Origin of the sequence: Sinomonas albida (assembly GCF_004919045.1) — a bacterium.
GTDB lineage: Bacteria > Actinomycetota > Actinomycetes > Actinomycetales > Micrococcaceae > Sinomonas > Sinomonas albida.
This window is the reverse complement of record NZ_SWDW01000008.1, coordinates 1-56164: the sequence shown is the minus strand read 5'-3', so window position 1 is coordinate 56164 and position 56164 is coordinate 1. Positions and strand designations below refer to the sequence as shown.

The 56164-nt window shown below is 67.6% G+C and carries 58 protein-coding genes and 1 pseudogene (1 of these 59 cut by a window edge); 21 read left to right on the top strand and 38 right to left on the bottom strand.

Going from position 1 to position 56164, the window contains the following annotated elements; all coding sequences use genetic code 11:
• From E6A26_RS09545 to E6A26_RS09520, 6 genes are all read right to left on the bottom strand, one after another.
• Window positions 1-385: the 5' end (the start) of a mannitol dehydrogenase family protein gene (locus E6A26_RS09545; RefSeq protein ID WP_211129070.1), read on the bottom strand. 995 nt of this gene lie to the left of the window's left edge; the window shows 385 of its 1380 coding nt (coding positions 1-385); the start codon lies at window positions 383-385; its stop codon lies beyond the left edge, outside the window.
• A gap of 13 nt (window positions 386-398) precedes the next feature.
• Window positions 399-1829, bottom strand: a complete 1431-nt coding sequence (gene uxaC, locus E6A26_RS09540; protein WP_136610964.1) for a glucuronate isomerase — start codon at window positions 1827-1829, stop codon at window positions 399-401.
• Between the two features lie 187 nt (window positions 1830-2016).
• Window positions 2017-2856, bottom strand: coding sequence for a sugar phosphate isomerase/epimerase family protein (locus tag E6A26_RS09535; protein ID WP_136610963.1), 840 nt, complete (start codon window positions 2854-2856; stop codon window positions 2017-2019).
• Between the two features lie 2 nt (window positions 2857-2858).
• Window positions 2859-3779, bottom strand: coding sequence for a carbohydrate ABC transporter permease (locus E6A26_RS09530; protein ID WP_136610962.1), 921 nt, complete (start codon window positions 3777-3779; stop codon window positions 2859-2861).
• Window positions 3776-4795 (bottom strand): carbohydrate ABC transporter permease, encoded by a 1020-nt coding sequence (locus E6A26_RS09525; RefSeq protein WP_136610961.1) that lies wholly within the window; start codon window positions 4793-4795, stop codon window positions 3776-3778. Before E6A26_RS09525 ends, E6A26_RS09530 begins: the two co-directional genes overlap by 4 nt.
• Before the next feature lie 28 nt (window positions 4796-4823).
• Window positions 4824-6173, bottom strand: coding sequence for an ABC transporter substrate-binding protein (locus tag E6A26_RS09520; RefSeq protein WP_136610960.1), 1350 nt, complete (start codon window positions 6171-6173; stop codon window positions 4824-4826).
• 138 nt (window positions 6174-6311) lie between these two features.
• On the opposite strand from E6A26_RS09520, the gene E6A26_RS09515 reads away from it, so the two are divergent.
• Window positions 6312-7331 carry a LacI family DNA-binding transcriptional regulator gene (locus E6A26_RS09515; RefSeq protein ID WP_136610959.1) on the top strand — a complete coding sequence of 340 codons (1020 nt, stop codon included), beginning with the start codon at window positions 6312-6314 and terminating at the stop codon, window positions 7329-7331.
• Between the two features lie 213 nt (window positions 7332-7544).
• On the opposite strand, the gene E6A26_RS09510 is transcribed toward E6A26_RS09515, so the two are convergent.
• The 7 genes from E6A26_RS09510 to dgoD all read right to left on the bottom strand — a co-directional run bounded on the left by E6A26_RS09510 (window position 7545) and on the right by dgoD (window position 14440).
• Window positions 7545-8711 (bottom strand): Gfo/Idh/MocA family protein, encoded by a 1167-nt coding sequence (locus E6A26_RS09510; RefSeq protein WP_136610958.1) that lies wholly within the window; start codon window positions 8709-8711, stop codon window positions 7545-7547.
• A 30-nt stretch (window positions 8712-8741) separates the two neighbouring features.
• On the bottom strand, window positions 8742-9602 hold the full coding sequence (locus E6A26_RS09505; RefSeq protein ID WP_234865296.1) for a sugar phosphate isomerase/epimerase family protein: 861 nt from the start codon (window positions 9600-9602) through the stop codon (window positions 8742-8744).
• 342 nt (window positions 9603-9944) lie between these two features.
• A complete protein-coding gene (locus tag E6A26_RS09500; RefSeq protein ID WP_234865294.1) occupies window positions 9945-11003 on the bottom strand; it encodes a Gfo/Idh/MocA family protein in 1059 nt (352 codons plus the stop codon).
• 97 nt (window positions 11004-11100) lie between these two features.
• Window positions 11101-11448 carry a hypothetical protein gene (locus tag E6A26_RS09495; protein WP_136610957.1) on the bottom strand — a complete coding sequence of 116 codons (348 nt, stop codon included), beginning with the start codon at window positions 11446-11448 and terminating at the stop codon, window positions 11101-11103.
• Between the two features lie 99 nt (window positions 11449-11547).
• The gene (locus E6A26_RS09490) at window positions 11548-12498 is read right to left on the bottom strand and encodes a sugar kinase (protein WP_136610956.1); all 951 of its coding nucleotides are present in this window, start codon (window positions 12496-12498) and stop codon (window positions 11548-11550) included.
• Window positions 12495-13187, bottom strand: coding sequence for a bifunctional 4-hydroxy-2-oxoglutarate aldolase/2-dehydro-3-deoxy-phosphogluconate aldolase (locus tag E6A26_RS09485; protein ID WP_136610955.1), 693 nt, complete (start codon window positions 13185-13187; stop codon window positions 12495-12497). The genes E6A26_RS09490 and E6A26_RS09485 overlap by 4 nt, the downstream gene beginning before the upstream one ends.
• Window positions 13188-13294: 107 nt before the next feature.
• Complete coding sequence (gene dgoD / locus E6A26_RS09480; protein WP_136610954.1) at window positions 13295-14440, bottom strand: galactonate dehydratase; 1146 nt, start codon at window positions 14438-14440, stop codon at window positions 13295-13297.
• Between the two features lie 92 nt (window positions 14441-14532).
• On the opposite strand from dgoD, the gene E6A26_RS09475 reads away from it, so the two are divergent.
• The 4 genes from E6A26_RS09475 (at window position 14533) to E6A26_RS09460 (ending at window position 17909) form a co-directional block, all read left to right on the top strand.
• Complete coding sequence (locus tag E6A26_RS09475) at window positions 14533-15306, top strand: FadR/GntR family transcriptional regulator (RefSeq protein WP_136610953.1); 774 nt, start codon at window positions 14533-14535, stop codon at window positions 15304-15306.
• Between the two features lie 4 nt (window positions 15307-15310).
• The gene (gene nadE, locus E6A26_RS09470; RefSeq protein WP_136610952.1) at window positions 15311-16156 is read left to right on the top strand and encodes an ammonia-dependent NAD(+) synthetase; all 846 of its coding nucleotides are present in this window, start codon (window positions 15311-15313) and stop codon (window positions 16154-16156) included.
• A 70-nt stretch (window positions 16157-16226) separates the two neighbouring features.
• The gene (locus tag E6A26_RS09465) at window positions 16227-17039 is read left to right on the top strand and encodes an exodeoxyribonuclease III (RefSeq protein WP_136610951.1); all 813 of its coding nucleotides are present in this window, start codon (window positions 16227-16229) and stop codon (window positions 17037-17039) included.
• 24 nt (window positions 17040-17063) lie between these two features.
• A complete protein-coding gene (locus E6A26_RS09460; protein ID WP_234865292.1) occupies window positions 17064-17909 on the top strand; it encodes a hypothetical protein in 846 nt (281 codons plus the stop codon).
• A 257-nt stretch (window positions 17910-18166) separates the two neighbouring features.
• Here E6A26_RS09460 and E6A26_RS09455 read toward each other — a convergent pair whose 3' ends face one another.
• From E6A26_RS09455 to E6A26_RS09410, 10 genes are all read right to left on the bottom strand, one after another.
• The gene (locus tag E6A26_RS09455) at window positions 18167-19192 is read right to left on the bottom strand and encodes a LacI family DNA-binding transcriptional regulator (protein WP_136610950.1); all 1026 of its coding nucleotides are present in this window, start codon (window positions 19190-19192) and stop codon (window positions 18167-18169) included.
• 48 nt (window positions 19193-19240) lie between these two features.
• Window positions 19241-19444 carry a hypothetical protein gene (locus E6A26_RS09450; RefSeq protein ID WP_136610949.1) on the bottom strand — a complete coding sequence of 68 codons (204 nt, stop codon included), beginning with the start codon at window positions 19442-19444 and terminating at the stop codon, window positions 19241-19243.
• Window positions 19445-19527: 83 nt separating this feature from the next.
• Window positions 19528-20409 carry a carbohydrate ABC transporter permease gene (locus tag E6A26_RS09445; protein ID WP_136610948.1) on the bottom strand — a complete coding sequence of 294 codons (882 nt, stop codon included), beginning with the start codon at window positions 20407-20409 and terminating at the stop codon, window positions 19528-19530.
• Window position 20410: 1 nt separating this feature from the next.
• A complete protein-coding gene (locus E6A26_RS09440) occupies window positions 20411-21418 on the bottom strand; it encodes a carbohydrate ABC transporter permease (protein WP_136610947.1) in 1008 nt (335 codons plus the stop codon).
• A gap of 75 nt (window positions 21419-21493) precedes the next feature.
• Window positions 21494-22783 carry an ABC transporter substrate-binding protein gene (locus E6A26_RS09435; protein ID WP_136610946.1) on the bottom strand — a complete coding sequence of 430 codons (1290 nt, stop codon included), beginning with the start codon at window positions 22781-22783 and terminating at the stop codon, window positions 21494-21496.
• Between the two features lie 210 nt (window positions 22784-22993).
• A complete protein-coding gene (locus E6A26_RS09430) occupies window positions 22994-23623 on the bottom strand; it encodes a hypothetical protein (protein WP_136610945.1) in 630 nt (209 codons plus the stop codon).
• On the bottom strand, window positions 23620-24267 hold the full coding sequence (locus E6A26_RS09425; protein WP_136610944.1) for a DUF6286 domain-containing protein: 648 nt from the start codon (window positions 24265-24267) through the stop codon (window positions 23620-23622). Before E6A26_RS09425 ends, E6A26_RS09430 begins: the two co-directional genes overlap by 4 nt.
• A complete protein-coding gene (locus E6A26_RS09420) occupies window positions 24264-24593 on the bottom strand; it encodes a hypothetical protein (RefSeq protein ID WP_234865290.1) in 330 nt (109 codons plus the stop codon). The genes E6A26_RS09425 and E6A26_RS09420 overlap by 4 nt, the downstream gene beginning before the upstream one ends.
• Before the next feature lie 44 nt (window positions 24594-24637).
• Window positions 24638-24829, bottom strand: a complete 192-nt coding sequence (locus E6A26_RS09415) for a hypothetical protein (protein ID WP_136610942.1) — start codon at window positions 24827-24829, stop codon at window positions 24638-24640.
• Window positions 24826-25305, bottom strand: coding sequence for an Asp23/Gls24 family envelope stress response protein (locus E6A26_RS09410; RefSeq protein WP_136610941.1), 480 nt, complete (start codon window positions 25303-25305; stop codon window positions 24826-24828). The genes E6A26_RS09415 and E6A26_RS09410 overlap by 4 nt, the downstream gene beginning before the upstream one ends.
• A gap of 144 nt (window positions 25306-25449) precedes the next feature.
• Here E6A26_RS09410 and E6A26_RS09405 point away from each other — a divergent pair, with 144 nt between their 5' ends.
• The gene (locus tag E6A26_RS09405) at window positions 25450-25665 is read left to right on the top strand and encodes a hypothetical protein (RefSeq protein ID WP_136610940.1); all 216 of its coding nucleotides are present in this window, start codon (window positions 25450-25452) and stop codon (window positions 25663-25665) included.
• A 102-nt stretch (window positions 25666-25767) separates the two neighbouring features.
• On the opposite strand, the gene E6A26_RS09400 is transcribed toward E6A26_RS09405, so the two are convergent.
• From E6A26_RS09400 to E6A26_RS09345, 12 genes are all read right to left on the bottom strand, one after another.
• Complete coding sequence (locus tag E6A26_RS09400; protein WP_136610939.1) at window positions 25768-26235, bottom strand: hypothetical protein; 468 nt, start codon at window positions 26233-26235, stop codon at window positions 25768-25770.
• 205 nt (window positions 26236-26440) lie between these two features.
• Window positions 26441-27616: a glycoside hydrolase family 26 protein gene (locus E6A26_RS09395; protein ID WP_234865288.1), complete on the bottom strand. Its 1176-nt coding sequence runs from the start codon at window positions 27614-27616 to the stop codon at window positions 26441-26443.
• Window positions 27617-27682: 66 nt separating this feature from the next.
• Complete coding sequence (locus E6A26_RS09390; RefSeq protein WP_234865286.1) at window positions 27683-28012, bottom strand: putative quinol monooxygenase; 330 nt, start codon at window positions 28010-28012, stop codon at window positions 27683-27685.
• Window positions 28013-28084: 72 nt separating this feature from the next.
• A complete protein-coding gene (locus E6A26_RS09385) occupies window positions 28085-29266 on the bottom strand; it encodes a levoglucosan dehydrogenase (RefSeq protein ID WP_136610938.1) in 1182 nt (393 codons plus the stop codon).
• Window positions 29267-29289: 23 nt separating this feature from the next.
• Window positions 29290-30111 (bottom strand): sugar phosphate isomerase/epimerase family protein, encoded by an 822-nt coding sequence (locus E6A26_RS09380; RefSeq protein ID WP_136610937.1) that lies wholly within the window; start codon window positions 30109-30111, stop codon window positions 29290-29292.
• A gap of 14 nt (window positions 30112-30125) precedes the next feature.
• Complete coding sequence (locus tag E6A26_RS09375; protein ID WP_136610936.1) at window positions 30126-31247, bottom strand: Gfo/Idh/MocA family protein; 1122 nt, start codon at window positions 31245-31247, stop codon at window positions 30126-30128.
• Between the two features lie 2 nt (window positions 31248-31249).
• The gene (locus E6A26_RS09370) at window positions 31250-32236 is read right to left on the bottom strand and encodes an ABC transporter permease (RefSeq protein ID WP_136610935.1); all 987 of its coding nucleotides are present in this window, start codon (window positions 32234-32236) and stop codon (window positions 31250-31252) included.
• Window position 32237: 1 nt separating this feature from the next.
• A complete protein-coding gene (locus tag E6A26_RS09365; protein WP_136610934.1) occupies window positions 32238-33743 on the bottom strand; it encodes a sugar ABC transporter ATP-binding protein in 1506 nt (501 codons plus the stop codon).
• 62 nt (window positions 33744-33805) lie between these two features.
• Entirely contained in the window at window positions 33806-34960 is a 1155-nt protein-coding gene (locus E6A26_RS09360; RefSeq protein WP_136610933.1) for a substrate-binding domain-containing protein, read from the bottom strand.
• Between the two features lie 107 nt (window positions 34961-35067).
• On the bottom strand, window positions 35068-35559 hold the full coding sequence (locus E6A26_RS09355; protein ID WP_136610932.1) for a hypothetical protein: 492 nt from the start codon (window positions 35557-35559) through the stop codon (window positions 35068-35070).
• A gap of 197 nt (window positions 35560-35756) precedes the next feature.
• Window positions 35757-36752, bottom strand: coding sequence for a LacI family DNA-binding transcriptional regulator (locus E6A26_RS09350; RefSeq protein WP_234865284.1), 996 nt, complete (start codon window positions 36750-36752; stop codon window positions 35757-35759).
• A gap of 609 nt (window positions 36753-37361) precedes the next feature.
• On the bottom strand, window positions 37362-38468 hold the full coding sequence (locus E6A26_RS09345) for a LacI family DNA-binding transcriptional regulator (protein ID WP_136610930.1): 1107 nt from the start codon (window positions 38466-38468) through the stop codon (window positions 37362-37364).
• A 342-nt stretch (window positions 38469-38810) separates the two neighbouring features.
• Here E6A26_RS09345 and E6A26_RS09340 point away from each other — a divergent pair, with 342 nt between their 5' ends.
• The 4 genes from E6A26_RS09340 to E6A26_RS09325 are packed head-to-tail and all read left to right on the top strand — an operon-like array spanning window position 38811 to window position 43614.
• Window positions 38811-40154, top strand: a complete 1344-nt coding sequence (locus E6A26_RS09340) for an extracellular solute-binding protein (RefSeq protein WP_136610929.1) — start codon at window positions 38811-38813, stop codon at window positions 40152-40154.
• Between the two features lie 5 nt (window positions 40155-40159).
• Window positions 40160-41098: a carbohydrate ABC transporter permease gene (locus tag E6A26_RS09335; RefSeq protein WP_136610928.1), complete on the top strand. Its 939-nt coding sequence runs from the start codon at window positions 40160-40162 to the stop codon at window positions 41096-41098.
• A complete protein-coding gene (locus E6A26_RS09330) occupies window positions 41095-42021 on the top strand; it encodes a carbohydrate ABC transporter permease (RefSeq protein ID WP_211129068.1) in 927 nt (308 codons plus the stop codon). The genes E6A26_RS09335 and E6A26_RS09330 overlap by 4 nt, the downstream gene beginning before the upstream one ends.
• A 51-nt stretch (window positions 42022-42072) precedes the next feature.
• Complete coding sequence (locus E6A26_RS09325) at window positions 42073-43614, top strand: alpha-L-arabinofuranosidase C-terminal domain-containing protein (protein ID WP_211129066.1); 1542 nt, start codon at window positions 42073-42075, stop codon at window positions 43612-43614.
• A 754-nt stretch (window positions 43615-44368) separates the two neighbouring features.
• Here E6A26_RS09325 and E6A26_RS09320 read toward each other — a convergent pair.
• Complete coding sequence (locus E6A26_RS09320) at window positions 44369-44599, bottom strand: antitoxin VbhA family protein (RefSeq protein WP_136610927.1); 231 nt, start codon at window positions 44597-44599, stop codon at window positions 44369-44371.
• A 236-nt stretch (window positions 44600-44835) separates the two neighbouring features.
• Between E6A26_RS09320 and E6A26_RS17900 the strand changes: the two are divergent.
• From E6A26_RS17900 to E6A26_RS09290, 6 genes and pseudogenes are all read left to right on the top strand, one after another.
• Window positions 44836-45004, top strand: a pseudogene (locus E6A26_RS17900) (helix-turn-helix domain-containing protein); the annotation flags it as partial.
• A gap of 90 nt (window positions 45005-45094) precedes the next feature.
• A complete protein-coding gene (locus E6A26_RS09310) occupies window positions 45095-45304 on the top strand; it encodes an antitoxin MazE family protein (protein ID WP_136610926.1) in 210 nt (69 codons plus the stop codon).
• Window positions 45301-45624, top strand: coding sequence for a type II toxin-antitoxin system PemK/MazF family toxin (locus tag E6A26_RS09305; RefSeq protein WP_136610925.1), 324 nt, complete (start codon window positions 45301-45303; stop codon window positions 45622-45624). The genes E6A26_RS09310 and E6A26_RS09305 overlap by 4 nt, the downstream gene beginning before the upstream one ends.
• 678 nt (window positions 45625-46302) lie before the next feature.
• Window positions 46303-47652, top strand: coding sequence for a sialidase family protein (locus E6A26_RS09300; protein ID WP_136610924.1), 1350 nt, complete (start codon window positions 46303-46305; stop codon window positions 47650-47652).
• Between the two features lie 330 nt (window positions 47653-47982).
• Window positions 47983-48375, top strand: coding sequence for a nuclear transport factor 2 family protein (locus E6A26_RS09295; protein WP_168928710.1), 393 nt, complete (start codon window positions 47983-47985; stop codon window positions 48373-48375).
• 1390 nt (window positions 48376-49765) lie between these two features.
• Window positions 49766-50230: a heavy metal-responsive transcriptional regulator gene (locus E6A26_RS09290; protein WP_136610922.1), complete on the top strand. Its 465-nt coding sequence runs from the start codon at window positions 49766-49768 to the stop codon at window positions 50228-50230.
• On the opposite strand, the gene E6A26_RS09285 is transcribed toward E6A26_RS09290, so the two are convergent.
• Window positions 50221-50607 (bottom strand): MerR family DNA-binding protein, encoded by a 387-nt coding sequence (locus E6A26_RS09285; RefSeq protein WP_136610921.1) that lies wholly within the window; start codon window positions 50605-50607, stop codon window positions 50221-50223. The genes E6A26_RS09290 and E6A26_RS09285 overlap by 10 nt on opposite strands.
• 146 nt (window positions 50608-50753) lie before the next feature.
• Between E6A26_RS09285 and merA the strand changes: the two genes are divergently transcribed.
• The 5 genes from merA (at window position 50754) to E6A26_RS09260 (ending at window position 55572) form a co-directional block, all read left to right on the top strand.
• Window positions 50754-52184 (top strand): mercury(II) reductase, encoded by a 1431-nt coding sequence (merA, locus tag E6A26_RS09280; protein ID WP_136611089.1) that lies wholly within the window; start codon window positions 50754-50756, stop codon window positions 52182-52184.
• Window positions 52185-52366: 182 nt separating this feature from the next.
• The gene (locus E6A26_RS09275) at window positions 52367-52915 is read left to right on the top strand and encodes a carboxymuconolactone decarboxylase family protein (protein ID WP_136610920.1); all 549 of its coding nucleotides are present in this window, start codon (window positions 52367-52369) and stop codon (window positions 52913-52915) included.
• Window positions 52916-52953: 38 nt separating this feature from the next.
• A complete protein-coding gene (locus E6A26_RS09270) occupies window positions 52954-53631 on the top strand; it encodes a haloacid dehalogenase type II (RefSeq protein WP_136610919.1) in 678 nt (225 codons plus the stop codon).
• 82 nt (window positions 53632-53713) lie between these two features.
• The gene (locus E6A26_RS09265) at window positions 53714-53932 is read left to right on the top strand and encodes a hypothetical protein (RefSeq protein ID WP_136610918.1); all 219 of its coding nucleotides are present in this window, start codon (window positions 53714-53716) and stop codon (window positions 53930-53932) included.
• Window positions 53932-55572, top strand: coding sequence for a permease (locus E6A26_RS09260; RefSeq protein WP_136610917.1), 1641 nt, complete (start codon window positions 53932-53934; stop codon window positions 55570-55572). Before E6A26_RS09265 ends, E6A26_RS09260 begins: the two co-directional genes overlap by 1 nt.
• Window positions 55573-55588: 16 nt before the next feature.
• Here E6A26_RS09260 and E6A26_RS17750 read toward each other — a convergent pair whose 3' ends face one another.
• Complete coding sequence (locus tag E6A26_RS17750; RefSeq protein WP_211129064.1) at window positions 55589-55753, bottom strand: hypothetical protein; 165 nt, start codon at window positions 55751-55753, stop codon at window positions 55589-55591.
• Window positions 55754-56164: the final 411 nt, after the last annotated feature.

Here is a 56164-nt window from a genome sequence, read left to right as displayed (position 1 = left end):
CGGGGGCGCCGTCGTCGTACACCTTCTCCGTCACGGTGAGGGTCACGATCGCGGTGGACGGGGAAGCGAGGAGCTCGTTCAGGCGCTCGGTGTCGGCGCCGTCGACCGCCGCGGCGATCGTGGGGACGACCTCGAATCGGTCGCCGTCCGCCGCCCGCTCGACGAGCGTGAACAGCCCGTCCTGCGGGGCGAGCGCCTGGGCGGCGTCGGGGCGGCGGCCGGTAAAAGCCGCGATGCCCCATTGGGAGCCGTCATGGGCCTTGGCGGTGAACCAGGCCTGATGGGATCGGTGGAAGGCGCCGAGCCCGAGGTGGACGATGCGGATGGGAGGGGCCGGTGTGCCTTGGCGGCCCAGGACGGGCAGCTCGGTGGCGGTTCTGGTCACGGGTAGTCCTTTGTCAAAGCTTGAAGACCCGCCGCGGCGTGCCGTCGACGATGTCCACAATGAGCTCGTGCGCTCGGGTCTTGGTGATGCGATGCTCGGCGACGAGGCGGGCCAGGAAGGAAGCCTCGATTCGGCGGGAGGTGTCGTGCCGGGCGGGGATCGAGCAGAACGCCCGAGTGTCGTCGATGAAGCCGGACGAGCGGGAGAACCCCGCCGTCTCGGTCACCGCGGAGCGGAAGCGCAGCATCGCGTCCGGAGCGTCGAGGAACCACCACGGGGCACCGATGTACACCGACGGGTAGAACCCGGCCAGCGGGGCGAGCTCGCGGGAGAACACCGTCTCGTCCAAGGTGAACAGGACGAGGTGGAAGTCCTTGGCCGTGCCGTACTCCTGCAGGAGCGCGCGCACGCCCTCCGTGTAGTTGACCGCGAACGGGATGTCGTGGCCCGTGTCGGCACCGTAGGCGGCGAACGTCGGGGTGTGGTGGTTCCGGAACGAGCCCGGGTGGATGGTCATGACGAGGCCGTCCTCGACGGACATCCGCGCCATCTCCACCATCATGTGCGCCTCGAACGCGTCGCGGTCCGCGGCGGTTCCCTCGCCCCGGCGCGCCTTCTCGAAGAGCGCCTCGGCCTCGCCCGCGGAGAGCTTGAGCGTGAGCGGGGTGCGCACGCCGTGGTCGGCCGAGACCGCGCCGTGCTCCACGAAGTAGCGTCGGCGGTTCTCGAGCGCGCGGAGGTAGCCCGCGTAGCCCGCGACGCCGTCGGACGCCTCGTCAGCGAGCCGCTCGACGCGAGCCGCCCACTCCGGGTGGGCGATGTTGATGTACGGGTCCGGACGGAACGTCGGGACCACGCGCCCCGAGAACGATTCGTCCTTGGCGAGCCGCGCGTGCGCCTCGAGCGTGTCGAGCGGATCGTCGGTCGTGGCGAGGACTTCGATGTTGAAGTCTTGGAACAGCCGCCGCGGGCGGAAGGCCGGCTCGGCAAGCTTGGCAGCGATCGCGTCGTAGGCCGCGTCGGCGTTCTCGCCGAGCGAGTCCACGATCGAGGCCGGGAGGCCGAACAGGTGCTCGAACTCCTCGCGAAGCCAGTACCCGGACGCGGTCCCGTCGAACAGCGGCCAGGCCTCGGCGAAGCGGCGCCACGCCGCGCGGGACGCCTCCTCCGACCCTCCGACGCCACCGGCAGAGCCCACGCCGAGCTCGCCCAGGGGAACGCCGGAGGCGTGGATCAGCCGGGTCACGTAGTGGTCCGGCGTCACCAAAAGGGTGGTGGGGTCCGTGAACGCGGTGTCATCGGCGATCCACTCGGCCGGGACGTGCCCGTGCGGCGACAGGATCGGGGAATGTTCGACGGCGGCGTGCAGCTCGCGCGCGATCTCTCGCGTGCCGGGGTCTGCCGGAAGGAGTCGGTCAGGGTTGGCGGCCAGAGATTCAGTCATCGTTTCTCTCTCTTCGTCTCGAGGAAGGTAGATTCGACGCCCCGGCCTCCCCCGATCCTCGACCAGTCTCCCCAACTTCCGGCGACCACGCGCGGCGCGCCGCCTTCAGCGCGCGGCGAGTTGCGCCGTCGTCCGCTGGGAAGTTGGGGAGATCGGTGGGGGAATTGGGGAGACAGGCGGGCGGCGGCTAGCGAGCCACGACGCCCGCCGCCTCGGTGACCTTCGCGAACGCGCGCGCCGCGACGCCGAACGAGTACGGGCCGCTGAAGCCGCCGGTCTCGTACGCGTAGGCCAGGTGCGGCTCGAGGGAGGCGAAGCCGGTGTACCCGCTGTCGCGGAGGGCCTCGACGGTGGTCAGGACCTCGCCGTCGCCCTCGCCCGCCGGGACGACCTTCTTCGACGAGGACACGGCGTCCTTGACCTGGAGGTAGACGACATGCGGGCGGAGCATCTCGTACGCCTCGGAGAACGGCTTGACGCCCACCTGGACGAAGTTCGCCGGGTCCCACGCGAGCTTGAGCGCCGGCGAGTCGACGGTCTCGACGATGTCGAGGACGCGCTCGGGCACGTCGCCGAAGATGTCCTTCTCGTTCTCGTGCACGAGCGTCACGCCCGTGCCCTCGGCGCGGCGGGCCAGCGCCGTCATCCGCTCGATCACCGCGTCCCGCACGTCCTCGGCCTTCTTGCCCTCGTAGTAGAAGGAGAAGATGCGGATGTACGGGGCCGCGAGGACCTCCGCCGCGCGCAGGGCGCGGTCGAGGCGCTCGACCTCGTGCTCGACCGGCAGCTCGACGTCGACCTTTCCGATCGGCGAAGCGATCGCCGACACCTTGAGGCCCGCCTCGTCGAGGACGGACTTGAGCTCGGCCAGCTGGTCCTCGGAGAGATCCACGATGTTGGTGCCCCACGCGCTGCGGACCTCGATGTGCGAGGCGCCGAGCGCGCGCATCACGGCCGCCTGGACCCGCGGGTCCGCATCAATCTCGTCGCCGAACCCGGAAAGCTCCCACTGGACTGTTTCGGTCATAGTCACTTGACTCCTCCGGACGTGAGACCGCCCACTAGATACTTCTGGAAGAACATGTAGATGAGGACCACCGGCGCGGCGCTGACGAGTGCGGCCGCCATCATCTGGCCGTACTGCGGGAGCGCACCGCCCTCCGTGGCGCTCGAGAAGATCTGCAGCGCGACGGCGGCCGTCTGGGTGTCTGGCCGGGTCATGACGGAGGCGAAGAGCACGTCATTCCAGCCGGGCAGGAAGGCGAAGATCGCGGAGACGATCAGGCCGGGCCAGCTCAGCGGAAGGATGATCCTCGTGAGCACGCCGAGGTTCGTCGCCCCGTCGATGCGGGCCGCCTCCTCGAGCTCCTTCGGCAGGCCGCGCAGGTAGGTGACCATGACCCACGTGGAGAACGGGAGGGAGAACGTCAGGTACGTGACGAACAGGCCCCACCGCGTGCCGATGACCTGGAGCCCAAGGTACGTGGCCGAGGACGAGAACAGGACGAACAGCGGCAGCACGATGAGCGTGCCGGGGATGCTCTGGAAGCCCAGGAGCAGCCGCAGGATGGTGCGGCGGCCCCGGAACTGGTAGCGGACCAGCACGAAGGCCGTGCCGATCGAGAACGCGGCCGAGACGACCGCGGTCGAGCCCGCCACGATCAGCGAGTTCATGAGGCCGTTCGCGAGGCCCACGCTCGTCCAGATCGTCGAGTAGTTGCTGAGCGTCCACGAGCTCGGCCAGAACTCGCCGGACGCGACGCCGATGTCCGAGTTAAGGCTCGCCATGGCGATGTAGACGATCGGGATCAGGACGGCGGCGCACAGCAGCACCGTGACGGTGACGAGCAGCCACGGCGGGAGCAGGCGGGTTACCTCGTTCTGCTGCGCCGATCCGGGGCGGTCGACGGCGGAGGGTTGGGTCTGGAGAGTCGGGGTGCTGACGCTCACTTGCGACCTCCCGGGGTCTCGGCGTCGTCGAGCTTGACGGCGCGCAGGTAGATGAAGAGCGGGATCGCGACGAGGATGAGCGAGACGACCGCCATGCCGGCGCTGAGGCCGAAGCGGAAGCTCTCGAAGCTCGTGGCGTACGTGAGGTACGGGAGCACCTCGATGTCATTCGGGGCCGGGAGGCCGAAGAGCACGAACGGGAGCGTGAAGTTGTTGATGTGGTTCAGCATCCCGATGAGGATCGCGAGCGAGATCGGACCCCGGAGGTACGGGAAGATCACGTAGCGGAGCTTGGTCCACCACAGCGCGCCGTCGAGGGCGGCCGCCTCGTGGACCTCGTGATCCACGCTCTGGAGGCCCGAGAGGGCAAGCAGATAGATGAACGGCCAGGATGACCAGATCTGCACGAACACGAGGACCCAGTACGTGTTCGGGCCATTGAGGAACAGCCCGGGGTCGATGCCCATGTGGTGCAGCGTGATCGAGATGACGCCACTGGGCTGGAACATCGTCCGCCACACGGTTGCCACGACGAAGCCGGGCAGGACGTACGGGATGAGGAAGATCGAGCGGACCAGGGCCCGGCCGGGGTACTTGTTCTGCGTGGCCACCGCGGCGGCGATGCCGAGCGGCAGCGTGACGATCGTCGCGAGCGCCGAGTAGGAGACGCTGAGCCAGACGGAGCGCAGGATGCCCGACTGGGTGATGGCCTCGATGTAGTTCGCAACTCCGACGAACGGCGCAGACAGCCACTGGCGGAGCGAGTACTGGTCGAGGTCCAGGAAGGAGATGTAGACACCGAGCACCAGCGGCACGACGATGACGACAATCATGAGCACGCCGCCAGGGATGAGCATCCACAGGGGGCGGTTGCGTTCGGACAGGCCGCGGCGCGTTCCGGAGCCCGGTTCGGGGTTGTTGCCGTCCGCGTCGGGGGCTGGGGCGGGGCCGGAGCCCCGGCTCGCCGCGCTAGCGGCGAGCCGGGTATCCGGGGCGGGGTTGCTTGCTGTGGTCATGATTTACCTCAGGATCCGCGAGGGCGGACTACTTGGCTCGGCTCAGCGACTGCTGCGCGCTGTTCTGCGCAGTCTTGATGCGCTGGCTCAGGTTGGAGTCGGAGACGTTCCCAGACGAGAGGTCCGGGATGCTCTGCACTACGACGTTGACGAGGGCGAGCTGGATATCGGCCCAGGCACCCGTGAACGGCGTCGCGTAGGACTTGCCCGCAGCATCCGTCACACCGGCCATGTGCGGCGCGGAACCGAACGTGGCGAGGGCTTCCTGGTTGGTCGGCAGATCACCGAACAGCTTCTGGTAGTTGATCTGCGCGTCCTTGTCCGTGACCTGCTTGAGGAAGGCCAGGGCGAGGTCCTTGTTCTTCGTGTAGGACGCGATGCCCATGTTGTCGCCCGAGAGGATCGACGCCACCGGGGTGCCGCCGTTCGGGTTCGAGCCGTTGATCGACGTCGGCATGAGCGCGTAGTCGTACTGGTCCTTGATCGCCGACTTGTCGAGGGTCACCTCGGAGCTGATCGACGTCATCGGGAAGAAGACGGACTTGCCGGACGCGAAGTTCGCGAGCGCCTGGCTGTCGGTCCAGCCGACCGACGCAGGGTCAACGACCTTGTCCTTCGTGAGCCAGCCGAAGTAGGTCTGGTACGCGTTCGTCACGGTGTCATTCGCGATGTTGGCATTCTTGCCGTCCACGAGCTTCTGGCCCTGCTGCTCGGAGAACGCCCAGATGTACTTCCACGGGGAGAAGCCGTCCTTGTAGCCCACGGACATGCCGTAGATGCCCTTGGACGGGTCGTTGACCTTCTTGGCGTCCTGCTCGAGCTCGTTCCACGTTGTCGGGGGCTTGTCGATGCCGGCGGCCTTGAGGAGGTTCTTGTTGTAGGCCATGACGAAGGGCCGGCTCGAGAACGGGACGGCGTAGAGGTGGTCCTTGTCAGGGCCGGAGATCCCGAGGGCCGACTGGTTGAACTTGGACTTGCCGCCCAGGGCGTTCCAGTCGGAGTCGCTCAGCTGGGCGAACGCCCCGGTCGCGACGGCCGTCGGGGTGAACGTGGTGCCAAGGGCGTAGATGTCAGGACCCTGGCCGGAGACGGCAGAGGTCTGGATCTTGGTGAGCTCGTCGTTGCCCGAGGAGAACGTCTCGAACTTCAGATCGGCGCCCGTGTTCTTCTTGAACGTGGCGGCCGTGTCGTCCATCCACTGCTGCTGCTGCTGCGGGAAAGTCGTGCTCTTGCCGATGAAGACATCGAGCGTCTTGCCGGCACCGTTGACGGCCCCGCCGGAGGAGTTGCCGCCAGAGGTGCCACCCCCACAGGCAGAAAGGGCGAGGGCTGCGGCCGTCGCAATGGAGGCCAGAGCGGCCTTCTTGCCAAAACGCATGAATCTCCTCCTTGAGTTGTGCGGGCGGCCGATGTGATTCAGCTCACCCCATGCATCGATAACGATGAGCTTAGGAAAAAAGGAAAACCAACGGCAAGCGATTGCCATCGGTTTGCCAAAGATGCTGCAATGGCATGCATGACCCCAGACTCCCAGTCCTCCGCCGACCGGATGCCAACCATCCGCGACATCGCGGAGATCGCCGGCGTTGCCACCTCCACGGTGTCCCGCGCACTGTCGAATCCGCAGCGCGTCAACGCGCGGACCCGGGAGAAGATCGAGCGGATCGCCTCTGAGCTGCACTATGTTCCGAGCAGTCAGGCGCGCGGGCTCAGCTCGGGGCGCACGGGAGTCATCGCCGTCCTGGTGCCCGACATCACGAACCCGTTCTTCTTCGACATCATCCGTGGCACTCAGCACCAGCTGAAGGCCTCGGGCTACACGCAGCTCCTCGTCGACACCGAGGAGGCGACCGACGTCGAGCTCGACACGCTGCGCAAGCTTCGGCGCTCGACGGACGGCGCGGTCCTCGCCGCGTCGCGCCTCACCGACCAGCAGCTCGCGGACACAGCACTGCGGCAGCCGCTCGTGACGATCAACCGGGCGACCGCGGACGCCCCCACCGTGCTCATCGACACTCCGAGCGCCGTAGTCCAGGCCCTCGAGCACCTCGCCTCTTTCGGGCACAAGTCCGTGGTCTACGCGGCAGGGCCCACGAGCTCCTGGTCCAACCACCGGCGTTGGAAGGCAATCGAGGAGGCCGCCGCGAAGCGCGGCATGACGGCCATGCGCATCGGCCCGTACGCTCCAACGGCGTTCTCAGGCGCGGCCGCGGCGGACGCCGCACTCAGCACCGGGGCTACGGCGATGATCGCCTTCAACGACCTGCTCGCCATCGGCATGCTCCAGCGGTTCCACGAGCGCGGCGTGCGCGTGCCCCTCGACGTGAGCATCGTGGGCTGCGACGACATGTTCGGCTCGGACTTCTGCAACCCGCCGCTCACCACGATCGCCTCGCCCGTGGAGCAGGCGGGCCGCGTCGCGGTCTCGATGCTCATGGCGCAGCTCGACCCGATCCACGGCGGCACCCCGCGCAAGCTCGCGGTCATGCCGACGCACCTCAAGATCCGCGCGTCGACCGGCCCCGCCCGGGGCTGACCCGACCACACCGAAGCCCCGGCCACAGCAAAGCCCCCGAGCACAGCAAAGCGGACGACGGCGGGTGCGCACCCGCCGTCGTCCGCTCACTGGCCGTCCGTTCCCGACCTTCTTCTACGCGGGAAGCCGCGACACACCGCGCGGCGCGCCGATCTCCCGCGGCTGCGCCCGCGAAAGAAGGTCAGGATGGAACGCGCCCGTCTGGCGCAGCCGTCAGCCGCGCTGCGGGAACTTGCCCTCTTCGGCGATCTTCTTGTTGAGCTCGGCGAGGAACTCGTCGTCGTCGAAGTCGATCGGCACTTCCTTGCCGGTCCACGCCGAGAGGTGGATCGCGTTCGCGAGCCGCACGCCCATGACGCCGTCGCTGCCAGGCGCGATGAGCGGGGTGCCGTCGAGGATGTTCGCCCCGAAGTTCTGGAGGACCCGCTCGTGCTGGCCGGACCACGCGTTGTCGAACTCGAGCACCTCGTGCGTGAAGTACTCCTCGGGATCGAACTCGCCGCTCGTCATCTTCCAGATCTCGCCCGGGCCGATGCTCGCGTTGATCTCCTGCTCGGAGCGCTTGTAGAGCGTCACGTCGAGGGTCTTGGCGTCCGTCACCACGATCTTGCCGCGGTCGCCTGTGATCTCGAGGCGATCGGTCCCCACGAGCTCGTGGGTCCCGGCCGAGTACGTGCCGTATGCGCCGTTGCCGTAGTCGATGACCACGAGGACCTCGTCCTCGACCTCGATGTCCCGGCGGAAGCCGAAGGTGGCCTTCGCGAAGACGCTCTTCGGCACGCCGCAGAGCCACTGCCACATGTCCAGGTTGTGCGGGGACTGGTTCACGAGGATGCCGCCGCCCTCGCCGCCCCACGTGGCGCGCCAGTCGCTCTGGTTGTAGTAGGCCTGCGGCCGGTACCAGTTGGTGTTGAGCCAGTTCGTGCGCCGGATCGCGCCGAGCTGGCCCGCGTCGAGGATCTCCTTGATCTTGCTGTACAGCGGGCTGGTCCGCTGGTTGAACATGATCGCGAACGTCAGCTCGGGCTTGGACGCCGCGACCGCGTTGAGCTCGAGGACCTGCTTCGTGTAGACGCCCGCGGGCTTGTCGACGAGCACGTGAAGGCCGTGCTCGAGGGCCTCGATGCCCATCGGCGGGTGGAAGTAGTGCGGGGCCGTGACGATGACGGCCTCGATCTCGCCGGACTCGAGCATCGCGGTGTAGTTGTCGAAGACCGTCGCGTCGGGGTGCCGTTCGGCCGCGAGCGCGCGGCGCTCGGGGTCGATGTCCATGACCGCGACGAGCTCGAGGTTCGGCACCTTCCCCTCTGCGATGCGTGCTGCGTAGCCGCTGCCCTGGTGGCCGAACCCGGCCAGGCCGAGGCGGACTTTCCTGCTCATTGCTTGCTCCTGTGTTAGGGGGTGGGAGGCTTAGAAGAGATCCTGGAACCCGAGGTTCACGAGGTTCTCGTGGGAGATCGTGAGGGCCTCGAACACGGTGCGGCCGTAGAGCCGGTCCTGCTCCACGAGCAGGTACTTCGCACCGTTCTCGATGGCGGTGGGGACGATCGTGGCGAAGTCGAGGTTGCCCTCCCCAACCTCCGCGAACTGGACGATGTCGGCGAATTCGCGCATGAAGACCTCGTGGTTGCCCTCCGCGTGCGCCTTTACGCCGGCCTCGGAGAGCGCGCCGATGCGGTAGTCCTTGAGGTGGACCATGGCCGTGCGGCCGGCGTACTTGTGGAGCGTGCGGACCGGGTCGAGGCCGCCGCGCTGGACCCAGTGGACGTCGACCTCGAGCCCCATGCTCGGTGCCTCCTCGGCGAGGATGTCCATGATGTAGCGGCCGCTCATCTTCGCGAACTCGATGTGGTGGTTGTGGTAGTACAGCGAGATGCCCTCGCCGGCGAGCGCCTGCGCGGCCTTCTCTGCGCGCTTCGCGTAGTCAACCACGCTGGCTTCGCTCTGCAGCTCGAACATCGGGGCCATGCCGATCCGGAGCATGTCCGTGCCGAGGCGCCGGCAGTCCGCGACAGTCCGGTCGACGTCGACCGCGAGCGGGTACGGGGTGGCGCCGCTCTCGCCTTCGAGCTGCGCGGAGAGTGCGGCGAACTCGACCCCGAGCTCGCCGCGGGCCCGCTCGAGTTCGGCCACGTTGGCCTGGTCCATCGGGATCTGGGAAACCTCCACCGCGCGGTAGCCGATCTCCGCCACCTTGCGGAGCGTCTCGAAGGGGCCGATCTTTTCGAAGCTCTCCCGGAGCATCATCGCCTGGACGCCGATTCTGGCCATCGCTGTTCTCCTCGTTGTTCCAGCGGCCGCGGTGACGGCCGTCACACATCTCCCACCGTAGGCAGAAGTGGCACACGATGGAAACCGTTTGCCACCAATTGCCAACCACCCCCTCCCACACCCGTCTCGGGTACAGAAACTCCCCAGCCACACCCATCTCGGGTACAGAAACTCTCCACCCACACCATCTCGGGTACAGAAACTCCCCACCCCACACCATCTCGGGTACAGAAACTCCCCACCCCACACCATTTCGGGTGCCGATGATCTGTACCCGAAACGCTCCTGAGCGGCAGTATCTGTACCCGAAACGTAGAGGGGGGCGGGGGGTGGCGCGCCCGCCTAGACCCAGTTCCCGGGCGCGTACGAGGACGCGTACACGTCCTTGATGAGCCGCAACGAGGCCGTCGCCTCCTCGGCCCCGATCCAGAACGGCCGCTCCGCGCCCAGCGATGCGTAGAAGTCCGCGATGAGGAGGCGGTGCGACGCGCCCCAATAGCTCCGCTCGCCCGCGAGGACCCCCGCCTCGGCGATCACGTCCACGCGCCCGTCCGCATATCGCACCGTGAGCTCGCCGCGCAGGCTCAAGGCGGCGCCCTCCGTGACGATGTCGAGCGTCACGGGCGCGTTGATCCCGTTCGCGTTCGTCGCGTAGAAGACCGACCGCACTCGCCCGCCGTCGGCCGTCGTGTGCTCAAGGAGGAGGTCCGCCGTGTCCTCGACCTCGATCGCCCCCGCGAGCGCGCGCGTCGACGCGGCGCCGCCCACCATGACGGCCGGCCCGACGAGCCACTGGAGCAGGTCGAGCGTGTGGATCGCCTGGTTCATGAGAAGCCCGCCGCCGCTGCCAGCCCAGGTGGCCCGCCACGGGCGCGCCGCGTAGTACTCGGGGGTCCGGTGCCACATGACGGTCGCGTTCGCCCCGAGGATCCGCCCGAGGCTCCCTGAATCCAGCAGCTCACGGAGCGCGAGGACGGGCGCGTTGTACCGATTCTGGAAGCACACCCCGAGCTGGGTCCCGCGCTCGGCGAACGCGGCGCGGGACGCCTCGGCGAGCGCCTCGGCGTCGGCGAGCGTGTGGGCCACGGGCTTTTCCGTGAGCACGTTGACGCCGCGGGCGAGGGCCTCCTGGGCGAGCAGCGCGTGGGTGTTGTGCGGCGTGCACAGATGCACGACGTCGATGCCTCCTGCCGCGAGCAGCTCGCCGAGGCTTGCGTACCCCGGGACGCCGTGCGCCGCGGAGGCGGCCGCCCTGCGGTCCGCGTCTGTGTCGACGACACCAGCGAGTTCAACGCCGTCGAGCGTCTCGATAGCCCCGAAATGCTGGGCGGAGATGTCGCCGCAGCCAACGACGGCGGCCCTCCTCACCACGGGTTCGGGCTGCGCAGGCTTGGGTGACACGTCAACGGGCACCTCTTCAACCTAGTGAGTCACGCCACGGCAAGGCAATCGCTTGCCATCTTTGCCATGCCCGAAGTGGACCGGCCGGGGCGGAATCCTAGGACTCATCGATGCGGTCGAGCAGGTCCCCGAGGGCCTTCCGGATGTCGTCGTGGTTGTACTGGCTTGCGCGGCTCTCACCCGAGATGACCGCGCAACGGTGCACCTTCTTGAGGTCGCCGAAGGGGAACTTGTAGTACCCCTTCTGGCCCTCGGAGAACTCATCGTCGACTCCGAGGAACCACAGGCCGTATTCGTGCGGCCCGTTCGAGTCCAAGAACTTGTTGAGCACGTCATTGCTCGGTGCATGCTCGCTCCAGTCGTCGCGGCTGTCGCGTTCGACTTTCCCCTCGCGCACGAGCGCCTTCGCGTGGTCAAAGGCCTTCTGGTTCAGCTTGACGGTCACTGACTTGTCCTCTCGCGAGTCGGTCTGGTCCGTCTTTCCAGCGTAGGAGCCGCGCCGCGCACCGTGAAGGGCTCCAACCACGCGTGGCGAAGTTCCGGCCTAACGGTGCGTCTCTCCGCTCTCCGTGTCGAGGAGCGGGAGCTCGTCGCGCCGCGGGAGGCCTTCCCAGTCGCCGTGGCTGCCCACGGCGAACGCCCCGAGCGCGGTCCCGCGGCGCAGCCGGCCCGCGACGTCAAGGTGGTCGAGCCGCGCGGAGAGGTAGCCGGCGGTGAACGCGTCGCCGGCGCCCACCGTGTCCCGCACGGAGACGGCGAACGCGGGGGCCTCAACCCGGCCGTCAGCGGTGTAGGCCGCGGCACCGCGCGAGCCGAGCTTCACCACGACGTCCTCGGCGCCGGCCGCGAGCAGCTCAGAGGCCGCGCCGTCCACGGAGCTCGCGGCGCCCGACGGCGCAACCAGACCGAGCTCGTCCTCAGAGCCGATCACCACAGCGGCGCCCTCGGCGAGCCACGGGAGAACGGTCTCCGCCTCCGAAGAGGACCAGAGCTTGCTGCGAAAGTTCACGTCGAGTGAGAACGGAATGCTGCGGTCGCGGCAGATCTGCGCGGCGTGGAGCGTCGCGGCCCGCGCGCCCTCCGAGAGCGCGGGCGTGATCCCCGTGAGGTGCAGCCAGGCGACGTCGCGGTCGAGGATGCGGTCCACGTCATGCATGCCGAGCGCTGCGCCCGCGGCGCCCTGGCGGTGATAGAAGACCCGCGAGACGTCCGGCGTGCGCGCCTCGAGGAACATGACGGCGGTGGGCAGCGTGGCGCGCCGCACGCCGGCCGTGTCGACGTTCTCCGCGGCAAGCGAGCGCAGCACGAACGTGCCGAGCTCGTCGTCGCCGATCACGCCCGCCCACGACGCCGCGTGCCCGAGCCGCGCGAGCCCCACCGCGACGTTGAGCTCGGCGCCCGCGGCGTGCATGGAGAGCGGCCCGCCGAGCGCGAGCGGCGCGGCGGCGCGCAGCGACACGAGCGCCTCGCCGAGCGAGAGGACGACGCCGGTCATCGCCCAGCCTCGCTGCTCGCCTGGGTCTCCGACTCGGCGCGCGCTCCAGCGCCGCGGGCGGCCGCCGCGACGAAGGCCCGCGCGCGCTCGGCGAGCGCCTCGAGGTCGCCGCCGCGGGCCGCGTCCCCGACGAGCGGGCCGCCCACGCCGAGGCCCACGGCCCCTGCCGCAAGATACTCGGGCAGCTGGGCGAGCCCGACGCCGCCGACCGCGAGGAGCGGGATGTCCGGGAACGGGTCGTGCACGGCCTTGAAGTAGCCGGGTCCGACGGCGGAGGCCGGGAAGACCTTGACGGCCGCGGCTCCCGCGCGCCACGCCTCGCGCACCTCGGTCGGAGTGAACGCGCCGGCAAGGACCGGAAGCCCGCGGTCCACGGCGTACGCGACGGACTCCGTCACCGCAGGGGTGACCACGAAATGCGCGCCCGCGGCGGCGACCGCATCGACGTCGTCCTCGGTCAGCACGGTCCCCGCCCCGAGGTAGGAGCCCTCGGGCAGACCCGGGGCGAGCTCCGCGATCGCGTCGAGCGCGCCCGGGGTGGTGAGCGCGATCTCGACGAGCCTCACGCCCGCATCGAACAGCACGCGCGCCGCCGCGACTGCGCTCTGGGGCGTATCGCCGCGGATGATCGCGACAAGGCGCGTCTCCGAGAGGATCTGCAGGAGATTTGCCGAGTCCAACTGGCCCATAGTCACTTTCCTATCACCGACGTCCGTTTTGCTGTACCGCTCACTGCTCTGGATTCCGACCGCGCTCCGGATTCCGGCCGCGCCTCGCCCGCGCCCCGCGCCCCGGCTCACCACTCGGCGAACGAGCCGTCGGCGTGCCGCCACACGGGTCCGCGCCACGCGTGGCCCCGCGCGTCGGCGGCGCGCACGGCCGCCTCGTCGACCTCGATGCCGAGGCCCGGCGCGGTGAGCCGCTCGATGCAGCCGTCCACGAAGCGGAGCGGCGTCTTGTCCACCACGTAGTCGAGCACCTCGGCACCCTTGTTGTAGTGGATGCCGATGCTCTGCTCCTGGATGAGGTAGTTCGGGGTCGCAAAGCCGACTTGCAGGCACGCCGCGAGCGAGATGGGGCCGAGGGGGCAGTGCGGGGCGAGCTGGACGTCGAACGTCTCGGCGAGGGCCGCGATCTTCCGCACCTCGGTGATGCCGCCCGCGTGGCTCAGGTCCGGCTGCGCGACGGCAATCCCGGCCTGCAGCACGGGCAGGAACTCCTGCCGCGAGTAGAGCCGCTCGCCCGTCGCGATGGGGATGGTGGTGGATTCCGCGATGCGCCCGATGAGGTGCGAGTTCTCCGGCACCACGGGCTCCTCGAGGAAGAACGGATGAAGGTCCGCGAGCAGGGAGGCGGCACGGCGCGCCGTGGCGAGCGTGAAGCGGCCGTGGAAGTCCACGGCGACGTCGCGGTCCGGGCCGAGGACCTCGCGCGCGGCGGCAACGCGGCGCACCACGCCGTCGAGCTCCGCGACGCTCCCGTTGGGGGACATCTTCCCCGAGGCGTTCATCTTGACGGCGGTGAGGCCCACCTCGACCTGGGCCGCGATCGCATCCGCGACCTCGTTCGGCTCGTCGCCGCCCACCCAGCCGTACACCCGGATGCGGTCGCGCACCGGCCCGCCGAGGAGCTGGTGCACGGGCGCGCCGAAGTGCTTGCCGGCGATGTCCCACAGCGCCTGGTCGAGGCCCGCGACCGCGCTCGCGAGGATCGGGCCGCCACGGTAGAACGAGCCCTTCGTGAGGACCTGCCAGTGATCCTCGATGCGCAGGGGGTCCTGCCCGATGAGCAGCTCGCCGAGCTGGTCGATGGCCGTGCGGACCGTCTCGGAGCGACCCTCGCACGTCGCCTCGCCCCAGCCCACCACGCCCGTGTCCGTCTCGAGACGCACGAACAGCCAGCGGGGCGGGACGAGGAAGGTCTCGATGCGGGTGATTTTCACGGTCTTCAGTCCTTCGCGACGGATCGGTGATTTGTAGTACTTATTCGTGATGGTAGCGAGTTAAGTCTTATCTAGCCACTACCATGGACGGTATGACGAAGGCCCCCGAGGCGTCACCCGCAGCCTCCCGACGGCACACTGAGGTGCTCGACGCCCTAGGCGCGGCGATCTGCTCGGGCGAGCTCGCGCCGTCGTCCGTCCTGCTGTCCGACGAACTCGAGGCGCGCTTCAAGGTGTCTCGCACGCTCGTGCGCGAGGTTCTCCGCGTGCTCTCCTCGCTCGGGCTGATCGCGCCGCGCCGCCGGACCGGAACGGTAGTGCTGCCCGAATCGGAATGGGACGCGTTCAGCCCTCAGGTGATCCGCTGGAAGCTCGCCTCGCCGCACCGCGTCGCGCAGCTGCAGGAGCTCACGGAGCTCCGCCGCGCCGTCGAACCCCTAGCAGCCCAGCTCGCCGCCGAGCGGGCTGGGGACGCCGCGCGGGCCGAGATCGTGCGGCTCTCCGCGGCCATGTGGGCCGCGGGCACCACCGAGAACACCGAGGAGTTCGTCGAGCTCGACATCGCGTTCCACCACGCGGTCCTCGCGGCGAGCGGAAACGGCATGTTCGGCAAGCTCAACCGTGTCACGGAGGAGGTCCTGGCCGGGCGCGTCCACCACGGGCTCATGCCCCCGCACCTCGACCGCTCGGCGCTCGAGGGCCACCTCGAGGTCGCGGCCGCAATCCAGCGGGGGGACGGGCCAGCGGCGCGCGCCGGCATGGAGCGGCTCGTGGTGCGCTCCGTGAACGAGATGTCGCACCTGTGGACCCGGCCCGAGCCGTCCACCGAGACGCAACCCTCAGGAAACATGCCTGAAGTACGCTAGCCCCATGCGCGAACTTCAGGCGAAGATCATCGACGAGATGGGCGTCAAGCCGCAGATCGACCCCGCAGAAGAAGTAGAGGCGAGGGTCGCGTTCCTCAAGGACTACCTCCGGGCCACCGGGGCAAAGGGCTTCGTGCTCGGGATCAGCGGCGGTCTCGATTCCTCGCTCGCGGGCCGCCTCGCGCAGCTCGCCGTCGAATCCCTCGCCGAGGACGGCATCGAGGCGGACTTCATTGCGGTGCGGCTCCCCCACGGCGTCCAGCACGACGAGGACGACGCGCGGGCCGCGCTCGAGTTCGTGCGCGCCAAGTCGGAGTGGATGTTCAACGTCAAGGCGGCCGTGGACGGCTTCGAGTCCGAATACCGCCGGACATCCGACGAAGATCTCAGCGACTTCGTCCGCGGCAACACCAAGGCCCGCTCGCGCATGATCGCGCAGTACATGATCGCGGGCGAGCGCAATCTCCTGGTGATCGGCACCGACCACGGCGCCGAGTCGGTCACGGGCTTCTTCACCAAGTTCGGCGACGGCGGAGCGGACATCCTGCCCCTCTTCGGCCTGAACAAGCGCCAGAACCGCCAGCTGCTGCAGCACCTCGGCGCCCCCGAGCGGATCTGGCAGAAGGTGCCCACGGCGGACCTCCTCGACCTCCAGCCCGGCCGCACCGACGAGCACGAGCTCGGCATCACCTACGAGGAGATCGATGATTACCTCGAGGGCAGGGACGTCCCGGACAGCGTCGCGGAGGCGATCGAGCGCCGCTTCCTCATCACGCGCCACAAGCGCGCCACCCCGGTCACGCGCTTCGACACGTGGTGGCACGAGGGTGCGACCGCCTGGTCGAAGTAACCCCAGATCAATCCGGAAGCCGAGGCACCTCACGGTGCCGACTGGCTGCTGGATTGATAGCGTGGGCAGCGTGAAGATCGCCACCTGGAACGTGAACTCCCTCCGCGCCCGCGCCGACCGCGTGGAGAGCTGGCTGCTGCGCAGCGACATCGACGTCCTGGCGATGCAGGAGACCAAGTGCCGGGACGACAACTTCCCGTGGGAGCTCTTCGAGCGCAACGGGTACGAGGTTGCGCATTTCGGCCTGAGCCAGTGGAACGGCGTGGCGATCGCCTCCCGGGTGGGGCTCGACGACGTCTCGCGCACGTTCCCTGACCAGCCCACGTTCGGCAAGGGCGGGGTCGAGGCTGAGCAGGAGGCTCGTGCCATTGGCGCCACGTGCGGCGGGGTGCGGGTCTGGTCGCTTTACGTGCCGAACGGGCGCGCGCTCGACGACGAGCACATGCCCTACAAGCTCGAATGGCTCGCGACGCTCAACAAGCACGCCTCCGAATGGCTCGCCCAGGACCCCAAGGCGCAGATCGCGCTCGTGGGCGACTGGAACATCGCGCCCCTCGACGAGGACGTCTGGGACATCGACCTCTTCCGCGCAGAGGGCTGGACGCATGTGAGCGAGCCCGAGCGCGAGGCCTTCCGGGCCTTCGAGGCGAGCGGCTTCACGGACGCCGCGCGCCGCTACACTCCGGGACCCGGCGTGTACACGTACTGGGATTACAAGCAGCTGCGCTTCCCGAAGAAGGAGGGCATGAGGATCGACTTCGTGCTCGCCTCGCCGGCGCTCGAGGCGCGCGTGGTGGGCGCGCACTTCGACCGTGAGGAGCGCAAGGGCAAGGGCGCGTCCGATCATGCTCCCGTGGTGGTGGAGCTTGCGGACGGCGCGTGAGCTCGGCGCCGCGGACGACGGCGGGTGGCTGAGTTGAGCGACCCTCAGGGCTTCGCGGGGCGGCCCCTTTCATCACACCTCCGCGTGTACGAACCGCTTGAGGCGTTCAGCTCCCACGAGCGCGACCGGCTCAAGTCTGGGCTGCGGCCCAAGGGCGGCCGCGAGGCGCTGGACACCGCCGAGTCCGACGCCGCGTTGGACCGCATCGTGAGCGCCTCGGGCGACCCGTTCCCGGGCGATTCGGCCGAGTTCACCCGGTCTTTGACGGTCAACGGGACCACGCTGTACTGCCCGAGCCAGCTCGTGCTGCGCTCGGGTCTCGCGGCCGAATCCGTGATCAGCACGGCGCCGCGCATCCTGGCCGAGCTCATGCTCCCGGAGGAGGCCCGCGAACGGCACCAGCAGCGCGTGGACCGGATCGCGGCGGAGTCCACCTCGCCGCGCATCAACACGCGCGAATCCCTGTGGGGCATCCCGTTCAGCTGGTTCGTGCTGTTCCAGGAGTCGGACCCGACCGAGCTCGTCGAGGCCGGGGACCACCTGCGGACCGTCCGTATGGTCGCACCGTGGTCGAAGGCGATCAGCCGGGCGCGCTTCGCCGTGGCCAATCTCGCTCTCGCCGCCCCGGACATGAGCATGCTCGACGAGCTCACGACGCTCACGGAGTGGCTCGAGGAGTTCAATCCCGAATCGGCCATCGAGCTGGACTATGGCAAAGTCGCTGACCGCGTGTACCCGGACGAATCGTGCCTCGACGTGAGGCTCGGGATCGAATGCCTCGCGGAGGGGGACATGACCGGGGCCGCCGCCGCGTACCGCCGGCTGGCCTCGAGGTGGATCCCGATCCGCCAGCTCGCCCGCGCCTCCTGACTCACGTCTCGGGTACAGATACCACCCCACCCAACACGTCTCGGGTACAGATACCACCCCACCCAACACCTCTCGGGTACAGATACCACCCCACCCAACACGTCTCGGGTACAGATACCACCCCACCCAACACGTCTCGGGTACAGATGATCTGTACCCGAAGCGGCTAGGGGACGGAGTTGGCGTACCCGAAACGGCTAGACGGCCCAGTTGGCGTACCCGAAACGGCTAGAGGACGGAGTTGGCGTACCCGAGACTCATCTGTAGGCGAGGCGGCTGTAGGGCGGCGCTGTCGACTCCCGGACCACGAGGCGCTGCTCCGCATTCTCGGGATGCACAGCCCCCTCGTCTCCGCCCAGTTCAGCGAGGAGCATCTGAGTCCCCCGTCGGGCCTGCGCGGTCGGGTCCTGCCACACGGTGGTGAGCCCGACGGCCGCACCCATTTCGTGGCCGTCGATCCCCACGACCGACAGCTCCGCGGGAATTCGGATGCCCTGCCGCCGCGCCTCGAAGATGACGCCGAGCGCCATCTCATCCGAGGCGCACACGATCGCGGTCGGCCGGGGCCGCGGGAGCTCCATGAAGCGGCGCATCGCCTCGACGCCGCTCTCCACGGTGAAGTTGCCGAAGAGGGCTGTGTCGGGATCGAACTCGAGGCCCGCGCGATGCACGGCGTCGTGGAAGCCCTCGACGCGGATCCGCGGCACGCTGAAGTTGAGGTCCGAATCGTCCTGACCGTGGAGGAGCGCGATGTGACGGTGGCCCAGGCCGATGAGGTGCTCGGTAATGGTCCGAGCCGCGAGGTAGTCATCGATGCCAACGTTGGAACACCCTGGCACCGGGCCCCCGACCACAACGAGCGGCATTTCGATCTTGTGGAGGTCGTCGATCTCCTCCGGGTGCAGGTACATGCAGATGAGCAGGAGCGCGTCGATCTGCTTGTGCACCATGGACTTGCTGAAGAGCCGTTCGCGCGGCTGCGTGCGCCCGCCGAGATTGAAGAGCGAGAGGTTGTAGCCGCGCCCGTGCAGTTCGCGGTCCACGCCGTCGATCGCCTTGCCGAAGAACCAGCGGTCCACGTAGGGCGAGAGCACGCCGATGGTCCTGGTCTTGCCTGACGCAAGCCGCGAGGCCGCGGAGGAGGGGACGTACCCCAGTTCCTTTGCCGTCGCCAGGATCTTGTCCCGCGTCCTCGGAGACACACGGGGCAGCCCACGGATAGCTCTCGAGACCGTTGCCGTCGACACCCCCGCTGCTGCGGCGACGTCCTCGATCCCGACCATATTCCCTCCGTGTTCCCGGCCCCAGCGCCGGCGAGGCGTACGCCGGACTTACTGCTCGGCGTCGTCCGTGTGCCGCCGGAGAACCCTGCGTCTCAGCGCCCAGAGCCCGCCCATGGCGGCAAGCACCGCGGCAAGCCCGAGCGCCCACCACAGCGCCGACTGCCCGGTCATCTCGAGCCACACCGTCACCACGAAGAGGACGAGCGCCCAGAAGCCCAGGAAACCGACGAAGATCTCAAACTGCTCAACCACGGCCCGTCTCGGGCCGGAGGAGAGACGGTACGCCTCTCCTCCGACCGAGAACGGATCCCACGGTCGGCGGCGTGCCTCCCCTGTCACTTCACCGCGCCCGCGGTGAGTCCCGCGACAATCTTCCGCTGGAAGACCAGCACCAAGATCACCAAGGGGACCGTCACGATCGTACCTGCCGCCATGACGGCCGTGTACGGCTCCTGGTGTGGCTGCGCGCCAGCGAAGTACGCGATCGCAACAGTCACCGGACGGGTTGCGTCCGAGGACAGCTGGCTCGCGATGAGGAACTCGTTCCAGGCCCCGATGAAGGCCAGGATCGCGGTGGTAAACGTGGCGGGTGCGGCGAGCGGAAGGATGATCTTCCGGAACGCCTGGCCCTGAGTGCACCCGTCGATGCGTGCCGACTCCTCAAGCTCCCAGGGCATCTCACGGAAGAACGAAGTCAACGTGTACACCGTGAGGGGAAGCGTGAAGGAGATGTCGGGGATGATCATCGCCTGATAGCTCCCCATCCAGCCGATGTTGGTGAAAAGCTGGAAGAGAGGCGTCACGAGCGCGACGCCCGGGAACATCGAGGCGCCGAGAATGAACCCCATCACGGCGAACTTGAACCGGAAGTTCAGTCGCGCCAGAGCATAGGCCGCGAAGACGCCGACCACGAGGGCGACGACCGTGGTCACGCCCGCCACGATGAGGCTGTTGAGCAGGTTCCGGCCGAAGTGGTTGCCGAGACTTTCGTCGAACACCGTGGCGAAGTTGTCCCACGTGACGTGGGTTGGCCAGAAGCTCGAATCGAACGTGAAGGCGGTGTCCCGGAAAGCCGTCACGATCATCCAGTAGGCCGGTAGGAGGCACCAAACGAGGATGATCAGGGCCGAGATGTAGGTACGGACCTGGCCCCAGTCGAAGCGCTTGCGGCGAGCAGGCGCCGTTGCGGTGCGCGGGAGCGTTGCGGTGGCGGCCATGTCACTTCTTTCCCGAGGAGGTGGCCGCGCCCACGGCGTTCGCACCGAGGAAGCGGACAAAGATGAACGCGACCAGGAAGATCACGATGAACGTGATGGTCGAGAGCGCCGCCGCGCTGTTGAACCCCTCGCGGATCTGGTCGACGACGAGGATCGAGAGCGTGGTCGTGTTGTTGGCGCCCTGCGTCATGATGTACGGCAGGTCGAACATGCGCAGCGCGTCGAGCACGCGGAACAGGACCGCGACCATGAGCGCCGGCTTCACGAGCGGCAGGGTGATCTGGGTGAAGCGCTGCCACGCGGTGGCGCCGTCGACCTTGGCGGCCTCGTAGACCTCATCCGGGATGAGCTGGAGCCCGGCAAGGATAAGGAGCGCCATGAACGGCGTGGTCTTCCATGTATCGGAGATGACGATCGCCCACTTGGCAGGCCACTCAGACCCCGTCCAGAGGATCTGGGTCCCGAACAGCTTGTTGGCAATGCCGTCGAACGCGAAGATGAAGAACCACAGCTTGGCGGTCACGGCCGTGGGAATGGCCCACGGAACGAGGACGGCAGCGCGGACCGCACTCCGTCCGCGGAAGGACCGCGCCATGATGATCGCCATCCAGAAGCCCAGGACGGTCTCAAGGGCCACCGTCACGACCGTGAAGAAGAACGTCGTTCCGAAGGCAGACCAGAACTGGGAGCCGATGGTTCCAGGCGGGCAGGCCTGTCCGTTGCACTGCTGAAGCAGCCAGTGCGCGTAGTTGTCGAATCCTGCCGCACCGCCCTGCTCGAAGAACCCGGTCGCGGCATTGAGGCCAGCGTCCTTCTGGAAGGACATGATGATGGCGTTGACCACCGGGTAGATGATGACGATGGCCAGCAGCACGAGCGTGGGCAGTAGAAGAAGCGAGGCCCAGCGGCCTTGAGTGACTTGCTTCCGGTCCGCGCTCTCGCGACCCGGCATGTGGTGGCCTTCGGCTTTCGCCTTGGCCTGGGTTCGCTCCGGGAGTTTCGTAGACATCGAATCTCTCCTGTTCAGGGGGCCGGCTGGCCCGGGGGTCGTTTCCGGCCCCCGGGCCACCAGCTCACGGCCTGGCTACTTTGCGGCCTCGATAGCGGACTGCATGTCTGCCACCGCTTGATCGACCGTCTTGTCTCCCTTGAGGGCGGCGTAGGCGTTATCCTCCACCGCCTTCGTCACGGCCGGGTAGAACGGCGTGACGGGACGCGGGACGGCGTTCTGGATCGACGTCAGCAGCGTGGGCAGGTACGGGAGCTTCTGCACGAGCGTCTGGTCCGAGTAGAGGCTCGAGAGCACCGGAGCGAGGGAGCCCTGCGTCGCGTAGAACGTCTCCGTCTCCTGGCTCGTCATGAACTTCATGAAGTCAAGAGCCGTGGCCTTGTTCTTCGAGTAGACGCTCATCGCCACGTTGTGGCCACCGAGCGACGACGCGCCCGGCCCGGACTTGCCCGGAAGCGGTGCGATGCCGAACTTGTCAGCGACCTTGGACGAACCGTCCGTCTTGCTCGCGATGCTGTAGACGTACGGCCAGTTGCGCAGGAACAGCAGCTTGCCATCCTGGAACGCCGTGCGGCTGTCCTCTTCCTTGTACGTGATCGCCTCGGCCGGGATGTTGCCGCTCTTGAACGCGTCGACCAGCTTGCCGAGGCCCGTCTTGGCATCCGACGAGTTGACTGCAGCCTTGCCGGAATCGTCCACGATCTTGCCACCGAAGGTGTTGATCGCTTCAGAAGCATTGACCGTGAGGCCCTCGTACTTCTGGAACTGGCCCGCGTAGCAGCCGATGTTGTTCTGCTTGGCGATCGAGCACATGCTCATCATCTCGTCCCACGTCTTGGGCGGGTTGGGCACGAGATCCTTGCGGTAGTAGAGGAGGCCACCGTCAGACGTCTGCGGGGCCGCGTAGAGCGTGCCGCTGTAGGTCGCCGTCTTCACAGTTGCAGGCAGCATCGCCGAAGTGTCGAAGGCCAACTTGTCCTTGAGCGGCTGCAGCCAGCCCTTCGCGGCGAACTCGGCGGTCCAGATGACGTCGACGTCGACTACGTCGTAGTTCGTGTCCTTCCCTTGGAAGTGCTGGACGAGGTCGTCGTGCTGCTGGTCTGCCGAATCAGACTGCTCCTTGAACGTGACCTTCTGGTCCGGGTGAGCAGCATTCCACTTGTCGACGAGCGGGCGGACGACGTTCGAGTTGTCCTTGCCCTGCACGTACGTGATGGGACCGCGCCCATCGAGATTCGAGGAGGCGTCCCCACCTCCCCCGCCGCCGCCACCGGAGCTGCTTCCGCCGCTGCAGGCAGAGAGCGCCAGGGCCAGTACGCTCGCCATGGCTAATGGCGCACCGTACTTGGAGAACGTCTTTCTCATGCTCGACTCCCTTGTCTGTCGGGGCAGCTTTTTCACCGCCTCCGGAGTTGTGACGCAGTTCACCCTATGGCTGTCTATGGAACTGTGCAAGCGCTTACGCACGTCGTTTTCATTCCGTGATCAAAGACCCTAGACACGGCGAAAGGGCCCCACCCATGAGTGGAGCCCTTTGACGGACGACGGCGCGTGCCCGGCCCGAGTGGGTCGGGCTCAGCGCACGCGTTCGGCCCGGCTGAAGCGGGACCTCGTCCCCGACGCGATGTGCAGCAGCACCGGGCACTGGTGGCCCAGCAGGAGATCCATTCCGACGGTCAGACGTTCTATCTCGCGCGCGATCTCACCCGGGTCTGCGCCCTGCCGAGCGACCACGCGTACGCGGAGCGCGACCTGGTGCTCGAACTCGACCGCCGCGACGGACAGGCCGAGGATGTCCCTCCGCCGCGCGAGCGCCTGGCGCAGCGCCTGATCCACCGTCGACGCCGAGATGGTGACGCGGCCCGGGGCCTCGCCTGTCTCCGCGGAGCCGCCGTCCGAGGCGGACCATGCGATGAGGTCACGCCGACCGGTGCCCTGCTGGGACATCCACCACACCATGACGAGGATGACGACGACGAGGAGCGCCATCGCAAGGAGCCAGAGCCAGCTCACCGACGTGCCGGGGATCGGAGTGTTCTCGAAGGCCCGTCCCGTCTGCGTCGACGCGGCCGGCGCCCACGAGGCCCACCAGGCGTCGATTGCCGGAACCGCCGCAATCAGCGCGACGAGGACCCCGACGGCGAACACGAGGATCCCGAACACGAGCACGAGGACGCGGTTGAGCGTGCGCGGCGTGCCGTTCATGCCCCGACCACCCCCGTCCCGGCAACGCGGACCCGGACGACCGGGTACGGCTCGGGCCTGAGCCGTCTGAGCTCATCCTCGGCGGCGGCGAGCACGGCCTCGGCGCTCACAGGCACTCCGGACGTGGGCCGCACGTTGACGAGGGCCTCCCCCTGGGAGACGAACACCGTGACCTGCTCTGGCCGCACCGTCGCGGCCGCGCGGGCGCGACGCGCGAGGGCCGAGGCGAGGACCTCGTCGTCGACCACCACCGCGATGCGCTTCCCCGGGAGTGCCCGGCGACCCGGGCGCCCGGGACGCAGCGCGAGCAGCACGAACATGAGGCCCACGAGCGCGACGACCACGCCGAGAAGGCCGAGCAGACCCCGATTGATGCCGTTCGGGAGGCCCGAGATGAAGCGGGCCGCGGTCTCGGGGTCGGTGATCCAGGCTGGCTGGCCGATCGCCTGCAGCGTCGACTCGAGCAGCGCATACAGGCACAGGAGCGTCACGAGAACCGCGACGACCGCGGCCGCGAAGACTCGGCCCGAGCTCGTCTCGCGGCGCACGGCCGAGGCGAGGCCGTGTTCGGGCTCGGGAGCCCGTGGCGTCGGCGCGCCCTTGGGCGCCCCCTCTGGCTGCGTGACGGGCGCCTCGGCGCTCATTGGACACGCTCCCGTCGAGACGCAGCCGGGCGCACCCCGGCAATCCTGACGTCGACGCGGCGGAGCTGTGCTCCGCTGAGCCCAGACACGCGGCGCATGATGGCGCCCTTTGCGCCCGATGCCCGATCCCACACGCTTCCGCCGGCCGCAGCGACGTCGGCCGGCTGGGCGATGGAGCCCACGTCGGGCACCGCGATGGGCGAGACGACGCTCAGAGCCAGCAGGCCGGCGTCGTCCGTCCACGAAGCCCGCACCTCAGAGGGCCGCACGCCGAAAAGCTCCGCCGCCGCGGCCTGCGCAAGGCTCGTGAGGGCCTGCGTGCTCACGCGATTGTGCCCAGCGAGTGCGGGCGCTGGGGTGGCGGCTTCGGTCACTGCGAGGAGCGCCTTCCGATGAGCGCGTCCCAGACACGCCGGACGTCGACCTTGCCCTCGACAAGCCGGCCCAGGACCGCGCCGATGGCCATGAAGACGATCGAGCCGATGAACCCCCACGCGCCGAACTGGAAGGACATGAACGCGACGAAGGCACCTATGGCGATGCCGACCACGGTCAGATTCACAGCACCTCGTTCCCGGACGGGGCGGGCGGCTGCACGGGAGCAACCGGCGCCTCGGCCTGCCGTGGCTCGCCCTGTCTGGGCTCGCCGATATATACGTCCGCGATCTCGACGTTGACTTCGATGACCGTCAGGCCCGTGTACTGCTCGACGGCGCGGTAGACGGCGGCGCGGACATCGTCCGCAAGCTTCTGCAGCGGGATCCCGTACTTCGCGACGAGCGTGACGTCGACTGCCGCTTGCGTCGCGCCCACCTCGGCGCGGACTCCGCCCGCATGGTCGGCGCCGACCGCGTCGCGGATCGCGCCGAGCGCGCGCGACGGCGTGGTCCCCAGCGAGTGGACGCCGGGCACTGCCCGCGCGGCCGCGGCCGCCACCTTGGCGACGGCCTGCTCCTGGATCACTGTGCGGCCGCCCGCCTCCGGAGGGACCGCCGCGTAGACGGGCGCCCCGGGCCCCACCTCGGGATACTGCTCCATATGGTTCCCCTCGCCGTGTGACCGGACTTTGTTCCCACCTTAGTACGGTCCGTTCTGGCGCACCGCTGTACGGTGGGGGCGGCGTGCGCGCCGCACCCTCATTGGCCCATTCCAGGGGTAACCGAGCCGGCGTACCTTCGGGATATGGAGTTCATTCGCGTTGCCTACTACCCCAAGGGGCAGCTCGGACCCGTGGTCCATCCGGTCGTGGCCGAAGATGCCGAGGCCGCCATCGCCGCGACGGAGGGGACCGTCGCCGAACTCGCCCGGGACCACTCGCTCATCCGGCTCGAACTGCTCGAGCCCAAGCACCACCGGGTCGTCGCCGAATGGAACGGGACGGCCTGGACCCGCCGCTGAATGCGGCCGGGGACCTGCGCGGCTAGGTGATGGTGCAGCGCCCGGGGGCAGCGCCGGGCCCGGTCGGGGCGGCGTGCCCGCACGCCGCCTCGACCCTCGGCCTCACTGGCAGGTGAAGGTCATGTTGTTGACCACGAGGACGCCGTTCGCATTCGTGGTCTGGGTGAAGGCCGCGTGGATGCTCAGCGTCGAGGAGGGAGCGGAGCTGCTCGTGCCGTTGAAGTTGAACGTTGCGTGCTGGACGTTGTTCTTGTTGTTGTCCTCTGAGCCGAACCACTCCTGGACGTGACCTGTCCACGTTCCCCACACGCCATTCCACAGCGTGGTCAAGGTGACCCGGCCCTCGGTTGTCGTGGTGAACCAGTCTCCGTTGCTGTTCGTCGTGAAGTGCTGAACCGAGTTGCCGGTTCCGGTGAAGCTCGTCTGCCCCGGCCCGTCGCATGTCACTGGGATCACGCCGACGATCTGAGTGCTGTGTTGCGTTCCCGTGGTGGTCGCGAACGCGGGGCTGGCCCCCGCGGCGACCGTCAGAAGTGCTGCTCCCACGATGGCACCGACCCGCTTGAGCATTTTTCGCTCCTCCTTCAGCTGAAGAAGGGGCAGCCCGCGCAGCACCCGGCAAAGCGCCGGGCCGAGACCGATGCCCCGAACGCCGCTCGACGGCGGCAATTGTGCAGTTTGGGATTTCGAGTTCCCCCAGCTGCAGCGAATTTAAGCCCGCCCTGTGTGCCAGTCAACAGTCGCCGCACGGTCTTAGCCGGGGGGCCCCTCGCTTCTACTTGGCCGAGGTGCAGGGCTGTCCGGTCCCAAAGTGCAGCCATCCGGGCAGTGCCTTGGTGAACGCGGTGCGGATCGCGGGGTCCTTGGTGGCCGTCCAGTCGACCTGGCCTTTGACCTCGGTCTCGTACTTGTCCCACTCGAACCAGTTGACCATCTTCAGGTCCGGGAACCGTGTGGGGATGTCGGATCCCAATACCTGTTCCCACCAGGCCTGCTTGATCGCGAGGGAATTCGAGGCGTCGCGGCTCGTGTTCACCAGGGCAGCCGTCTCTGCGATCGCGACGGGCTTGCCGTGCTTGATCCCGTAGTCGGTGTAGAAGTCGGGGACGGCTGTGTCTTTCCCGCCGGCGCCGTCGTAGGTGCCGGTCAGCTGCTGGGCGAACTTGCCTGCCTCGGGGACCACGTTCGCTCCCCACGGGTAGGTGTTGCCCCAGTGGTACAGCGACATCCCGACCCAGTCCACGGCGTCGTCGCCGGGATAGTAGGGCGCGTAGGGGTCGTCCTTGCCGTCGAGGGTGCCGTCGTGGTTCGTGTCCAGGGATGTGTAGTCGGCGGTCCCCTTCTTCGCCTCGTACTTCCCGCCGTCGAAGGGGTAGCCGCCCCCGTAGTTCGGGGCCCACATAGTGGCGCTCGACGGCGTCGCATGGACCGCTGCTGCCACCCTGCGGAAAGCGGCGATATACTCGGCGGGCTGTTCACCCCATTCGTACCAAGATCCGTTCATCTCCTGGGCGAACCGCACGATCACCGGGACCCCGGATCCGTTGACCTGGGTCAGGAGGGTCTGGAGGTCCTTGAGCGCCTCATCGGTGACAGAGGCCAGTCCGCCGTGGGGTTCGAGGGTCAGCAGCAGGGCAGCGCCCTGCGCGCGGACCTGCTCGGCCGCGCCATGGATGTTGGTCCGGTCGGCTTCGGTGAAGGGGAACCCCGAGAAGGAGACCGCGACGGCGGGGCTGCGGCCGAGGTTCCGGGCATAGTCGGCGAGCTGCTCGTGGCCCCAGTCCAGGTTCACCCCGAACAGCGCGCCGCTCGCGGGGCCGATCGGGCGTGCCGGGGAGGCGCAGGACGACGACGGCGCAACCGCGAGAGTCGCTCCGGACGAGCAGGCTGTGAGGGCGAGGACGGTGAGAGCGGCCGCGGAAGTCCCGAGCCGTCGCATCTTGGCGTGCACCCGCCCACGCTACAGCGAAGGCCCGCTATCGCGCGGACGTCAGCGAAGCTGCAGGGGCCTGGGGCCTCAAACCACTGGCGTGATCGGGGTGACGGTAAACGGCTCGATGAGCAGGTCCACCGAGATGTCCACGAATTCTCGGACGTGGTCCTGCTCGTTGTGGTAGTCGAGCTCGGCTCGGCTCTCCCACCCCTCGATGAGAACGAATCGCCCGTCTGAGGCGTACACGCTGTATTCGATGCAGCCTTGGTCCTGGCGGCTCCTCTGCTGGAGCTGGCGGAGAGCTGTGCGGAGGTCGGCCGCACGCTCGGGTTTGGGGGCGAAGACGGGCATTAGCCAGACTTCACGTGCCTCCGTGGTCTGCTGGTTTGTCGCCTGCTGGGAACGAGGGGCCATGTTTCCTCCTGATGCGGTGAAAGGGGTGAGGAGGCGGTGGGACGGGCCTCCTCACCCCCTTTGCTGTTCTTGCTAGTCCGCGAGCGCCGCCACACGGGGGACGTCGACCCAGGCCTCCTTCTCGGCCGACGCGAGGATCGCGTCGTCGATGAGGGCGGTCTGGTAGCCGTCGGCGAAGTTCGGGCTCACGCTCGTGCCCTCGGCGATGGCCTTGAAGAAGTCATGCGCCTCGATGATCTTCGTCTCGCCGTAGCCGATGCCGAGCGCGGGGATGGGCCACAGGCCGTCTCCGTACGGATGGGCAGGCCCTGTGTAGACGGTGCGGAAGCCGCGGCGGTCGTCGCCGTCGTTCGCGAAGCAGACCTGGAGCTCGTCCCGGCGCTCGTAGTTGAAGACGATGCTGCCCTCGGTGCCATGGATCTCGAACGTGATGAAGTTGTTCCGTCCCCACCCGTTGCGTGTGGCCTCGATCGAACCGACCGCCCCGTTGGCGAAGCGGACCATCGTCATGACCTCGTCATCGACGTCGACCTCGCCGCGGGGCCCGTCTCCGCCCCGGACGTTCCCAAGCGCGTCTGCGCCGCCGGACTGCAGGGGCCGGTCGGGGATCCAGGTCGAGAGGATCGAGTTCACGGAGGCGAACTCGCCCACGAGGTAGCGGGCCATGTCGATGACGTGAGTGGCGATGTCTCCGAGCGCACCGGAGCCCGCGACGGACTTCTGGAAGCGCCACGAGAGCGGGGAGTTGGGGTCGGCGCTCCAGTCCTGGAGGTAGGTGCCGCGGAAGTTGAGGATGCGGCCGATCGCGCCTTCCTCGATGTACTTCTTCGCGAGGGCGACGGCGGGAGTGCGGCGGTAGTTGAACGCGACCATGTGCACGATGCCTGCGTCCTTGACTGCGTCGTACATGGCCTTGGACTCCTCGCCGGTGCGGGCGAGCGGCTTTTCGCAGATGATGTGCTTTCCGGCCTGGGCCGCGGCGATCGCGATCTCGGCGTGCAGGTGATTCGGGGTCGCGATGTCGACGACGTCGATGCTCGGGTCCTCGATGATCCGGCGCCAGTCCGCGGTCGAGTTCTCGAAGCCGAAGCGGCGCGCGGCCTCGGCGGCGAGGCCCTCGTTGGCTTCCGCAATGGTGTGGCGGATAGGCATGGCCGGGGCCGGCCAGAAGAACATCGGCATCGCCGAGTATGCGAGCGAGTGGGCCTTGCCCATGAAGCCGCCTCCGATGAGGCCGACATTGAGATTCTTCATGACGTGTTCCTTTTCGATGGGAGTCAGGAGTGGAGGAGGGCGTCCAGGTACTTCTTGCTGATCTCGGCGGCGGCGCGGGGGTCGCCGTCGTACTCGTCGAGCTCGACCATGAGCCAGCTGTCATAGCCGCTCTCCTTGATGGCCTCGACGATGTCCGGGAGGTCGAGCTCGCCTTCGCCCAGGGGCAAAAACGTGAACGGATCCCTGCGGAGGTCCTTGAGGTGCACGTGGCGGAGGCGCTCGGGGTATTTGCGGATCATGGCCGCAGGGTCGGCGCCGCCCGCGGCGAGGTGCGCGGTATCTGGGCAGAAGCCGATCCTGGTGAGGCCCATGAGGCGCTCGAGCTCCTCGGGGCCCTCGACGATGGTGGTGAGGTGCGGGTGGTAGCTGGCCGAGAGGCCGAAGCTTTCCGCGATGTCAGTGACGCGGTCGAGGGCTTCGCCGAGGCGCGTGTAGTCCTCGTCCGTGGTTCCGGCGGCGCGCCGCGCGCCGCCGCCGACGACGAGGCGCTCGGCCCCGAAGGTCGCCGCCAGCTCTGCCGAGCGCTGGATGCGGTGCAGCTCGTCGGGGAGGATGTCTGCGTAGATGAAGTTCGCCCCGGTGTAGACGCTCACCAGCGAGACGCCCGCCTCCTCGAGCAGCCCTCGAAGCTCCTCAGGTCGGTCCGCATACTCGGCGAGGTTGCCGTCGAACATCTCCACGCCCTCGTAACCCACGGAGGCGATATCCTTCACGGCCCGGTCCATGGACCCGTGGGTCATGTAGAAGAGGTCTTTGACGCTTGTCACCCCGACGGGATGCCCGACGACGCCGCCCCAGGTGATGGTGCAATATCCGAGTTTCATTGACTGCGGCCCTTTCAGATGATGGTGAAAACCTTGTCGCGTGCGGGGACGCTAGCCCACTCGCCCTCATGCGCTGAGGTGACGAGCGCCTGCGTGAGCTGCGCCGCGCGGAGACCGTCGGCGAATGTCGGGAGCCCGTCGGGCGCATTGCCGCGCACGGCCTCGTAGACGTCGGCGACGAAGGCATTGAAGCTGTCCTGATAGCCCTGCGGGTGGCCCGCAGGGAGCCGGGCGTACCGCCTGCCGCCGTCGGTTGCTAGGGTGTCGGGGCCGACGGGGATCTGCCGGGCGGCATCCGTCCGGCCCACCCAGAGCGTGTCCGGCTGCTCTTGGTCGAAGCTCACCGACGCCTCCGTGCCGTCGAAAGAGAACCAAAGCCGGTTCTTGCGGCCCGGGCTGACCTGGCTGACGACCACCGATCCCGTGGCACCCTGATCGGTCTCGAACAACACGGTCGCGCCGTCCTCGGTCGCCACAGGGAAGGAACCACCCTCGCCCCCGCGGTCCGCGAAGGCCTGCGACATCGAAGCGACAAGCCGCGTGATCCGCTGCCCGGTGACGAACTCCATGAGGTCGCACCAGTGAACCCCAATGTCACCGAAGGCGCGCGAGGCGCCGCCGGCTGCGGGATCGACCCGCCAGTTCGTCGCCTGAGGGCTGGCGAGCCAGTCCTGGAGGTATGAGCCGTGCAGGAGCCAGAGCCTTCCGGCCTCGCCCCTCGCCACGAGGCCGCGGGCTTCGCGGACCGCGGGGTAGAAACGGTAGACGAACGGTACCGCCGCGACGCTTCCGTGCCGCTGGGCCAGGTCGGCGAGCTCGGCGGCGTCCTCGACGGAGGTCGCGAGGGGCTTCTCGCAGATCACGGCCTTGCCTGCAGCTAGGGCCAGCTTCGCGTACTGGGCGTGCGTCGCGTTGGGGGTGCAGATGTGCACGACGTCGACGTCCTCGCGCTCGATCAGCGCCTCCGGCGACGCTGCCGCGTGCAGCGCACCGAGGGCGGTGGCAGCGCGCTCGGCGCTCGCCGTCGTGCGGCCGGCGACGGCGCCCACTGTCCCACCCGCGGCCCGTACTGCGTGCGCGTGGACCTCGCCCATGAAGCCCGTGCCGATGATCCCGGAGCGGAGTGTGCTGGCCATGGCTACTTCTTCCGGGCCAGGGCGACGGCCAGGATGATGATTGCTCCCCGGACGACTTGCTGCTGGCTGCTGTCGAGTCCGGCGAGGATGAGGCCGTTGTTGATGAGGCCGATCAGGAGCGAGCCGAACAGCGTGCCGATCACGGTGCCGGAGCCGCCGAACAGGCTGGTCCCCCCGAGGATCACGGCGGCGATGGCCGAGAGCTCGTCGCCTGTGCCCCATTGGAAGCGTCCGGACTGGAGGCGGCCGGCGTAGAGCATGCCGGCGATGCTTGCGACAATGCCAGAGATCAGCAGGACCTGGAACTTGATGCGCTTGGTGTTGATGCCCGTGAAGTCGGCCGCGGTGCGGTTGCCGCCGGTGGCCAGGACCTGCCTGCCGAACTTCGTGCGGGAGAGGACGACGGCGCCGACCGCCACGAAGAGCGCGGACCAGAGGACCAGGCCCGGCAGAGGGCCGATGTTCCCGGAGCCGAAGATCGTGTTGAAGGTGTCGTCGAGGATCGGCTGCGGGGCTGACGCTGTGACCCACTGGGCTGCGCCGACCGCGATGCCCATCATGCCGAGGGTGACGAGGAACGAGGGGATGCCCAAGAGGCTGACAAGGCCGCCGTTGATAGCCCCGACGATCGCACCCATGGCGAGACCGGCCAGGATGCCGGGCACAAGACCCCACTGGGAAATCCCCATGGCGGTCGCAACGCTCGAGAGGCCGGCGGTCGACCCGACGCTGAGGTCGATCTCGGCGCACGAGATGACGTAGGTCATCCCGACAGCGATCACTGTGATGGTCGCGGTCTGCCGGAAGATGTTCAGCAGGTTGACCGCGGAAAGGAAGCCTTGATCGCGGAGGAGGACCGCGAAGAAGGCGAAGACCACGACGAAGCCTATGTAGATGACGTAGCGGCGCCAGTCGAGCTTCCTCAGCATCTCGCCGAAGTTCGGCGTCGCCGACGCCTCGATGGTGGCCGCGGGGGCTGTCTTGCTCATGTCAGACTCCCTGGACTGCGAGTTGGAGGGACTCCTCGTCGGCGATGTCGCCGCGAGGCAGGTCTTGGATGATGGAACCTTCCTTGAGGACGAGGACTCGGTCGCTCACCGCAAGGAGTTCGGGGTATTCGGAGGAAATGACGATCACCGATTTGCCGGTGCTCGCCAGATCCCGAATCATGTCGAGGATCTCGCTCTTCGTGCCGATGTCGACGCCGGCCGTCGGCTCGTCGAGGATGAGCACCTCGGGGTCGGTGCCCAGCCACTTGGCGATGACCACCTTCTGCTGGTTGCCGCCTGAGAGGAGCCGGACCGGCCGATTCGGGTGGGCGACCTTCACCGCGAGCTTGTCGATGAGTGACGACGACAGCTTCTTGCCCTCGCCGAGGTCGAGGAACGGACCGCGGCTGACGTTTCCGAGAAGGGGAAGCAGGAGGTTGTCGCGCACCGAGTGCTCCAGAACGAGGCCCTGCGCACGCCGGTCCTCCGGGATCAGGGCGAGCCCGGCCGCGATCGCCTGTCTGGGCGAGCCGATCGAGACCTTCTTGCCCTTGATCAGGATCTCGCCGCTCGTGGCCCTGTCGATGCCGAACAGCGTCCGGGCCAGTTCGGTACGCCCGCTGCCCATGAGGCCCGCGAGTCCGAGGATCTCTCCGGGCAGCAGCGTGAACGAGATGTCGCGGACCTTGGAGCCGGAGGTGAGCCGACGCACCTCGAGGAGGGGGACGCCGTCGTGCGTCGCCTGCTCCCGTTCGCGGTAGGCGAGCTGTCCCTCGATCTTCTTGCCCACAATGCCCTCGACGATCTGTTCGGGCGTGACGCTGGACAGCGGCTCCGTGAGCAGCCGGCGACCGTCGCGCAGAATCGTGATGCGGTCCGCGATCCGGTACACCTCCTCCATGCGGTGGGAGATGTAGATGATCGAGATGCCCCGGGCCTTGAGGCGGTCGATGAGCTCGAAGAGGGCCTCGGTCTCGTGCCTCGCCAGACTCGCCGTCGGCTCGTCCATGATGAGGACCCTCGCGTTCTGGGACAGCGCCTTGGCGATCTCCGTGAGCTGCCAGTACGCGGTGCCGAGGCGGGAGACCTCGGCCTTCGGGTTGACCCGGACTTCCATCTCGTCGAAGAGCTTCTTGGCTCGGCGCACGGCCTCGCGGTCGTCGATCAGGCCGCGGGCTGTTGGTTCGGCGGCGAGGAAGATGTTCTGCGCGACGGTCAGGCTCGGCACGAGGCTGAATTCCTGGAAGACCATTCCGATCCCGGCAGATTTCGCGTCCTGGATGGAAGTGATGGCGGCTGGCCTCCCGTCGATGAGGATCTCGCCTGCATCTGTCTGGTAGACGCCTTGCAGGATCTTCATGAGGGTCGACTTGCCGGCTCCGTTGCCGCCGGCGAGGGCGTGGACTTCGCCTTTGCGGACTTCGAAGTCGACGTCCTTCAGGACCGGAACCCCGTTGAAGCCCTTGGAGATGGACCGCATCTCGACGGCGTTGTCTGGCGTGTTCATGGGTTGTCCCTCCCGGGCGGGGGCATCAGCCCCCGCCCGACTGCTTCTGCTGCTTCTGCCCGCTACTTCTTGTACGAGCTCTGGAGGTCCGCGGGGGCATCAGCGTGGTAGACCTGCTTCCACGCGTCGAGGACGTTCGAGTGGTCGACGGGCAAGGCGCTCAGCGCCACATAGGCCGGCTCCTGCTTGCCCAGCAGGGATCCGGCAGCGATCTGGGCCTCGGTCACTCCCTGGTCGAACGGAACCTGGGCTCCGAGGCCGACCACGAGGTCGTTCTTCGCAAGCGCGATCGCCACGTTCTTGCCGAGGTCCTCGGTCGCGATCTTGAGGTCCTGTCTGCCCGCGGCGCGAGCGGCCGCGAGGACGCCCTCAGCCGGGACGTCCCACACGGCCCAGATGCCGGCGAGGTCCGCATGCTTGCTCAGCATCGCGTTCGCGGCGGCCTGGGCGTCGCCAGCGAAGTCGGGGCCGGCGATGCCCTTCTCCTCGACGATCTGGATGTCCGGGTACTCCTTCGAGATGGTGTCCTTGAAGCCCTGGTAGCGCTGCTTGGTCACGAAGAAGTCCGCCTGGTGGAAGATGACGCCAATTTTGCCCTTGCCGCCGAGGGCCTTGGCCGTCTCGTGCGCGGAGACGACACCGTTGCCGTAGTTGTCCGCCGACACGTCAGACACGTAGTCCTTGCCCGCGACGAAGCCCTGCGGGACGTTGTCCATGAAGACCAGCTTGGCCCCGGCCTGGGAGGCCTTTCGGTAGGCCGCGGCGGTGGCGACAGGGTCGGTGGGAATGGAGACGATGATGTTCGGTTTCTGGGTCATGACGGTCTCGAGGTCGGAGACCTGCTTGTCCGGCTTGAAATTGGCGTCCGTCGTGGCGATGACCTTGATGCCGAGCTTCTCGAACTCGCTCTTGAGGCCGGCAATCTGCGCCGTCGCCCAGTCGTTGCCCCCGTAGTGCATGACGATCGCGGCTGTGGCACCCATGGCCTTGACCTTCGCGACCTCGTCGGGAGTCAGGGTCGTGGCCGAGGCGGGCGACGGCGTCTCGCCGTTCGGGCCCTTGCTGAGAACCTGCCCGGTCACCTGCTTGAGGGCGGCAGCGGCCTTTTCGGAGACGGCCGAATCAGTTCCTCCGGCCGCACTCGTCGATGAGCTGCACCCGGCGGCCGCCAGTGTGATGGCTGCGGCGGCCGCGAGAAAGGCTGTCCTGCGGATCATTGATGTTCTCCGGTCCTGTCGGGAAGGGGAAGGGTAGTGCTCGGACGCGCCCCGGGGTCGCCCCGTGAGCGGTCTGATCAGGTGGTAGGGGTTCGGTTCTAGGCCGCTCAGGCCAGTGCACGCGCCAGAGCTGGAGGGACCGGCGAGAGGATGAGTCCCCCCGCGGTCGAAGCTGCGCGGATCGCGGCAGCCTTGTCAGAGGCGTCCAAGAACGCCTCTGCGTGTGGCCGGTCGAAGAAGAGCCCGAGACTGCAGGGGCCGTGGTGGGCGTGGACCCACGCGACCGCCTCCGAGGAGACGCTGGCGAGGTCACCGGAAGATCCCAAGTCCCCCGGATCCACTGTCCTTACCGATGAGAGGGAGCCTGATCCGTCCGCTGTGACAACCAAGCTCGCCCAAAGGGTGCTGTCCTGGAAGATGCCCACGACTGCCGAGGAATTCTCGGGGACGAACGCATCCACACCTCTGCCGAGGTCGTTATCCGAGGCGCGGGCCGCGAGCAGCAGCTTCGCCACGTTGCCCCACTGACCGGCGTCGACTCCGGCGATCTCGACTTTGGGCGGGAGCCACAGGGGCTGGACCGGGTTCTCGGCTTGCACTGCGACTCCTCCTCTTCTTCGAGAGATTTTCTCCGTGAACGTTCACGGTTTTTCCATCGTGAACGTTCACGGTGGAATGTGTCAAGAGTCTCAACCCGACTTTCTGGATGCCGTTACGACCTGCCGCCGGCCCCGCGCACGCGATTGCGCTTCGCGGCACGAGTGCGCCTCGACTCCGGCTAGAGGTGCCCCCGGGACTACGAGCTGGTCTGGCGCAGGCGCGCCGGGATGGCGCTCGCTCTCACCACGAGAGTGGGGACACTCGGGGTCCTGTCGACCTCGCGCCCCTCGATCGTCCCGAGGAGCACGTCGATGCTCGCTTGGGCGAGCGCCGGGAAGTCCTGCCGCACAGTGGTCAGCGGCGGGAGGAAATAGTCCGATCCTTCGACGTCGTCGAAACCCACGATGCTCACGTCCTCCGGGACGCGCACGCCCCTCTCGGCGAAAGCGCGGATGAGGCCAAGCGCGGTGTGGTCGCTGACAGCGAAGATCGCCTGCGGGACCCGTCCCTCCGAGACGAGGCGCAGCCCCGTCTCGTAGGCGAACTTCGGGCTCCAGTCGCCCTCTACACACAGCCCGGGCTCCAGCCCCGCATCCCGGATCGCCGCCTCCCAGCCCCGCTTTCGGACGCGGCCGTCGAACCACTCCATCGACCCTGCAATATGCGCGATGTCCGTGTGGCCGAGATCGATGAGGTGCTGGGTCGCCATTCGGGCGCCCAGCTCCTGGTTCTCCGAGTACGTGAAGACGTTCGGCGTCGAGGAGGCCCCGGCCGCGATCATCTCGACCGGCACGCGGACATCGGCGTTCCAGACGGCGGCAGCCATGGCAATACGTGGAGCGATCACGATGATGCCGTCGACGCCCACGTCATCCAGGGTGTCGAGCGCCTTCGGCACACTATCCTCGTAAGGCTCATCGACGGTCACGACAGTGGACGCATAGCCGTTCTGCCGCGCAAGGCTCTCGAGGGCCATGAGCGTCCCGACCGGCCCGAAGCGCGGAGAGCCGTCCGTGAGAATTCCAATGACCGTCGATTGGCTGGTGACGAGGGCGGTGGCCATCCGATTGCGGCGGTAACCGACTTCCTGAATCACACGGAGCACCCGATCCCGGGTCACCGCGCTCACGTCCGGGGCGTCGTTGATGACGCGCGAGACGGTCTGATACGAGACCCCAGCAAGCCGTGCCACGTCATTGATGCTGGGCTTCCGCCGTCGGGTGGGCGCCGGTGGACGCCCCGATTCCTGTGCCAAACGGCTCCTCCTCTCCAAAGACGTCCCAACTCAAGGAAACCTGCCAGCCGCGGCGAGACGCTAGGACCGTACGTCCAGGCTACAAGGCAACACCCGGGCTCGGGGTGAATGCCAGGCCGCTTGGATACTCGAAGCGACTCTTGACGCAATGCACTGCGAGCCCTCACGATGAGTATGGGCCGTGAACGTTCACGGATCCGCTCGAACAAGGAGTGGGCTGCTGGCCGAAGGCACTCCATGCCGCCTGTCAGATCTCCTCATTGGGGGACCAGCTGACCCTCCGAACGGACAACCGTCGGAGGCCCAGCGTCCACTGTCTCCCCGAAAGGAAGCATCCATTGAAACTCGAATACTGCACCAACATGCGGTTCTTGGCCGGAGCGGCGGCGCAGCTGTGGCGGATGGTTCCTTCGGTGGTCCTTCCGCGCACTCGGTGACGCGCTCACCTTCACGATCGACCCGAAGTGTCATCGACGACCCAACGGGGACGGTGGAAGCTCCCCCGGCTCCCGCGTGGACCATCGTGGGTACAACCCGGCTTCTACTTCACTGTCTGATGCTGGCAGCAGCGGGCTCGGCGTCACGAACGGCCCTTCTCGCCTTCGACTTTGGACGCGACCCATTCGGAACGGCCGTTGTAGGCGACGACGTGGAAGATCTGACGACGAGGTGGCCCTCCACAACCGCGTGGGTCACGACGTTCAAGCCGCGGATAATCGCCCCCAATTGATCGATTGCGACGCGTCCGAGATCTCCCGCGCACGTATCGAAGGTTGTGAGCGGGGGCATATGCGACGCGCTCTCCTCGACATTGTCCGTGCCGACGAGGGAGATGTCCTCGCCGACGGTGAGTCCCTGTTCCCGGATAGCCATCGCAGCGCCGATCGCGCTCTTGTCGCTGACCGCATAGATCGCCGTGGGCGGTTCGGGGAGAGCGAGGAGGGCCTTGGCCTGCTCGTAGCCCTTGCGGGCCGCATGCGCGGGCTGCGGAATCGTCAACCCCGGGTCCGGAGCGAGCCCTGCTTCTGCCAGAGCCACCACATATCCCTGGCGGCGCTCATGGAGCGACTCGTAACGCTCCGACCCGGGAATGATCGCGATCCTCCGGTGGCCGAGCTCGATGAGGTGACGAGTCGACTCAAGGCCTGCCCGGAAGTTGTCCGAGCTTACCGAAGAAATGGGGCGCTCAACCCGGTTTTCTATCAGGACCGTGGGCAGTTTCGCCTCTGCCATTTGGTCGATGACCTCGACGTCGATGTCCCCTCCGTTTGCTATCAGGAGCCCGTCGAGCGGACGGGAGGCGATGTCGGAGAGTTCAGCGAAAGGGTCAGAGCCCGAGTGGTAGAGGCCGAGGACGACCTGGGCTCCGACCGCACGGGCACCCCTGTAGACGCCCTGCAGCAAGGTGTCTATAAAGCCGTCCGCCTTGGCCTGAGGCGACAGCTCTTCCATGATCAAGCCATAGAGCGGTTTGCGAGCCCTGGATGTGTGGTCATAGCCGATCGCCTCGGCAGCACGCAGGACTGCTTCACGACGTTCGGGAGACACCCCAGGTTTGCCGCTGAGCGCAAGCGGCACTGCCGAAAGGGGCACTCCAGCCGCGGCTGCCACATCACGCATCGTCGCACGACGATAAGACGTTCCCTCGGTCATCCAACACCCTCCGATCCCGGCACCCAACAACCTTCACCACGAACAATAGCTGAACAAATCGGAACATCAGACAATCTCGCTCAAGCCGGGCGTGGTCTCGTGGGCGGCTGAAGCTTCCGCGGGTGGACGAAGCAGTCCTGACGACCCACGGTGCGGTGCGGTTCTTCATTGTAGAGGCGATTAGCAACGATCCCACATAGGGTCGGCAAGAACAAGCATCTAGACAAATAAAGAACATGTTCTTGACCAGACGAGAACAGAGTACTAGGTTCGGATGTGCCGCCACCCGCGTTTCCAGGGTTCGAGAAGGCGACAACGAAGTCACTCAGGAGGAGAGATCCCATGAAGAAACGGCTCGCAACAGCTGTAGTCGCCGTCGTCGGAGCTGTCATTGCCCTCACGGGCTGCGCCTCTGGCGGCGGAGGCTCGGCAAGCGCAAAGTCCAACTGCAGCAACACCATCGTCCAGAAGAACGCCCCTGTGGTCTCGGTCTGGGCGTGGTATCCGAACATGAAGAACGTCGTCGACAACTTCAACAATCAGCACACAGACGTCCAGGTGTGCTGGTCCAGCGTCGGGGAAGGCGTCGAGGAGTACAACAAGGTTCAGACCGCCGTCTCGGCCGGCAAGGGACTCCCGGACGTTGTCATGCTGGAAGCCGACCACCTTCCCACCTTCGAAATCCAGAACGCTCTCGTCGATCTGAGCAAGTACGGCGCCAACGACGTGAAGTCGAACTTCAGCGCAGGCGCGTGGCGCGACGTGTCCCAGGGAGACTCCGTGTACGCGATCCCCGTGGATGGGGGCCCGATGGGGCTGATCTACCGTTCGGACATCTTCCAGAAGTACGGGATCACTCCCCCGAAGACATGGGACGAGTTCGCCGCGGACGCCAAGAAGGTCAAAGACGCCGGGGGACCGATGTTCGGCGACCTCGGCGCCAATTCGCCCGCCCAGGTCATGGCTCTGATGATCCAGAAGGGGTCAGTGCCGTTCCAGTACAACTTGGCCGACAAGAACACCATCACCATCAAGGTCAACGATGACGCGTCCAAGCAGGTTCTGAACTACTGGGCGGGCCTCGTGAAGGACGGCCTCGTAGGCACGACAGACCAGTTCACCACGGATTACGTCCAGGGGCTCATCGCCGGCAAGTACGCCACCTTCGCCTCGGCCGCGTGGACGCCCGGCTACATGACCGGTGCCGGAATCGGGAAGAGCGGGTCCGGCTCTTGGGCTGTCTCCCCGATGCCCCAGTGGGATCCCTCCAACCCGGTCTCCGTCAACTGGGGCGGCTCGACGTTCGCGGTCACGAACCAGGCCAGCGACAAGGCGCTGGCAGCGAAGGTCGCCGAGGGGCTTTACGCAGATCCTGCATCGCTGAAGGACGGCTGGTCGAACCAGGTCATCTTCCCCCTGAACAAGCAGGCCCTGGACTCACCGGATTTCAACAACAAGACCAAGTTCTTCAACGGAGAGACCTCGAATAAGGACATCTACATCCCAGCGGAGAACGCCTACAAGGGCATGGACTATGCACCCTTCCAGACGTACTTCTACGCCCAGTTCCAGGACGTTCTCACGAAGATCAACCACCAGCAGCTCACAGGCGATCAGGCTGCCGACCAGCTTCAGCAGACTCTTGTGAAGTACGCCCAGAGCCAAGGCTTCACGGTCAAGGAGTAAGGAACATGGCTACCACCCTCTCTGCGTCCCCGAGCCGGCAAAAGCCGATTTCGGATCCGGTGCGCAGACGTTCGGCCCAGGGTCGACGCCGTAACGTCGGCTGGCTGTTCGTCGCCCCATTCGGAATTGTCTTCGTGCTGTTCCTCGTCGCGCCCCTCCTGTATGCGCTCTATCTGAGCCTGTTCAACAAGGGATTGGCGACCGGAACGACCTTCGTCGGGATCTCGAATTATGTGAAGGCCTTCACGGATCCGAACTTCCTCAACGGAGTCGCCTTCGTCCTGCTCTTCGCACTCGTACTGATCCCAGTCCAGATGGCGGTGTCTCTCGCGGCGGCACTGGTCCTCGACGCCTTCAGCTCACTCTTCGTGAGGTTCTCGCGTCTGATGATCTTCCTGCCGTATGCCATCCCGGCCGTGATCGGCGCACTGATGTGGGGCTTCCTCTACAGCCCTTCGTTCGGGCCGCTACAGCAGATCTTCGGGGCGAACGCGCCCGCTCTGCTCAGCCCGTCGAACATCTTCGGTGCACTCGTGAACGTCGTCACCTGGCAGTGGGCGGGGTACTACATGATCATCATCTACGCAGCCCTCCAGGGGATCGACAAGAGCCTGTATGAGGCGGCCAGGATCGACGGCGCGAACGGCTGGCAGATCGCGTGGCGGCTCAAGGTGCCGATGGTCGCATCCTCCTTGGTGCTGATCGTCGTGTTTGCCCTGATCGGCACGCTTCAGTTCTTCACCGAACCGGAGATCCTCGCCCCGATCTCCAACGGCAGCATCCAGCCGAACACGACGCCCAACATTTACGCGTACAGCCAGGCGTTCTCGTACGCCAACTTCAATTACGCCTCCGCCCTGTCGTTCGCGCTCGGGATCGTCGTGCTCATCGCCATCTACATCTTCATGTTCGCCACTCGCAAGCGAGGGAGCATCCTGTCGTGAAATCCCCACAGTTCGCCCCCGAGGCAAGCCGATTCCGCCCTCGCGGTAACCCCGGATCCACGGCCCGGGCTCTCCGCGGTCGAGGCGCCGTTCTCCCATACCTGTTCCTCGGGTTCCTGATCGTCTACTTCCTGATCCCCATCTGGTGGCTCTTCGTCGCCAGCACCAAGGACGCGCAGGACCTGTTCACCAGCCCCAGCGCGCTGTGGTTCGGAAAGGGCTTCAACCTGATTCCGAACCTGTCCGATCTGTTCACCTATGACGAGGGCATATATATCCGCTGGCTGCTGAACTCTGTGCTCTACGCCCTCGCCGGCGGGCTCGGCGCAACTGCCCTCGCCGTCCTCGCAGGCTATGGATTCGCCAAGTTCAAGTTCAGCGGCCGCCGCCTGAGCTTCTCTATGCTGCTCGGCTCGGTCATGGTCCCAGCGACCGCCCTGGTGATCCCCACGTTCACTTTCTTCTCGGACCTGGGGCTGACGGACACAATCTGGGCCGTGATCCTGCCCTCCCTGCTGAACCCGTTCGGGGTCTACCTCATGCTCGTCTACACCTCGGACGCCGTTCCGGAGGAGCTGCTCGACGCGGCCCGAGTGGATGGTGCGGGCGAGTTCCGGACCTTCCTGCAGGTGGCGCTGCCCCTGCTGCGGCCCGCGATCGTGACCGTTCTGCTGCTGTCGGTCGTCGCGAACTGGAACAACTACTTCCTCCCGCTGGCGATGCTCTCCGACAAGAACCTCTTCCCGATCACCGTGGGAATCGGCCTCTGGGAAGGCCAGGCCTCCGCCAACAATGGAGGCGGCTACTCCCTCTGGGGACTGATCATCGCCGGCTGCCTGATCTCGATCGTCCCCCTCGTGATCGCATTCCTCTCACTCCAGAAGTACTGGCGCGGCGGCCTTGCCGTCGGAGCCCTCAAGTAAAGCCCGGCCCAACCTCAACCCATTCGGCAGCGAACGCCTTCAAGGAGCATCGTGAATCAGACCCCTATGGCCTCTATGGAAATCGACCCCCAGCGGAGGCAGATCGAGTACAGCAGGCACATTTTCGGACAGTTCATCGAACACTTCCACCGCCAGATCTACGGAGGCATCTTCGATCCGGGCTCGCACCTGTCGGATGAGCGAGGATTCCGCCTCGACGTCCTCGAAGCCCTCAGGGAACTCAAGATCCCCAACATGCGCTGGCCCGGCGGCTGCTTCGTCTCCGCCTACCACTGGCTTGACGGAGTCGGGCCCGACAGGTCCCCGGTCTACGACCCCGCATGGCGGGTCGTTGACCCTAACACCTTCGGCACTGACGAGTTCGTGGAATGGTGCCGCGAACTGGGAACCGACCCCTACATCTGCACGAATGCAGGCACAGGGACGCCCGAGGAGATGGCAAGCTGGCTGGAGTACACGAACCGCGAGAAGGGCAGCAAGTGGTCCAACCTGCGGGCAGAGAACGGCTACAGCGAACCATTCGCAGTGCCGTTCTGGAGCATCGGCAACGAAAACTATGGAGACTGGGAAATCGGGGCCAAATCGGCCGCGGAGTGGGCGTCCCTCGTCACCGAGTCGGCCAAGCTCATGCGGCGCATCGACTCGGAAGTGAAACTCCTCGCGGCCGCAGTCGAGAAGCCGGACTGGGCCATCCCGCTGCTCGAGCAGGCTGGGAGGTATCTGGACTACATCAGCATCCACGGATACTGGGACAAGCTGGCCTACTCCAACAAGCCCTCGTCCTATATGGAGTGCATGGGTCTGACCCTCGGACCCGAGAAGCAGATCGCCATGGCACGTGCTCTGATCGAGGCCTCCGGGCAGCGGCACGTGAAGATCGCCTTTGACGAATGGAACCTGCGAGGCTGGCACCACCCCTGGGGCAACGACGAAGCTGCCATCGCCGCGCGCGACCTCAATGACAACAACGCTACCTACACAATGGCCGACGCGGTCTTCTCAGCGACCTTCCTCAACAGCTGCCTACGCAACGGTGACATCGTCGGAATGGCCAACCTCGCCCCGACGATCAATACCCGCGGGCCCCTCTTCGTCCACCCGGAAGGCGTCGTCAAGCGGACCACCTTCCATGTGATGAGCATGTACGCGAATCTGCTCGGCCCGCGCGTCGTCGATTCCGCCATCTCCTCCTCCAGCCTCGGCACCCCCGCCGGTGACGTCCCCCTCGTGGACGCCATCGCCACGACCGACGAAACTGGGCGAATCAAGGTCGCCCTTGTGAACAAGTCCGAGGTTGAGGCCGTCCAGATCCGGATCGGGATGGGCGGCAAGCCGATCGACGGCACGCGCACCGCGGTCATCCTGAGCGGTCCCCACGCGGATGCCTTCAACGACGTCGAGAGCCCGGAGAGTGTCAAGCCCGAGCCGGTTGAACTCCTCTTCAGCGACGGCGTGACCACCCTCCCGCCTCACAGCGTCTCCATATGCGAAATCGGCGAGTTCAAGGCCAACGACGACGTGTATGAGTGGAGCACCGCGATGGGAGTCTGGACGGCAGATCCGACCCGCTGATGTGCAACTGCTCCTCTCGGAAAGAACCCCGCACCACGAGGTGCGGGGTTCTTGTTTTCCTCGGGTTCGGGCTGAAGTCTCGGCATCGTGTCGATGCGGTGTGCACACGCGCCTGACAACAGGACGCTAATCCTCCCGGCTCTCGCGCTTGACCGAAAATGCGCGGGGTTCACCCGATTCGCTTGATTGCACATTGCGGGTCGGCCTCAAAACGCGGACGATACGAGCCCGAGGGTGCAGGCAGGATTCCAGATACGAGACCAAATGTTGTGTCGGCCTGGCAACCTGCCGTGTGGTGCCGCACTGTGCAGGTTGCTACACACGCTGCTACACCTTCAGCGATCAGGTAGTGCCTGAAAACGACGAAACCCCCGATTTCTCGGGGGTTTCTGTGGTGGCTCCGACCGGCGTCGATCCGGTGACCTTTCGATTTTCAGTGGGCCCTGGGGCCTTTTCGCACTGTATCTATGGGCGAGATCCGCAGAATTCCGCGGTTTTTATCCGATAGTCTCAGTTCGTTTCAGTTGCTCTTCGCGGATTTAATGGCACAAATATGGCACAACTCAGACCGCTCCCCCAGGGCGGCTGCCCGCCGGGGCGTCTGCCTAGATGGCGTCGTCCGATTGCGTGACATACCCGCCCGAATCGGCCGCCGCCCCGGAGATTTTCACTCAACCCGTCCCTTAGCCTACGTCGCGTAAACGATGAGCTCAGGGCACCTCCTCCCGATGCCGGAGGTCTCCCCGACTCGGGATCAGGGCTTTTCGCGATGCCGCTCGGCAGCCGCATCTGAGCGGCGCAGGAACTCGTCATGGTCGATCGCGCCTCTGGCCAGGTCGGTGATGTTCTCGACGTCCTCGCGGTTCGGCACCCAACCTTCATGCCAGTCAGCGGCGAGGGTGTTCAGCACGGACCGCCGGCGAGCCGGCTCAAGCTGGGCGAACAGCTCAGGCCAGCGCTCCTCGACGTCGAACCGTTCGCCCATGCTCAATCACACCCTTCGACTCGTCGCGCCTGACGCTACCTCAAACGTTTGAGGCCAGGTTTCGGCGCGGTCCTGTTTCGTCACAGCGTTCCGGCGCGCTTTCGACGGCGTGTCGCCCTGCGTGTCGGCGCGCGTCGGTAACGACCGTTTCCGACGGACGCCGAGTAATGGGGTTGTCACACGCCCAACGGACACGGGGCAAACAAGGACGGAAGCGCAGTTTCACAAGAACGGCCCGCAAGGCGGCCGGGAAGGACCTCGGCGGTCGGCCCCGCCGGATCACCGACAGCCAGATCCGAAGCGCCCTCCACCTCGTCTAGGCCGGCGAACCCGCCACCCAGATCGCCCGCGACCTCGGAATGTCGCGCGCCACCTTCTAAACGATCCCGGGCCCTGACCGACTGACCAGCAGCGCGCGCCCTTCCCGAGACGGGGGCCGGCGGCTGCCCTGCTCCGACCGTCGCCCTCCAGGACGTTACATGTAACAATGGAGGCATGGCCGATGTCAGAGACCGCGTAGGAGAGCACCGGCGCCGGATGCGCGAGCACGGCTTCCGACCGATTCAGGTGTGGGTGCCGGACACCCGCGCCACCGGATTCCGGGATGAGGCCCACCGCCAGGCCGCAGCGGTGGCAGCCTCGGAGGCGCGCACCGACGACCAGGACTTCATCGAGGCCGTCTCCGCGCCCTGGGACGAGGAGTGATCCGGGGCGAGATCTGGACGGTAGCCGGAGGGGTCTACGCCTCCAAGCCGCGCCCGGCCCTGGTGATCCAGGACGACCGCTACGACGCAACGGAATCGGTGACCGTCCTTCCCCTGACCTCACACCTGGTCGAGGCGCCACTGCTGCGCATCCCAGTACAGCCCTCCGAGCTGTCCGGACTCCAGCGCGAGAGCCACGTCATGGTCGACAAGCTCACCACCGTGCGCCGCTCCAACGTCCAGTCCCGCATCGGCAGGCTCACCCCCTCCCAGCTCGCAGAAGTCGAACGCGCACTGCTGGTCTTCCTCGGCATCGCCTAACCACACCCAGCGGCCCCCCCGCCCGCGCACGCCGGACGGACAGCACCAGCAACCAGGCGAAGCCGACCGGACCGCTCCGGGCGTGCCCGGCGCGGGCGACGAGCCCGCACGAGAACAACCCACCGGATGCCCTGTGCCGCCGACACACTGGGGCGTGCTTCCGTCAGTGGTCTGCGTCCACTGTTCAGGCCCCGCTAGGTGATGCCGAGCACTCGAGCGAGTGTCGCTGTTCTCTTCCGTGACGGCCAATCGGGTACAGGCTACTCGTGCGGCCGGGACCGCGATCGTGTTCGCTTTCTTCCAAGGGCCATGTGCTCGGGGCCTGCGGCTGACGATTCAACGGGAGTCCAGATGAGTCTTCTGCGGAACAAGGGGACGGTTGTGGCCGATCGGCGAGGACCGGCCCGGGCCAGACCTCGTTTGCGCCCGGTCGCCACTATCGGAGCGCTCGGCCGTGGTGCAGCGGGCCGCTGGGCTGGTTCTCGCCGCCTCCGACCGGCGAGACGGGCCGGACAGGCGGCGCTCGCAGCTCTCACCGCGCTGGTGCTGGCTGGCCTGCCGGCCCACGCATCGGCCGGGCCGTCCACGGTCTCGGGGCCGAGCCCGTTCGCCGGCTGCAGCGCTGTGACCCCGCCTCCGGGGGCGACCCTCTACCCGGGCGCCGAGGCAGAGCCGTCCGTGGCCACCAACCCAGCGAACCCGGCCAACCTGATCGGGGTGTGGCAGCAGGACCTCTACTCCACCCGCTCGGCGCGCGGCGCGGTCGCCGCCTACTCCACCAACGGGGGCAAGACGTGGGGCACGACCCCGCTGCCGTTCACCGGCTGCGCCCCCTCACCGCTGTTGGAGCCGAGCACCGGCAGGCCCTACGACGCGGTCTACGACAACTGGGTCTCCGTGGGACCCGACGGCACCGCCTACACCATCGCCGCGGCTGGCAACTCCACCACCTACAGCACCGGCATCGTGGCGGCGACCTCCTCCGACGGCGGCAGGACCTGGTCCGATGCCGCCACCATCCTGGACAGCGTCCAGGACCCCTCCGGCCAACACAAGTTCTTCAACGACAAGCCCTCGGTGACCGCCGATCCCGTCCGGGCAGGGGTCGCCTACGCGGTGTGGGACCAGCTGGAAGCCCCCCGGACCTTCGCGTACTACAGCAGCAACTTCCGCGGGCCGGCCTTCTTCTCCCGCACCACCGACGGCGGGAAGACCTGGAGCACGCCGGCGGCGGTCTACGACCCGGGCCAGCAGAACCAGACCACCGATAACCAGGTGGTCATCGTCAACGGGGTCCTGTACGACTTCTTCGACCTCCTCTCGGCCACCGGCAGCACCTCCGCCGGAGGAGGCAACACCCCCGTCGGGCACGTAGCATTCATCACCTCGGCCGACGGTGGCCTGACCTGGTCTGCGCCCACGATTGTCGCAGGGCTGGACACCGTCGGGGTCAGCGACCCCAACACGGGGGCCGCGGTGACCACTGGAAGCTTCAATTCCCTGGCCCCGGCGTTCGACCCGATCACCGGCCAGCTGTACGCGGTCTGGCAGGACGGCCGGTTCAGCGGTGGCCGGTATGACGAGATCGCCGTCTCCAGCTCCGCCGATCTGGGCAGGACCTGGTCGGCGCCCGCCCGGCTCAGCACCGACACCGGACGCCCGGCCTTCGACCCGGCGATCGCGGTCCGAGCCGACGGCACCGTCGGAGTCTCCTACTACGACCTCCGGGCCCTGACCTCTACCAACACCACCACCCTTCCCACCGGATACTGGTTGAAAGAGCTCGGCCCCCGGACGGCCGGCTTCGGGCCCGACGCCGCCCTCTGGCCAGCCGGCCAGCCGTTCAACCTGATGGCCGCCCCGGTCGTGGCCGGGGGCTACTTCCTAGGGGACTACCAAGGCCTCACCGCGGCCGGCACCGACTTGGCATCCATGTTCGTCGCCGCCAACTGCTCCGACACCTCCTGCGTCAACGGGAGCAACCCGACCGACCTGTACAACACACTAGGCCCTGCGCCGGACCCGTAACGCTAACCGCCGCTCCCTGCGCAGGGCCTCCCTCCGGGGCCGCGACCCCAGCCCTTCCAAGCTGGAGCGGAAGAAACTCGCAGCGCCAAGGCGGCACGTCCTGGAAGTCGGGTCTCTTGGACCCTTGCCGCCCGGGCCCGCCCGGGAAACAATCCCCTCAGCCACGAACGACGCGGCTCTGCTGTCGAAGCGCTCTTGAGCAGTGAGGGCATCCGGTGATTGTGGCCATGCGGGGCCTTCATCGGCGCCGCGGGCAAGTAGCGATGCATTGGCCCCCGGCGGGGCCCGCACGGGGCATGCCACGACCGAACAGAGACCAAATGGAATGGTGTGGATGAGGAGAACAAGGACGTAATACGCAGGGTGTACGACCTCCTCGCCGAAGGGAAGCTCGCGGAGGTCATGGAACTCTTCGCCCCCGACGCAGTGTGGAGCATGCCGGGCCAGAACGCGCTCACCGGCGAGTGGCGAGGCCGGGACGCCATCATGAACGAACTCCTGCCCAAGATCGCCGAGTTCAGCGGCTCGACCTTCCGGGCGACCCTCATCGACGTGGCCGATGGTGGGGAGCATTCCTTCGCGCTGCGGCGCAGCCAAGCCGAGCGCGACGGGCAGTCCATCGACTACCTCCTCTGCGACGTCCTCAGGATCGAGGACGGCCTCATCCGCTCGATTCAAACCTATCCTTGGGATGCCCGTGCCCAAGACGCCTTCTGGCGCTGAATACGCGCCCCCCCGAACAAGCCGCCCCGCCAGTGCCAAGGGCCTAGGTCACCGCACTCTCCAACTACACCCGTCCGCGCAACCCCTGCTGGATGTGGCCGAAGGCGAGAAGTACGTCGTCGCGGTCCAGCACGCACCAGCAGAACAGGACAGCAAGTCCCTCCCCGACCATGCCATCCTCAATCCCTTTATCGTCCACGACCGGTCGGATCCGCAAAAATCAGTACCCGCCCATGCGACGGGCGCGCGCCCAAGACGACTCCCGGCGCTGAGACGCATCGAGCGACAGAAGCATCGGCCGTCCCCTGCCAAATGGTCCTGCGCGAGAGGGCTTCACTGGGGACCGGGATCCACCTGTCCCTTGAGAGAAAGACGAAATCATGCGGGATCACGACAGCACGGCAATCTCCTGCGGCAGCGACGTGGTGCGACCGGCCTACGGACTATTCGATGACGGAAGGCCCGACGACGCCATCTAGCTGTTCGCCCCGGACGCGGTGTAAGACCGCCCGGGCACGGGCGCACTGTCCGGGGACCCCGAAGCGAGGGCGGCGATCCTGGCCTTCCTGCGCAAGCTAGGCGCGCTCTCCGACTCCGCCTTCCGCACGACACTGCTGGATGTGGCGGTGGGCCGGGAGTACGTGGTGGCCGTCGAGCGGAGTCAGGCGAGACGGGACGGTCAGATTCTCGACACTTCGTCTGTCAATGCTTCACAGCCCGATCGCGCCGCGGCTTGCTCACACTCAGGAGTAGAGCAGATGTTCGCATCTGTAGATTGCCTGCGCCCGAGCCGTTCCTGCTCGGGTGGAGCGGTGAAGGAATACAGGCTCCTCCTCGCCACCGGCCATCTGGACCGCGACGAGGTGTTCGCGGTGCTCGATGCGCAAAGGAGCACGGTATCGAGCGCGTCATGGTCACCCATCCGGACCTGCCCCGGCAGCCGATTACCCTCGACGCACAGATCGAGATGGCGCACCGCGGCGCCTGGATAGAAAGGACCATGGCGTCCGTGATGGAAGGCAAAATCCTCAATTCGAACAACAGTCCCGCCGGGCGCCGGGCTATCAGGTCGCAGCGGCCGGCTGCACCTTCTCCATGGTCAGCCCGCAGCAGCAGGTAGGGCTGCTGTCGCCTCCCTTTCCTGGGGCGGCCCCCTTCGTCACGGTCACCTCGCAGCCACAGCCGGGATCGGGGCAGCGGTAGACGTCTCCTTCACGGAATGGCATAGCAGATCCTCCTCGTCGATTCGTTCGGAATGTCCTCCTAGTCTGGATCCCGGACCCAAGGGCCGAGTCAAGGGGGAAGAGACGATCCTTGGATGACCAGGTTGAAGGTTGTCCTTGGGTCCGGGTTGAAACTGGAAGCCATTGGACAATTCTGGGAGGTGCACATGCTGGTCGAGGAGGCTCCCGCCTACACCGTCGGGGAGGCGGCCCGGAGGGCTGGGGTGACGCGGAAGGCGATCCGGGTGTACGAGGCCAGGGGGCTGCTTCCGGCGCCGGAGCGCACTTCGGGCGGGTACCGGCTGTTCACCGACGGGGACGTGGCGGTGCTGCAGTTCATCCGGCGTGCGAAGTCGCTGGGGCTGAGCCTGTCCGAGATCGCCGAGGTCCTGGACCTCCAGCGCGGGGGCGCCCAGCCCTGCGGGCTCGTCATCGGGCTGCTGGATGGGCATCTTGCCCAGATCGAGCGCACCCTGGCCGAGCTCGGGGCGCTGCGCAGGTCCCTCCTGGCGGCCCGGAACACGGCCGAGGAGTCGATGCGCTCCGGGCAGGAGGCGGTGTTCTGCCACATCATCGAGGGCCCGTGGGACCGGCCGGGCCTCGGTGGCGGGACCCCCGGCGGTCAGAGGTAGCTGCAGACCTGCCCGGGATCGCACCCTGCCGGCCCGGATTCGGCGGCCTCGAGCTGGTCGGCGAGGGTGTTCCGGAGGGCTTGGAGCTCTGAGATGCGGGCGTCGATGGCCTGGAGCTGGTCGGCGAGGCGGTCGCGGACGTGGGAGCAGGGCCGAGTGCCGGCGTCATGGACGGCCAGGAGGACCCCGGCCTGCTCCAGGCTCAGGCCCGCGGCGCGGGAGCGGCGGATGAACGCCGCCCGCTGGACCGCCTCCTGGGGGTAGTCGCGGTAGCCGGCCGGGGTCCTGCCGATGCCGGGCAGGAGCCCGATGTCCTCGTAGAAGCGCAGGGTCTTGGCGGTCGTGCCCGCCGCCGTCGCGGCCTCGGAGATGCGCATCGTGTGCTCCCTTTCCTCCCGATGGTCCTGACGGTCTCAACCGCCGCGGGTTCTCTGGTATGCCCGGCTTGACCTTCCAGCGGCTGGAAGGCGCAGAGTCGGTGACGGACCAGCATACGTACGAAGTGAAGGAGACGAAGGTGCCGATTGTTAAGGAGTACGACCTGGTCGTGGTCGGGTCGGGAAGCGCCGGGTTCGCCGCGGCGATCCGGGCCACGGGCATGGGACTGCGGGTCGCGATGGCCGAGGCCGGGACTGTGGGCGGGACCTGCGTGAACACCGGATGTGTGCCGTCCAAGGCACTCCTGGCCGCAGCGGCCGCCCGCCACAGCGCCAAGGATGCGGGCCGCTTCCCGGGCCTCGAGCCGGCAGCTGTGGGACTGGACCTGCCGGCCCTCATGGCCGGCAAGGACGCCCTGGTGGGGTGGATGCGCCAGCAGAAGTACTTGGACCTGGCCGATGACTACGGCTGGGACATCCACCGTGGCACCGCGGTGTTCGCTGGGACCGCCGCCGAGCCGGTCCTGGAGGTGGCCGGCGATGCCGGGGACAGTATTGTGCTGCGGGGGCGGCACTATCTGGTCGCGACCGGGTCGGCGCCGTGGGTGCCGGAGCTGCCCGGACTTGAGGAGGCCGGCTACCTGACCTCGCAGACCGCGATGGAGCTTCAGGAGGTGCCCGAGTCCCTGCTGGTCGTCGGCGGCGGGTACGTCGCGGTGGAGCAGGCCCAGCTGTTCGCCCGCCTCGGGGCCCGGGTGACGGTCCTGGCGCGCTCGCGCCTGCTCTCCGGCGAGGAGCCCGAGGTTTCTATGGCCCTGGCCTCCGTCTTCCACGACGAGGACATCACCGTGGTACGGCGCGCCGTCCCGACCGGGGTGCGCACCGACCCCTCCACTGGGGAGGCGGTTGTCACGGCCGATGTCGGCGGCGCAAAGCAGGAGTACCGGGCGGAGCGGGTCCTGATGGCCACCGGCCGCCGCCCCATGACCGCCGGGCTGGGCTTGGCCGGGGTTGGGGTCGCCACCGGGCCCGCCGGGGAGGTCCCGGTCGATGCAGGGCTGAGGAGCGCGAACCCGCGCATCTGGGCGGCAGGGGACGTGACCGGGCACCGGGAGTTCGTCAACGTCGCCGCGGCCCACGGTGCCCTGGCAGTGGAGAACGCCTTCGCCGCAGCCGGTCTGGAGGTGGACTACTCCCAGCTGCCGAGGGTGGCGTTCACCAGCCCCGCCGTCGGCGCGGTGGGACTGACCGACCGGCAGTCCAACGCCGCCGGCCACCTCTGCGAGTGCCGGGTGCTGGCGCTCGAGTTCGTGCCGAGGGCACTGGTGAACCGGGACACCCGGGGGTTCATCAAGATCGTCGCCGAGGAGGGCACCGGGCGGATCCTGGGCATCACCGCGGTCGCCCAGGACGCCGGCGAGATCGCCGCCGCGGGGGTGCACCTGATCGCCTCCGGCACCACGGTCCATGAACTCGCCTCCCGATGGGCGCCGTACCTGACGATGGCCGAGGGGCTGAAGATCGCCGCACAGTCCTACACCGCCGACGTCTCCCGCCTCTCCTGCTGCGCCGTGTGAACCACACCCGCCGCGGGTACCGGTCTGCCGAGCGTTGTGTGCGCATGCACACAGAACACGCCCCGACCGGGCCGTAGCGTGGAAGACCGCCCGAGAGGGCAACTGAGAAGACAAGAGCCGTGGCAGGCCGGGCAGAAAACCTGGTTGGGCCGCGCGCAAGGAAACGAGAAGGAGCCATACCTATGCCCCGCATCCCCGCCCACACCCTCGACACCGTCCCCGAGGCCTCCCGCGAGCACGCCGAGCGGCTGGAGAAGCGGATGGGCCGGTTCATGAACATCCACGCCGGGATGGCCCACTCCCCGGTGGTGATCGGCGCCTACCAGGGCATGCAGAAGGCCATCGCCGAGCACGGGACCTTCGACGCGCGCACCCGGGAGGCGATCGCCCTGGCCGTGGGCAACCAGAACGGCTGCGACTACTGCCAGGGCGCCCACACCGTCTCGGCCCGCAAGGCCGGACTCGACGACGACCAGATCCTGGCCCTGCGCGCCGGGGAGGTCGGCTTCGACGACCGCCTCGCGGCCCTGACCGGGGTGGCCCGGGCCGCCGCCGCCGACACCGGCAACGTCCCAGAGCCCCTCTGGCAGGCCGCCCTGGACGCCGGATGGACCGACACGGAGCTGGCCGAGGCCTTCGCCCACATCGCCGTGAACCTGTTCACGAACTACTTCAACCACTACGCCCACACCGAGCTCGACGTCCCCGCCGCCGAGCCCCTCACCGCCTAAGCGGCAACCCGAACAGTCCGATCGAGGAAGGACCAGACATGGCCGAGGCACCCGAGGTGATCGTCTTCGACGTCAACGAGACCCTCTCCGACATGTCCCCCATGGGAGCCCGGTTCGCCGACGCCGGCGCACCCGAGCAGCTCGCGAAGCTGTGGTTCGCGACCCTGCTGCGGGAGGGCTTCGCCCTTGCCGCGGCCGGGGACGCAGCCCCGTTCGGTGAGATCGGCGCCGAAGTCCTCACCGGGCTCCTGGACGGTGCAGGCGTCCCCGACCCTGCGGGCACCGCACGGCGCCTCGCCGCGTCCGTAGCCGAACTTCCCCTGCACCCGGACGTCCCGGAAGGCATCCGCTTACTCCGCGCGGCGGGGCTCCGGCTCGTGACCCTCACCAACGGCTCCGCCCAGGTCGCCGAGAAGCTCTTCGACGCCGCCGGGATCCGCGATGAGTTCGAGGCGCTGCTCTCCGTCGAGGACGCCCCGGCCTGGAAGCCGCACCCCTCCTCCTACCTGTACGCCGCCCAGCAGTGCGGGGCACAGGAGGAGGACATGATGCTGGTTGCGGTCCACCCCTGGGACATCCACGGCGCCGCCCGCGCGGGCCTGCGCACCGCGTGGGTCAACCGCACTGGCGGGACGTACCCGTCGTACCTGGCCCGCCCCGAGCTGACGGTGGCCTCCCTGACCCACCTCGCCGCCGAACTGTCGGCCGACGTCTGACCGGGACGCCGGTTTGACCCGGCCCCAGGGGCCGGGTCATACCGTGCTTGGGTCCGTGGAGATCCCCCGAAGGGAGCAGAAGATGGGCACAGGACAGGCCTGCGGCGTCCGCCAGCAGGACCAGGAGATCCCGGGCTGCGGCAGCGGGCCGCTGCAGCGGTGGGGCTTCGCGCTCCGCGAGCTCCGGCGGGCCGTCCAGGACCGGAAGCGCAGGCACGAGAAGACGGCGCCGCCATCGGCGGCGTCCGCGGATGGAACGGCCGGGGCGGACCCCGCGGCAGAGGGAGGGGAACAGCGCTGATGGCAGTCCTGACGACCGTCTGGCAGAGCGTGCTGGAGGGATTCTTCATGTTCTGGGGGACGCTGTGGGCCCTCGTGCTGGGGTTCACCCTCTCGGGGGCGGTGCAGGCCTTCGTCTCCCGGCGGGAGATGCAGAAGGCGATGGGCGACCACCGCCCCGCCACAGTGGTGCGAACCGGCCTGCTGGGGGCGGCTTCCTCGAGCTGCTCCTACGCCGCCGCGGCCCTGGCCAAGTCGCTGTTCCAGCGCGGGGCGGACTTCACGACCGCGATGGTGTTCATGCTCGCCTCGACGAACCTCGTCGTCGAGCTCGGGATCGTGCTGTGGCTGCTGGCCGGGTGGCAGTTCGCCCTGGCCGAGTTCGTCGGCGGGGCCATCATGATCGCCCTGTTCGTCCTGATCGCCCCCAGAGTCTTCCCCGCCTCCGAGCTCGAGGACGCCCGGGCCCGGCTCGCCGACCGCGCCGCCGCCCAGGGGCACCCGGATGAGGCCGACGAGGCCGAGCAGCACGGCAAGCGGCTCTGGGCCAGGGTCCGCTCTGCAGCCGGGTGGGCCGACGCGGCCGGGTACGCGGTCTCTGACGCGACCATGCTCCGGCGGGAGCTGCTCATCGGCTACCTCGTCGCCGGGATCCTGGCCGTCGCCGTGCCGCCCGCGGTGTACTCCGCGGTATTCTTCCCCGGCCACGGGCTCCTCACCGACGTCTGGGACGCCATCGTCGGCCCGCTGGTGGCTTTCGCCAGCTTCGTCTGCTCGATCGGGAACGTCCCCCTGGCCGCGGCCCTGTACAAGGGCGGGCTCGGCTTCGGCGGCACCGTCGCGTTCGTCTTCGCCGACCTGATCGCCTTCCCGCTCGTGGCCGTCTATGCCAAGCTCTACGGCCGGCGCATCGCTGTGCGGCTGTTCCTGGCGTTCTGGGCGGTGATGAGCGCCGCGGGGCTGGCCACCGGCCTGCTCTTCCGCGCTCTCGGGATCCCCGCCCCTGCGCGCCCGGCCGAGATCGTCCCGGCACGGTTCGAATGGAACTACACCACCTGGCTGAACCTGGCCGCGATCGCCGTCGCCGCGGTCCTGTACTGGCTGTACCGGAACCGGGAACGGCTCGGTACCGCGGGCCGGTACGCGAAGGACCCCGTGTGCGGGATGCAGGTCGAGAAGGCCCACGCCCCCGCCACCGCTGCCCACGCCGGGCACACGTACTGGTTCTGCTCCGACCGCTGCCACGAGAGGTTCACCGCAGACCCGGACCGCCTCGCCCACGGCCCCGGCAGCGAGCCCATGGACGCCCACACCCATCCGGACCCGACGGTTGTCGACCCGGTGTGCGGGATGGACGTCGACCCCCGGAGCCCCGGCGGGGGAACCTTCACCCACGAGGGTGCCGAGTACGCCTTCTGCTCGCCCGGGTGCCGTGAGACCTTCGCTGCCGACCCCCACGCCTACCTCCACCCCGATCACGGCCGTGGGACGAGGGAGGGCGACCGCGTGGCGGTGGACCCGGTCTGCGGAATGGCAGTCGACCCCGCACACGCTGCGGCGCACTTCGAGCACGAAGGGCAGTCCTTCTCCTTCTGCTCCACCGGCTGCCGGGACGCCTTCGCCGCCCAGCCACAGTCGTACGCCGGAGGCAGGGGCACCTGAACGGGGCCGGGATTCCCTAGGCTTCCAGGGCGCGCAGGACGGCGTCAGCCGTGATCCCGTAGCCGGGGTGGGGCAGGATGTCACTGGCCCAGTCGGCGGCGGACCACGTCCTGGGGTAGGTGGCCTTCAGCAGCGTCATCGGTGCGTTCGCGGCCACCAGGGCGGCTCCCGTGGTGGCCACTGCGCCCAGTGTCCGTCCGGGCCTCCACCCGAGGGCGCGCGGGGGCGGCCAGGATCCCCGTGCCGACGCCCGCCCCCAGGCCCAGGAGGGGGCCGAGCCCTGCGGCCCTGTTCTGCACCTGCTCCTCGTCACCGGGGATGTCCATGCCCAGGGCGTGGGCGAGGCGCTTTGGCGGACTCCTCGGGAGTGCTGCTGGCAGGCCTGGCCCTGACGGCCATGTCGACGTAGGCGACCGCGTTCAGCACCGTGGTGCCCCCGGCGGCGGCCGCGGCACCCGCGGCGACGGTCCGTGCGAGGGTGTTAGTCGTCTTCTCCTCTTCTCCCAAGGCCGCCCGGAAGCGGGGCTGCCGCCGCCGGCCGGCCCCGTCCTCCAAGGGTGACGGGCGGGCCGGCCCGCAGTCATCACCTCAG

Bases quoted from the DNA above. Each gene is read 5' to 3' on its own strand.
- E6A26_RS09265 (WP_136610918.1), top strand. From the start codon at position 53,714: ATGGGCACAGGACAGGCCTGCGGCGTCCGCCAGCAGGACCAGGAGATC.
- E6A26_RS09365 (WP_136610934.1), bottom strand. From the start codon at position 33,743: ATGAACACGCCAGACAACGCCGTCGAGATGCGGTCCATCTCCAAGGGC.
- E6A26_RS09260 (WP_136610917.1), top strand. From the start codon at position 53,932: ATGGCAGTCCTGACGACCGTCTGGCAGAGCGTGCTGGAGGGATTCTTC.
- E6A26_RS09430 (WP_136610945.1), bottom strand. From the start codon at position 23,623: ATGAACGGCACGCCGCGCACGCTCAACCGCGTCCTCGTGCTCGTGTTC.
- E6A26_RS09360 (WP_136610933.1), bottom strand. From the start codon at position 34,960: ATGATCCGCAGGACAGCCTTTCTCGCGGCCGCCGCAGCCATCACACTG.
- E6A26_RS09400 (WP_136610939.1), bottom strand. From the start codon at position 26,235: ATGCTCAAGCGGGTCGGTGCCATCGTGGGAGCAGCACTTCTGACGGTC.
- E6A26_RS09320 (WP_136610927.1), bottom strand. From the start codon at position 44,599: ATGGGCGAACGGTTCGACGTCGAGGAGCGCTGGCCTGAGCTGTTCGCC.
- E6A26_RS09520 (WP_136610960.1), bottom strand. From the start codon at position 6,173: ATGCGTTTTGGCAAGAAGGCCGCTCTGGCCTCCATTGCGACGGCCGCA.
- E6A26_RS09385 (WP_136610938.1), bottom strand. From the start codon at position 29,266: ATGAAGAATCTCAATGTCGGCCTCATCGGAGGCGGCTTCATGGGCAAG.
- E6A26_RS09535 (WP_136610963.1), bottom strand. From the start codon at position 2,856: ATGACCGAAACAGTCCAGTGGGAGCTTTCCGGGTTCGGCGACGAGATT.
- E6A26_RS09440 (WP_136610947.1), bottom strand. From the start codon at position 21,418: ATGTCTACGAAACTCCCGGAGCGAACCCAGGCCAAGGCGAAAGCCGAA.
- E6A26_RS09335 (WP_136610928.1), top strand. From the start codon at position 40,160: ATGGCTACCACCCTCTCTGCGTCCCCGAGCCGGCAAAAGCCGATTTCG.
- E6A26_RS09270 (WP_136610919.1), top strand. From the start codon at position 52,954: ATGGCCGAGGCACCCGAGGTGATCGTCTTCGACGTCAACGAGACCCTC.
- E6A26_RS09405 (WP_136610940.1), top strand. From the start codon at position 25,450: ATGGAGTTCATTCGCGTTGCCTACTACCCCAAGGGGCAGCTCGGACCC.
- E6A26_RS09370 (WP_136610935.1), bottom strand. From the start codon at position 32,236: ATGAGCAAGACAGCCCCCGCGGCCACCATCGAGGCGTCGGCGACGCCG.
- E6A26_RS09475 (WP_136610953.1), top strand. From the start codon at position 14,533: ATGACGAAGGCCCCCGAGGCGTCACCCGCAGCCTCCCGACGGCACACT.
- E6A26_RS09505 (WP_234865296.1), bottom strand. From the start codon at position 9,602: ATGGCCAGAATCGGCGTCCAGGCGATGATGCTCCGGGAGAGCTTCGAA.
- E6A26_RS09275 (WP_136610920.1), top strand. From the start codon at position 52,367: ATGCCCCGCATCCCCGCCCACACCCTCGACACCGTCCCCGAGGCCTCC.
- uxaC (WP_136610964.1), bottom strand. From the start codon at position 1,829: ATGACTGAATCTCTGGCCGCCAACCCTGACCGACTCCTTCCGGCAGAC.
- E6A26_RS09285 (WP_136610921.1), bottom strand. From the start codon at position 50,607: ATGCGCATCTCCGAGGCCGCGACGGCGGCGGGCACGACCGCCAAGACC.
- E6A26_RS09380 (WP_136610937.1), bottom strand. From the start codon at position 30,111: ATGAAACTCGGATATTGCACCATCACCTGGGGCGGCGTCGTCGGGCAT.
- E6A26_RS09525 (WP_136610961.1), bottom strand. From the start codon at position 4,795: ATGACCACAGCAAGCAACCCCGCCCCGGATACCCGGCTCGCCGCTAGC.
- E6A26_RS09435 (WP_136610946.1), bottom strand. From the start codon at position 22,783: ATGAGAAAGACGTTCTCCAAGTACGGTGCGCCATTAGCCATGGCGAGC.
- E6A26_RS09375 (WP_136610936.1), bottom strand. From the start codon at position 31,247: ATGGCCAGCACACTCCGCTCCGGGATCATCGGCACGGGCTTCATGGGC.
- E6A26_RS09455 (WP_136610950.1), bottom strand. From the start codon at position 19,192: ATGGTCGGGATCGAGGACGTCGCCGCAGCAGCGGGGGTGTCGACGGCA.
- nadE (WP_136610952.1), top strand. From the start codon at position 15,311: ATGCGCGAACTTCAGGCGAAGATCATCGACGAGATGGGCGTCAAGCCG.
- E6A26_RS09485 (WP_136610955.1), bottom strand. From the start codon at position 13,187: ATGGGCCAGTTGGACTCGGCAAATCTCCTGCAGATCCTCTCGGAGACG.
- E6A26_RS09445 (WP_136610948.1), bottom strand. From the start codon at position 20,409: ATGGCCGCCACCGCAACGCTCCCGCGCACCGCAACGGCGCCTGCTCGC.
- E6A26_RS09425 (WP_136610944.1), bottom strand. From the start codon at position 24,267: ATGAGCGCCGAGGCGCCCGTCACGCAGCCAGAGGGGGCGCCCAAGGGC.
- E6A26_RS09490 (WP_136610956.1), bottom strand. From the start codon at position 12,498: ATGACCGGCGTCGTCCTCTCGCTCGGCGAGGCGCTCGTGTCGCTGCGC.
- E6A26_RS09510 (WP_136610958.1), bottom strand. From the start codon at position 8,711: ATGAGCAGGAAAGTCCGCCTCGGCCTGGCCGGGTTCGGCCACCAGGGC.
- E6A26_RS09515 (WP_136610959.1), top strand. From the start codon at position 6,312: ATGACCCCAGACTCCCAGTCCTCCGCCGACCGGATGCCAACCATCCGC.
- E6A26_RS09410 (WP_136610941.1), bottom strand. From the start codon at position 25,305: ATGGAGCAGTATCCCGAGGTGGGGCCCGGGGCGCCCGTCTACGCGGCG.
- E6A26_RS09390 (WP_234865286.1), bottom strand. From the start codon at position 28,012: ATGGCCCCTCGTTCCCAGCAGGCGACAAACCAGCAGACCACGGAGGCA.
- E6A26_RS09310 (WP_136610926.1), top strand. From the start codon at position 45,095: ATGGCCGATGTCAGAGACCGCGTAGGAGAGCACCGGCGCCGGATGCGC.
- E6A26_RS09345 (WP_136610930.1), bottom strand. From the start codon at position 38,468: ATGACCGAGGGAACGTCTTATCGTCGTGCGACGATGCGTGATGTGGCA.
- E6A26_RS09340 (WP_136610929.1), top strand. From the start codon at position 38,811: ATGAAGAAACGGCTCGCAACAGCTGTAGTCGCCGTCGTCGGAGCTGTC.
- E6A26_RS09290 (WP_136610922.1), top strand. From the start codon at position 49,766: ATGCTGGTCGAGGAGGCTCCCGCCTACACCGTCGGGGAGGCGGCCCGG.